The organism is Microthrixaceae bacterium, from assembly GCA_023957975.1.
Classification (GTDB): Bacteria; Actinomycetota; Acidimicrobiia; order Acidimicrobiales; family Microtrichaceae; genus JAMLGM01.
In genome coordinates, this window is record JAMLGM010000015.1 from 1 (window position 1) to 42,684 (window position 42,684).

Annotated in this window: 34 protein-coding genes and 1 riboswitch; of the genes, 19 read left to right on the forward strand and 15 right to left on the reverse strand. The window is 66.8% G+C overall.

The genetic code is table 11. From position 1 onward, the window contains the following. Positions 1-165: 165 nt before the first annotated feature. The 4 genes from pstA to pstS (M9952_15670) form a co-directional block, all read right to left on the reverse strand. Entirely contained in the window at positions 166-1,164 is a 999-nt protein-coding gene (gene pstA, locus M9952_15655; protein ID MCO5314357.1) for a phosphate ABC transporter permease PstA, read from the reverse strand. Further along, a complete protein-coding gene (gene pstC, locus M9952_15660; GenBank protein ID MCO5314358.1) occupies positions 1,164-2,141 on the reverse strand; it encodes a phosphate ABC transporter permease subunit PstC in 978 nt (325 codons plus the stop codon). The genes pstA and pstC overlap by 1 nt, the downstream gene beginning before the upstream one ends. Continuing rightward, on the reverse strand, positions 2,138-3,247 hold the full coding sequence (gene pstS, locus M9952_15665) for a phosphate ABC transporter substrate-binding protein PstS (GenBank protein ID MCO5314359.1): 1,110 nt from the start codon (positions 3,245-3,247) through the stop codon (positions 2,138-2,140). Before pstS (M9952_15665) ends, pstC begins: the two co-directional genes overlap by 4 nt. 230 nt (positions 3,248-3,477) lie before the next feature. Then, complete coding sequence (gene pstS, locus M9952_15670; GenBank protein MCO5314360.1) at positions 3,478-4,599, reverse strand: phosphate ABC transporter substrate-binding protein PstS; 1,122 nt, start codon at positions 4,597-4,599, stop codon at positions 3,478-3,480. A 162-nt stretch (positions 4,600-4,761) separates the two neighbouring features. Between pstS (M9952_15670) and M9952_15675 the strand changes: the two genes are divergently transcribed. Continuing rightward, positions 4,762-5,205 carry a nuclear transport factor 2 family protein gene (locus M9952_15675; protein ID MCO5314361.1) on the forward strand — a complete coding sequence of 148 codons (444 nt, stop codon included), beginning with the start codon at positions 4,762-4,764 and terminating at the stop codon, positions 5,203-5,205. Beyond that, entirely contained in the window at positions 5,202-6,098 is an 897-nt protein-coding gene (locus M9952_15680; GenBank protein MCO5314362.1) for a TIGR03619 family F420-dependent LLM class oxidoreductase, read from the forward strand. The genes M9952_15675 and M9952_15680 overlap by 4 nt, the downstream gene beginning before the upstream one ends. A 26-nt stretch (positions 6,099-6,124) precedes the next feature. On the opposite strand, the gene M9952_15685 is transcribed toward M9952_15680, so the two are convergent. From M9952_15685 to M9952_15700, 4 genes are all read right to left on the reverse strand, one after another. Further along, positions 6,125-7,135 (reverse strand): fibronectin type III domain-containing protein, encoded by a 1,011-nt coding sequence (locus tag M9952_15685; protein ID MCO5314363.1) that lies wholly within the window; start codon positions 7,133-7,135, stop codon positions 6,125-6,127. Positions 7,136-7,374: 239 nt separating this feature from the next. Then, complete coding sequence (locus tag M9952_15690) at positions 7,375-8,982, reverse strand: acyl--CoA ligase (GenBank protein ID MCO5314364.1); 1,608 nt, start codon at positions 8,980-8,982, stop codon at positions 7,375-7,377. A gap of 85 nt (positions 8,983-9,067) precedes the next feature. Beyond that, on the reverse strand, positions 9,068-10,693 hold the full coding sequence (locus tag M9952_15695) for a glycoside hydrolase family 5 protein (protein ID MCO5314365.1): 1,626 nt from the start codon (positions 10,691-10,693) through the stop codon (positions 9,068-9,070). A 68-nt stretch (positions 10,694-10,761) separates the two neighbouring features. Further along, positions 10,762-10,932 (reverse strand): hypothetical protein, encoded by a 171-nt coding sequence (locus M9952_15700; protein MCO5314366.1) that lies wholly within the window; start codon positions 10,930-10,932, stop codon positions 10,762-10,764. Between the two features lie 199 nt (positions 10,933-11,131). On the opposite strand from M9952_15700, the gene M9952_15705 reads away from it, so the two are divergent. Continuing rightward, positions 11,132-11,965 carry an exodeoxyribonuclease III gene (locus tag M9952_15705; protein MCO5314367.1) on the forward strand — a complete coding sequence of 278 codons (834 nt, stop codon included), beginning with the start codon at positions 11,132-11,134 and terminating at the stop codon, positions 11,963-11,965. Between the two features lie 68 nt (positions 11,966-12,033). On the opposite strand, the gene M9952_15710 is transcribed toward M9952_15705, so the two are convergent. After that, positions 12,034-13,338, reverse strand: coding sequence for an acyl-CoA dehydrogenase family protein (locus tag M9952_15710; protein ID MCO5314368.1), 1,305 nt, complete (start codon positions 13,336-13,338; stop codon positions 12,034-12,036). 134 nt (positions 13,339-13,472) lie between these two features. Continuing rightward, a complete protein-coding gene (locus M9952_15715) occupies positions 13,473-14,567 on the reverse strand; it encodes a hypothetical protein (GenBank protein ID MCO5314369.1) in 1,095 nt (364 codons plus the stop codon). 66 nt (positions 14,568-14,633) lie between these two features. Here M9952_15715 and M9952_15720 point away from each other — a divergent pair, with 66 nt between their 5' ends. The 4 genes from M9952_15720 (at position 14,634) to M9952_15735 (ending at position 20,094) form a co-directional block, all read left to right on the forward strand. Next, positions 14,634-16,667 (forward strand): alpha-galactosidase, encoded by a 2,034-nt coding sequence (locus M9952_15720; protein MCO5314370.1) that lies wholly within the window; start codon positions 14,634-14,636, stop codon positions 16,665-16,667. Between the two features lie 155 nt (positions 16,668-16,822). Continuing rightward, positions 16,823-17,386: an alkyl hydroperoxide reductase subunit C gene (ahpC, locus tag M9952_15725; GenBank protein ID MCO5314371.1), complete on the forward strand. Its 564-nt coding sequence runs from the start codon at positions 16,823-16,825 to the stop codon at positions 17,384-17,386. Between the two features lie 134 nt (positions 17,387-17,520). Further along, positions 17,521-19,128: an alkyl hydroperoxide reductase subunit F gene (ahpF, locus tag M9952_15730; protein MCO5314372.1), complete on the forward strand. Its 1,608-nt coding sequence runs from the start codon at positions 17,521-17,523 to the stop codon at positions 19,126-19,128. A 54-nt stretch (positions 19,129-19,182) separates the two neighbouring features. Then, entirely contained in the window at positions 19,183-20,094 is a 912-nt protein-coding gene (locus tag M9952_15735) for a LysR substrate-binding domain-containing protein (protein ID MCO5314373.1), read from the forward strand. Positions 20,095-20,135: 41 nt separating this feature from the next. Here the strand turns inward: M9952_15735 and M9952_15740 are convergent, their stop codons facing one another. Further along, the gene (locus tag M9952_15740) at positions 20,136-21,071 is read right to left on the reverse strand and encodes an LLM class F420-dependent oxidoreductase (GenBank protein ID MCO5314374.1); all 936 of its coding nucleotides are present in this window, start codon (positions 21,069-21,071) and stop codon (positions 20,136-20,138) included. 94 nt (positions 21,072-21,165) lie between these two features. On the opposite strand from M9952_15740, the gene M9952_15745 reads away from it, so the two are divergent. The 3 genes from M9952_15745 to M9952_15755 all read left to right on the forward strand — a co-directional run bounded on the left by M9952_15745 (position 21,166) and on the right by M9952_15755 (position 24,899). Next, positions 21,166-22,587 carry an ABC transporter substrate-binding protein gene (locus M9952_15745; GenBank protein MCO5314375.1) on the forward strand — a complete coding sequence of 474 codons (1,422 nt, stop codon included), beginning with the start codon at positions 21,166-21,168 and terminating at the stop codon, positions 22,585-22,587. 76 nt (positions 22,588-22,663) lie between these two features. Next, a complete protein-coding gene (locus tag M9952_15750; GenBank protein MCO5314376.1) occupies positions 22,664-23,656 on the forward strand; it encodes an MBL fold metallo-hydrolase in 993 nt (330 codons plus the stop codon). Between the two features lie 31 nt (positions 23,657-23,687). Continuing rightward, positions 23,688-24,899: a YibE/F family protein gene (locus M9952_15755; protein ID MCO5314377.1), complete on the forward strand. Its 1,212-nt coding sequence runs from the start codon at positions 23,688-23,690 to the stop codon at positions 24,897-24,899. 96 nt (positions 24,900-24,995) lie between these two features. On the opposite strand, the gene M9952_15760 is transcribed toward M9952_15755, so the two are convergent. From M9952_15760 to M9952_15775, 4 genes are all read right to left on the reverse strand, one after another. Beyond that, positions 24,996-26,162 carry a hypothetical protein gene (locus M9952_15760; protein MCO5314378.1) on the reverse strand — a complete coding sequence of 389 codons (1,167 nt, stop codon included), beginning with the start codon at positions 26,160-26,162 and terminating at the stop codon, positions 24,996-24,998. Positions 26,163-26,225: 63 nt separating this feature from the next. Further along, positions 26,226-27,059 (reverse strand): SDR family NAD(P)-dependent oxidoreductase, encoded by an 834-nt coding sequence (locus tag M9952_15765; protein ID MCO5314379.1) that lies wholly within the window; start codon positions 27,057-27,059, stop codon positions 26,226-26,228. A 14-nt stretch (positions 27,060-27,073) separates the two neighbouring features. After that, a complete protein-coding gene (locus M9952_15770; protein MCO5314380.1) occupies positions 27,074-28,669 on the reverse strand; it encodes an NAD(P)/FAD-dependent oxidoreductase in 1,596 nt (531 codons plus the stop codon). Positions 28,670-28,721: 52 nt separating this feature from the next. Beyond that, the gene (locus tag M9952_15775; protein MCO5314381.1) at positions 28,722-29,807 is read right to left on the reverse strand and encodes a metal-dependent hydrolase; all 1,086 of its coding nucleotides are present in this window, start codon (positions 29,805-29,807) and stop codon (positions 28,722-28,724) included. A 73-nt stretch (positions 29,808-29,880) separates the two neighbouring features. Here M9952_15775 and M9952_15780 point away from each other — a divergent pair, with 73 nt between their 5' ends. The 9 genes from M9952_15780 to M9952_15820 all read left to right on the forward strand — a co-directional run. Beyond that, a complete protein-coding gene (locus tag M9952_15780) occupies positions 29,881-30,480 on the forward strand; it encodes a TetR/AcrR family transcriptional regulator (protein ID MCO5314382.1) in 600 nt (199 codons plus the stop codon). 58 nt (positions 30,481-30,538) lie between these two features. Then, positions 30,539-32,086 (forward strand): AMP-binding protein, encoded by a 1,548-nt coding sequence (locus M9952_15785; protein ID MCO5314383.1) that lies wholly within the window; start codon positions 30,539-30,541, stop codon positions 32,084-32,086. Positions 32,087-32,212: 126 nt separating this feature from the next. Beyond that, positions 32,213-33,766: an alpha-L-fucosidase gene (locus tag M9952_15790; GenBank protein ID MCO5314384.1), complete on the forward strand. Its 1,554-nt coding sequence runs from the start codon at positions 32,213-32,215 to the stop codon at positions 33,764-33,766. Positions 33,767-33,899: 133 nt separating this feature from the next. Beyond that, positions 33,900-35,804 carry a CocE/NonD family hydrolase gene (locus tag M9952_15795; protein MCO5314385.1) on the forward strand — a complete coding sequence of 635 codons (1,905 nt, stop codon included), beginning with the start codon at positions 33,900-33,902 and terminating at the stop codon, positions 35,802-35,804. A 109-nt stretch (positions 35,805-35,913) separates the two neighbouring features. Then, a riboswitch (cobalamin riboswitch) is annotated at positions 35,914-36,053 on the forward strand. A 77-nt stretch (positions 36,054-36,130) separates the two neighbouring features. After that, positions 36,131-37,717, forward strand: coding sequence for a hypothetical protein (locus M9952_15800; protein ID MCO5314386.1), 1,587 nt, complete (start codon positions 36,131-36,133; stop codon positions 37,715-37,717). Then, on the forward strand, positions 37,714-38,841 hold the full coding sequence (locus M9952_15805; protein ID MCO5314387.1) for a hypothetical protein: 1,128 nt from the start codon (positions 37,714-37,716) through the stop codon (positions 38,839-38,841). The genes M9952_15800 and M9952_15805 overlap by 4 nt, the downstream gene beginning before the upstream one ends. A 49-nt stretch (positions 38,842-38,890) precedes the next feature. After that, positions 38,891-40,096, forward strand: coding sequence for a hypothetical protein (locus tag M9952_15810; GenBank protein MCO5314388.1), 1,206 nt, complete (start codon positions 38,891-38,893; stop codon positions 40,094-40,096). Further along, positions 40,093-41,799, forward strand: coding sequence for an ATP-binding cassette domain-containing protein (locus tag M9952_15815; GenBank protein MCO5314389.1), 1,707 nt, complete (start codon positions 40,093-40,095; stop codon positions 41,797-41,799). Before M9952_15810 ends, M9952_15815 begins: the two co-directional genes overlap by 4 nt. Then, the coding region (locus tag M9952_15820; GenBank protein ID MCO5314390.1) for an ECF transporter S component at positions 41,796-42,684 on the forward strand (889 nt) is incomplete at its 3' end. The genes M9952_15815 and M9952_15820, both read left to right, overlap by 4 nt.

A 42,684-nucleotide genomic window follows, 5' to 3' on the forward strand; every position in this document is an offset into this window, starting at 1 on the left:
CGCAGACTCGGTGCCACTCGATCCGTCCTACGGCCACTCCAACGCCCACGACCACTCCCACGACCTCGACCCACCCGTTCTGTAGGTAATTGCGGTTGCCATGGCCACCGCAATTACCTACAGAACGTCTTGGGGCTGTGCCGAGCGTGGGCTGTGCCGAGGAGCTCAGCCGTCGATTCGTACCGCGAACCGTCCTGAGATCCACCGCGCCGCCAGCGTGAACACCATCACGATCAGGATGAGCGTCAACGCCGCACCCCAGGCCATCGCCTCGCCGCCCGGCTGGGTGGCGTTGCCGAAGATCTGCGCCGACAGGGTCGTGTTCTGGCCGAACAGCGAGAAGTTGGTGGCGGTCACCACCCCAACGGTGAACAGGATCGGGGCGGTTTCACCCGCGGCACGGGCGATGGCCAGCATCGATCCCGAGGTGATTCCAGGCGTCGCCGCCGGCACGACGACACCGAGCGTGGTCTTCCACTTCGGGGCGCCGAGCGCAGCGGAGGCCTGTCGCAACGAGTCGGGGACGAGGCGCAGCATCTCCTCGGTCGAACGAACGACCACCGGCAACATGAGACAGGCCAGCGCCAAACCACCCGCGAGCCCAGAACGGCCCCGCTCCTCGAAGGTCAGCACCCACACCGTGTAGATGAAAATGCCCATCACGACCGATGGCACACCCGTCATCACATCGGTGAAGAAGCGGATGATCGAGGCCGAACGGCTCTTGCCGCCGTACTCGTTCAGATACACCGCGGCGAGAATCCCCAGGGGAATCGCCAACAGCGCGGCCACGCCGGTCGTGATCAGCGTTCCGACGATGGCTGGGGCCATTCCGTACACGACCTCGACCTCGCGAACCGTTCCGGTGTTACCGAAGGCTTCCTGAGCCTCCTGCGATGCCAGCGCGCCCGACGCGATGTTCGACGGGATGTCCTTGGTCCACCAGTCGACGGTGGCGACCATCGAGGTCCCTTTCACGATCAGCACGCCGAGCACCAACAGCAGCGGGATCGACGCCACGACAAGGGAGGCGATCATCCACGACGTGGCCAGGCGCTCCGACCAGCGACGGCGGGGCGACAAGGTGCTGGCGAGCGGGTTGGGTCCGGACGACTCGCCCGATTCGGGAGACGGAAACGGAACGACCGGTGCGGTGGTGGGCATCAGCGTGCACCCTTCGTGCGAGCGTCGACCCGGCGCACCAGGAGACGAGCGGAGATGTTGATGAGGATCGTGAGGAGGAACAACCCGACGCCGAGCCCGATGAGGGCGGAGCGGTAGGTACCCGATGCCTCGTTCAGGTTGCGGGCGATGATCGAGGGCATCGCGTCGCCCTGGCTGAACAGGTTGGCGGTGATCTGAGGGCTGGCGCCGATGACGAGCGCTACCGCGATCGTTTCGCCCATCGCCCGGCCGAGGCCCAACATGACGGCGCCGACCATGCCGCCGGTGGAGTGGGGAAACACGACCCCGCGAATCATCTCCCAACGTGTGGCCCCGAGTGCGAGCGCGCCGTTCTTTTCGTTGATCGGCACGGTGCTCAGCACCTCACGCACGATCGAGGTGATGATCGGCACAATCATGATTCCGACGATGAGACCGGCGGTCATGAAGCTCTGACCGGACAGGCTCGGGCCGAAGATCGACCTCAGGACGGGCACGCCCGCAACCGCGTCGGCCACCGCGTTGTAGAAATCCTTGAGGTAGGGCCGCAGCATCAGGAAACCCCACAGCCCGAACACGACCGAGGGTACGGCGGCCAACACGTCCATGATCCCGGTGATCCATGAACGGACCTTGCGTGGAGCCACTTCGGTGATGAACAACGCGATACCGATCGACAGCGGCACCGCGACGACGAGCGCGATGGCGGACACCACGAGGGTTCCGTAGACGATCGATGCGGCGCCGAATCGTCCGCGGCTCGGCGCCCATTCATCGCGGAAGAAGTAGCCGAACCCCTCGGCCTGAAATGCCGGCCACGACTTCACGGTCGTCGAGATGGCGATCGCCGCAAGGATCACGAGCACGAGGTAGCCCGCCGCCATCGCTGCCGCGCTGAAGAGTTTGTCGGGTCGGTGGTCGTTGCGGTCGCCGACCAGGTCGGTGTGGTCGATTGGTCTGATCGCGAGATCGGTCACGGGCGGTCCTCTGAGCTGGAGCGGATGACGTCGATGCGCTCGATGAGCGCCTGGCGAATGGATTCGGGCACCGCCGCGTACCCGAGGGTGGGTGCGATGAGTTGCCCTTCGGTCAGGAGGTAATTGAGGTAGCCGCGCAGCGCGTCGGCCGTCGACTCGCTGCGCTGACGGGCGGCGACGATCACCCAGGTCGGTGCGGTGATCGGATAGGCCTCATCGCCGGGAGCGTTCAGCGGGTCGTAGAGAAACTCGTCGTCAAAGGTGGACGACTCGATGGCGGCCCGGGCATTCGGAAGCTTCGGCGGCACATAGTTGCCGGCCCGGTTGCGAACGAGTGCCCGCTGGAGCCGTGCGGCGACCGAGTCGGACAGATCGACGTAGCCGATCGCCCCGGACGTGCTGGCGATGAGCGAACTCATTCCGCTCGACTTTTCCGCACCCTGGGTCGCCGCCGGCCACTCCAACGATTCTCCGGTGCCGAGGCGCCACACGTTCGCAGCGGCGTCGTCGAGATACGAGGAGAAGTTCTTCGTCGTGCCCGAGCCGTCCGAACGTCGAACCACGGCGATACGCAGGTCGGGTAACTCGACGCCGGGATTCTCCTCGGCGATCCGGCGGTCGTTCCAGACGGCGATGTCGCCCTGGAAGATCCGGGCGATCGTGTCGGGTCCGAGTCGAAGCTCCGGCACCTCAGCGAGGTTGTAGGAAACCGTGATCGGCGCGGCGACGACCGGGAAATACAACACCTCGTCGCGAAAATCCGCCCGTTCCTCGGCCTTGATCGCACTGTCGGTTCCGGCGAACTGAACGGTGCGAGCCGCCAGGTCGGCCTTGCCCGCCGAGGATCCGGACTTGGTGTAATTGACCGTCACGTTGCGGGCGACCCGACGGAACTCGCCGCTCACCGCCTGCTGGAGCGGATCCTGGAACGAGGAACCTGAACCGTTCAGCGTTCCGGTCAGCGTCCGATAGTCGATGTCGAGGCCGTCGAGTTCGGACACGAACCGCTCATCGCCGGAGGTGTCGGTGAGGCCACAGGCCGTGGCGGTGATCGAAATCAACATGACACTCGCGACGAGTCGCAGGAAGCGGTCGGGGATTCGCAACGGTCCAGCTCCTGGTGGAGGGCGGGGGTACGTGGCGAATCTACGAAGCGCGGCATGCGACAGGAAACCTCGGAGGTGAACATCAGGTGAACGGGACGGGAACACTCGGTGGTCGACACCTCATCACCGGGTGTCGCCCCGCCGTGTCGAGCGGGAGGAGTGCTGCGACACGTGCGGGGCGAAGCCTGGGACATGGGCCGGACCAGTCGAACAGACTCGGCGACGTCTGGTCAGCCGACGGTGATCTGGTCGAGTTGGGCGATGGCCCGTTCCTGGAGGTCGCCGGGAAGCGCCGCGTATCCGACGGTCGGGGCAAGCGTTTGGCCTTCGGTCAGGAAGTAGTTGAGGTAGCCGCGCAGCGCATCGGCGACCGCCTGGCTCGGCTGGTTCACGTAGACGAGCACCCACGTCGGAGCGGTGATCGGGTAGGAATCCTCCCCCTCGGCGTTCAGCGGGTCATAGGTGAGGTCATCCGCGATCTCTGCACCTTCGAGTGCGGCCGAGGCGTTCGGCAGGTTCGCCTCGACGAAGTTGCCGGTGCTGTTACGGACCAATGCTCGCTGCAACTTGGCCGACACCGAATCGGCGAGGTCCACATATCCGATGGCACCTGCGGTGGAGCCGATGAGCGAGGACACGCCGCTCGACTTCTCGGCCCCCATCGTGGAGGTCGACCATTCCACGGTGTCGCCCGAGTCGAGCGTCCACACGTCGGGGGCCGCCTTCTTCAGGAACTTCGTGAAGTTGTTGGTCGTGCCGGCGCCATCCGAGCGACGCACCACGGCGATCGGCGTCGAAGGCAGGTCGGCGTCGGGGTTCTCATCGGCGATGGCCGGGTCGTCCCACGACGTCACCTCGGTCTGGAAGATTCGGGCGATCAGTTCGGGGCTCAGGTTCAGCGTCTCGACCTCGGGGAGGTTGTAGGAGACAGTGATGGGCGCCGCGGTGATCGGGAAGTACAGGAAGTCGCCTGCCATCTTCTTCGCCTCTTCCGGCTTCACCAGGGAGTCGGAGCCGGCGAACTGCACGGTGTTGCCGGCAAGGTCGGCCTTTCCTGCGGAGGATCCTGACTTGGCGTAGTTCACCGTGAGGTTCGAGGCCACACTCTTGAACTCGCCGATGACGGCCTGCTGAAGCGGATCGGGGAACGAGGCGCCCGAACCGTTGAGGGTGCCGCTCAACGAGGCGTAGTCGATATCGATTCCGGTGGCCTCGGTCGTGGTGGTTGCGTCACCGGAGGGGGTGTCGGTCGACGCGTCGTCGCTCGAATCGCTCCCACAGGCGGTGGCGGTGAGCCCGACGATCGCGGCGATGGCGATCGGAAGGGCGACGGACGTACGGGGGGTTCTCAACGTTCAGCCTCCTGGCTGGGTGTCTGGGGTACCTGCGGCAAGCTACGAGTGCCCGGTGACATCGCCGTGCAGCGCAGGTGAATGCACGGCAAACGTCGCGCCAACTTTGGATTCGGGGCGACGATGGAGGCGCGGCTGGCGAGTCGGTGTCAGGATCTGGTCATGTTGGAGTTGCACGAGATCTCCGATCGCCTCGAGCTGATCGATCTGATGGTCCGCTACGCGCATTGCGTCGACACCCGCGACTGGCAGGGGTTTCGCGAGTTGTTCGCGCCCGATGCCCGCATCGACTACACCGCCATGGGCGGTGTCGCCGGCGGAGTCGATGAAGTCGCCGACTGGTTGGAAGCCACCCTCGCCGCATTCCCGGCGTTTCAGCACCTGGTGTCGAACCCGATGCTGCACATCGATGGCGACACCGCCACCGGGCGAACGATGTGTTTCAACCCGATGGCCGTCAACGCCGCCTCACCCGGAGACCACAACGTGTTCTTCTGTGGGCTCTGGTACGTCGATACCTTCGTTCGCACCGAGCGCGGATGGAGGATCGCCTCGCGCACCGAAGACAAGAGCTTCACCTACAACATGTCCGGAGCATTTCGATGAGATTCAGTTACGCCGAGTCGCTGTGCGACGTCACCCACTACGTCTCACTCGCTCAGGCCGCCGAGGAGGCCGGATGGCATTCGATGGTCGTGCCCGACTCGGTCGCCTACCCCCGCGACTCCGACTCGAAGTACCCCTACAACGGCACCGGCGAACGCGAGTTTCTCGACGACCAGCCCTTCATCGAGCCGTTCGTCCTGATCCCGACACTCGCTGCGGTGACCGAGCGCATCAAGTTCGCGACCTTCGTGTTGAAGTTGGCCATCCGCCAACCGGTGATCGTCGCCAAGCAGGCCACCTCCACCGCGGTGTTGTCGAACAACCGCCTCACGCTCGGGGTCGGGCTGTCGCCGTGGCCAGAGGATTTCACGATCACGCAGTCGCAATGGAGGGCCCGCGGCAGACGCATGGACGAGATGATCGACATCGTCTCCGGACTGTGCCGGCCCTCTGCCGACGAAGGGTCACCCAGCACCGACTTCTTCGAGTACTCCGGTTCGTTCTATGAAATCCCCGCCATCAAGATGTGTCCGGCGCCGACCCGCAAGGTTCCAATCCTGATCGGCGGCCAAAGCGACGCCGCGTTGAAGCGGGCGGCGCGCGTGGGCGACGGCTGGATGCACGCAGGAATGGGTGACGGCTCCGACCTCGGCGAGCAGATCGCGACCCTGTCTCGGTATCGCACCGAGTTCGGGCGCTGCGACGAGCCCTTCGAGATTCACGTCATCAGCCTCGACGCCTACTCCGTCGACGGGGTGAAACGTCTTGAGGATCTCGGGGTCACCGATGTGATCGTCGGCTTCCGCGACCCCTATTCGATGCCCGACACTCCCCTTCAACCGAAACTCGACGCCTTGCGACGCTTCGCCGACCAGGTCATCGCCAAGGTTTGAGCGCGTCCGGCCGGCGCAGCGCGCGTCTACGGGTGTGTGGGCACCGCGGGTCGTGCACGTTCGGAGAAGTTGTTGTTGCGATCCATCGCATGCACAAAGGCGCTGGACACGCGCTCGGTATCGACGGTGTAGGAGGTCGTGTCGGCGGGCAGCCACTTCTCCGCTCCATCGATGTTCAGCCAGTAACCCGACAGGCCGGACGCTCCGACCGCAGGAAGGTCCTCGACCCCATCCCAACTGAGCGTCACCTCGTAGCCGGTTGCGGTCTCGGCGCCGTAGGTCAGCTGGACGTTTGCCGGTGCCGGAGGGGCGACGTCGTCTCCCCCACCGATCGTGCGCGATGCGGGCCCGGCGTAGTTGCCGGCGCGGTCGATTCCCCGCACGTGGTAGGTGGTCGGCCCGTCGACGACGTGTGGATCGAACCACGTGGTCGTGTCGGCCGGAACATAACCCAGGTACACATCGTCGCGATGAATCAGGTATCCCGACAGACCCGAGTCGTCGTCGTTGGTCGCCGACCACGACAGCGATACGCCGGTGTCGGTCGGGGTGACGAGAAACGTGGTTGGGGGAATCGGCGCAGCCGTGTCGGAGCGGTACGCATCGATGAGCAACGTCGCAGGCAACCCGGACCGGTTGTCGATGTCGACCCCGCGAACCTCGAAGCGGCGAATCCCGGGGGCAACCCCGGCGACCTTCGTGGTGGTCTCGGTCTTCGGAACCCACTTCACGAACTTCCAGTCGACGTGCACCAGGTATCCGGCGAGTTGTTTCCCACTCGATGACTCGTCGTCGAGTGCGTTCCACGTCACCTCGACGCTGCGGTCGGCGGCTGCGGTCACCCTCAGTCCGGTGACCCTGGCCGGCAACCCCGTCGAGGTCGCCTCAGCCGTCGATGGCTCGGTCGCATCGACCGGTCGATCCCCGGTGTGGACACCACCGCCGAACGCGCTGAGCGCGATGACGATGGCGCCGACACCTGCAGCGCCACGCGCGAACACCCGCGTTCGGTTCGTGGATCTGCCCAGCATGGCCATGCTCCCTCGTCGGTGTTCGATTCGCCGTGCCGCCCCACCCCAGCAGGGTCGGCCTTGACGAAATGTCACCGGGATCGTGACACAGACCGATGCATCTGGCTAGTGCGAAGTGGACATCTACCCGCTCAGGTCGTGGGCCCGCATTCGCCGGAGGCCATCCGAGCGCTGCAAGCGACGCCCATCTCCCTCCGTCACGGGCTCCGTCGCAGGTTCCGTCGCAGGCTCCGTCGCAGGTTCCGTCACAGGGCGGGTTTGGCGTCCGCCCACTCGCGAAGCACGTTCTTGGCGACCTTGCCGAGCAGTGCCTCGGGGAACTCCTCGACGAAGTAGACCGCGCGCGGCACCTTGAAATCGGCCAGATTCTCCCGGCACGCGGCGATGATCGCCGCTTCGAACTCGGCGTCCTCGGGCGCCCCGGCGCCCTTGATCACGAACGCGACCGCAACCTGGTCGAGCATCTCGTGCGACTTGCCGACCACTGCGACATCGGCCATCGGCCCGGCGGTGCGACACACGTCTTCGACCTCTCGGGCCGACACGTTCTCGCCACCGACCTTGAGGGCGTCCTTGTCGCGATCGCGATAGAAGAGGTTCCCGTCCTCGCCGAGCATCACGAGGTCGCCGGTCTGCAGCCAACCGTCGGAGGTGAAGGCCTTCGCGTTGGCCTCGTCGTTGCGGTAGTACTCGAGGAACAGTTGAATCCCCCGGGTGCCACGCAGCCAGATCTCACCGATCTCGCCCGGTTTCACGAGTTCCTTGGTGTCGGGGTCGACGACGACCATCTCGTAGCCGGGACACGGCTTGCCCATCGCCATGTCGGGGTAGTGCTCCCACTTGTTCGACACGACCGCGTGGGTGACGGTTTCGGTCATGCCGTAGGCGGCGACGACGCGCATGCCGAGCCAGGCGTCGAGCATCGGCATGATGAGGCCGAACACGCCGACCTTAACGCTGTGTTCGGGCACGGGCTGCTCGGCGACGGCCTTGAACACGAACGGGATCAGCGAGATGTGGGTGACCTCGTGCTTCAGGATGACCTCCCAGAAGCGGCTCGCTGAGAACTTCGGCTGCAACACCACGGTGCCGCCGACGCCGAGCGTCGTCCAGGTCGCCCAGCTCTGGCTGTTCACGTGGAAGAACGGCAGGTAGGCGAGGTAGACATCGCCGGTGTCCATGTCGATGTTGCGCGGGCCGACCTTGGCCTGCCACAGCGCGTTGCCGTGGGTGTGCACGACGGCCTTGGGCTTGGAGGTCGTGCCGGAGGTGAACAACACGCCGGCCGGGCGCAGCGCGTCGGGTTCGAGGCGGGGCGCTGCGGGAAGATCGTGGTCGATCAGGTCGGCGAAGGGGATCGTCTCGCGGTCGATCGGCGCCTCGGTGGCCGCTTCGCCGGAGTTGTCCTCGGTGAGCACGATGAACCCGATGTCGGGCACGGCCTGTTGTACGAGCGCGGCGAACTGCGGCTGGGTGATGGCGCCGACGCAGCTCGTGTGGGTGGCGAAGTAGTTGACCTCGGCCGCAACCGAGCGGGTGTTAGTCGTCACACCGACGGCGCCGATGCGGGCACACGCGTACCAGGCGATGACCATCTCGGGGCTGTTCTCGGAATGGATGAGGAGGTGATCTCCCTCACCGACACCCCTGGCCGACAGCGCGGCCGCGACCTTTTCCACCTCGTCGACGAAGCGGCGATACGTCCAGCGGACCTCCTCACCCGAGCGGGGCTCCCAGATCAGGAAGTCGTTGTCGGGCGTGTTGGTCGCCCAGTGATCGAGCAGCCACGGAATGTCTTGTCCGTGGAACTGAAACCGGTCGATCGCGGCCTGATCCATCGCTGCCTGATCCATCAAAGAGCCCCCTTCGGCGTGTGGCCCTACAGCATGCCAAAGCCGCCGAGGCAGCGCATCATCGAACGTTCGTTCAGGCGCCGGGTCAGGCGCCGCGGCCGACCAATTCAAAGCGGTAGTCGGCGGCGGTCACCTCGGCAGTGAGGTAGCGCCCGCCGTCGACTCGGTGCTCGGTCACCTCACCCAGACCCTCGGTATCGATCTGCACGGCACCACCGTCGCGATGCCACACCACCAACGTTGCGCCAGGCGTCGCAGTGCGCCCCCGCACGAGCAGCGCTCCGCCATCGATGTCGCTTCGCAGCTCGACGATGGTGCCGGGAGCCGCCCGCGGGAACGACCGTCCGACAATGCTCAGGAATTCCTCGTTGGGACCGAGGGGCTCGTTGCCGGGGCAGCCCAGCAGGTTCAGATGCACCTCAGTTTCGGCATCGGCGACGACCGCACCGTTCTCCCACTGCACCGAATGTGGATCGCCACACGACTGGCGCCACTGCCACCACGCTCCACCCCACCGGTGCGCGTCCTCATCCGCGGCGTAACGCCGGCCGACCGCCAAGGTGTCGGGTTCGACGTCCCAGAACCCGTACTCGCCGCCCCAACTCGCCACCCCGAGTGCGTCAGCCATCGCCTGGGTGGATTCGTTCAACGATTCGAGCGAAATGATGTGATTGATCGATTCCATGTAGTTGTGCACCGAAACCGCGGCGTTGGTCGTGCCACCCGCGAAGGTCGCCTCGGTGGGCACCACGATGCCGCGGCTCAGGTCACCTGCCGGGATCGCCGGCTCGACGAAGACGATGTGCTCGAACGGGGCGCCGGCCTCGCGTTCGGCCGTGCGGATCGACTCGATCGTCTGCGCCATGAACTCGTCGTAGACCGGCTGCAATTCGGCGGCGGGGCGGGATACCTCGGGTTCGTTCAACAGGTCGTAGCCGGCGACCGCGGCGTTGCCGGCAAAACGCTCGGCGACCGCTGCCCACGCTGCGACGAAGTGGTCGCGGGTGCCATCGGTGTTGTCGTAGAAGTGATTCCACGCCGCCTCGACCGCTGGCGACGAATTCCGGTCGCCGTTGCGCAGACACGTCGACAGGCCGTCGGTGGTGACGGCCCAACCCGGCGCACCGTCCCAACCCTTCGCCGGGACCGTCCCCTCGGGGCATGTCGAGGGGTCCTCGGTCCACAGCGATGCGGTGAAGGCGTCCTGGTGCATGTCGACGACCGTGTAGATCCCCCGAGCTGCCGCCTCATCGACCGCCGCTTCGACCTCGTCGAGGTAGGCGTCGTCGAACTCCCCGCGTTCGGGTTCGATACGCGACCAACTCACGATCAACCGCACGACACTGAACCCGTTGGCCGCCATCAGATCCCAGTCGTCCGCGGTGACCTCGACGGTGGCATCGACCTCAGGCACCCCCTGCCAGTACTCGCCGAGCGAGTTCAGATTCGCCCCGCGCAACAACACGTCGCGGCCAGCGGTGTCGACGATGCGGGTGCCCGCCGTCTGAAGCGGCAACAACTCGAGCGGACCGCCCGCACCGACGAGATCGCCGTCGACCGGAACCGTCGTCACCGACGCGCTGTTGGTCGTCGATGCCCCGCCAGCGGCCTCATCAGCGCCGTCGGAGTCCGAACAGGAAGCGGACAACACCGCGACGAGAACGACCGCAGCCGTTCGTACAAGCGTCGTCGGTGTGGCGCCCCTCCTCATGGCGCCGAGACTACCGACCGACACCACCAACGAGCATCGCGATGGCGTCGTACGCACAATCGATCGATTCAGGTGCGTGCGTCGAGCGTGAGGAGCCGATCGAACGGGTCGCGGTGGATCATCGGCAACTGCCCGATTGCCCGTGCGAGCGCGGCCGTCAAGGCGAGCCCTGTGGCGCCGAGCGTACGGGGGCGTTTGGCTGACTCGCGAAGACCGACCGCCAGGAAGTCATTGACCACCGCTCCGATGCTGCGCCGCTCCTCGAACGCCCGCTGTCGGACGGCTTCGTAGAGATCATCGCGAAGGGTCAGCGTGGTGCGCGCGTGGACATCATCGCATCATCGCATCGCCCTCCTATGACTCGCAGTCGACGGAATGCCATCAGGGCTACGACCGGCGCTGAACCCCGGGCCCGGCCCGACACGCGAGACTGAAGCCATGGCACTGTCGATCGTCACCGCCAACGTCAACGGCATCCGCGCCGCGCTCAAGCGCGACATGGAGTCATGGGTCAGCGCCGCGGCCCCCGACATCATGGCGCTGCAGGAGGTCCGGGCCCCCGACGCGCTGGTTCGCGATGTCATAGAAGAACTGTGTGAGGGCGGGTGGCACGTCGTGCACAGCGAGGCCGCCGCGAAGGGACGCTCCGGTGTCGCCGTCGTGTCGCGGGTACCGATCGTCGGAACCACCGACGCCGAAGCCGCAGGATTCTCGGCACGGTTCTGGGACCAGGGCCGCTGGGTCGAGGCCGAGTTCGCGACCGCGGAGGGTACGCCCCTGTCGGTCATCTCCTCCTACGTCCACACCGGCGACGCGGAGGACGAGGGCCGCATGGAGGAGAAGTTGGCGTTCTTCGACGAGGCCGTGCAGCGCATCGAGCATCTGCGCGACACCGGCCACCACGTCCTGTGGACCGGCGACCTGAACATCGCCCACGCCGAGGTCGACATCAAGAACTGGAAGGGCAACCTGAAGAAGGCCGGCTTCTTGCCGGTTGAGCGCGAGCGGATGAGCGACCTGTTCGGCAATCGCGGCTGGGTCGACCTCGGCCGACGCTTCGGCGGTGAGGGTCCCGGTCCGTATTCGTGGTGGTCATGGCGCGGCCAGGCCTTCGACAACGACGCCGGCTGGCGCATCGACTACCTCATCGCATCCGACGGACTGGCCGAGACCGCGAAGGACGTCGTCGTCGGGCGGGCCGAGAGCTACGCCGCGCGCTGGAGCGACCACGCGCCGGTGCTCGGCACCTTCGACCTGCCTGTTCTCCGATAACCAGTGGTCGTGATCACGACCACTGGTTATCGGGAAACGGGTCAGTAGGCGGGTGAGACCCCAGCGGGTCAGGCGTTTTTGGGAAGTTCGGAGAACTTCGCCGTCTTGTCGTTGTTGGCTTCTTTGGGCAGGCCGAGCACACGCTCGCCGATGATGTTGCGCTGGATCTGATCGGTGCCGCCGTAGATGGGCGGGCCCTGGGCCCACAGCGCCTGATAGAGCAACCCGGGGAGCAGCGGGTTGCCCGTCGCCGCGACGATGGCATCCTGGGCGGCTCCGCCCTTGTACGAGTGCAGCATTCCCTGCGGGCCGACGATCTGCAGGCTGAGGTCGCGGCCGAGTCGCATCGAATCCGACATCGACAACTTGCCGATGTTCGCCATGCCGGGGATGTCGCGACCGACGGCTCGCGCTGCCTTCGACCGAAGGCCATTGAAACGCCCGAGTTCGTTGAGGACGTGCAGCTTCACCAGGCCCTGACGGATGTGTGGGTCGGTGTTGGTGCCGTTGCCCTTGGCGACATCGATCAACAACTTGGCGGCACCCACCGGCTCGCCCGGCTTGGTGAACTTCTTTTCCTTCTTGGGTTCGACCTTGCGGGCGAAGTCACCGGCGCGTTTGGGGAGGTTGCCCACGACCGTGCCGGGAGCGGCACCACCGCCGCCGCCCGAACCTCCCGTGCCGAGGCCGGCGCGCTCGTTCATCAGCGTGGTGTTGGTCACCGCCCAGCCATTGTTCAACTCGCCGATCAGCGCCGAGGCAGGAACGACCGCATCGGTGAGAAACACCTCGTTGAACAGCGCATGGCCGGTCATCTCCACGAGCGGACGAACCTCGACCCCTGGCTGGTGCATGTCGCAGGCGAACCACGAGATTCCCTGATGCTTGGGCACTTCGGGGTTCGTGCGGGCGATCAACATGCCGAGGTCGCCTTCGTGGCCAAAGGTCGTCCAGACCTTCTGTCCGTTGACGATGTATTCCTCACCGTCGAGTTCGGCCTTGCAGGTCAGCCCCGCCAGGTCACTGCCGGCACCGGGCTCGGAGAACAGCTGACACCACGCCTTTTGGCCCGTGACGATGTCGCGCACATACAGGTCGATCTGTTCCTGAGTGCCGTGGGTGGCGATGGTTGGCGCTGCGAGGAGCAACCCGAGCCCGGCGGGCGCGCCCAACGCTCCGAACTCAGCGATGGTCTGGCCGACCCGCACCGCATCGTTGCGCGATACCCCCTTGCCGTACGCGTTGGTCGGCAGGTTCGGCGCCGACCATCCGGCGAGACCGAGAAGCTCCCACCACTGCGCGACGGTCAGGTCGGGATCCCAGTTCTCCTCAAGCCATGTCTTGAGCTCATCGATGAGCTCGTCGGCGACCACGTTCGATCCTTCTGACACACGTCCCCCTGATCGGTCGAATGATTTGGAAACATTGTTTCACCTGGCGGGCCGACTCGCCACTCATGTCACGAGTCTCATGACACCGGGTCGCGGCGTCGGGTCACCGCTCCGGGTCATGCTTCGTCGATGACCCGGTGATGCTCGCGCAGGAACTCCCACGCATCGCGGGTTCCGTCGAGTTGATCGGTCGTGTGCCCGACCTGGGCGGCGATGGATTTCGAAAACTCGCTGCTCGGCCAGGAATGACCGCCGTCGACCACGATCATGAACACGGTCTCCGCGCCCGCGGGACAGTCCCAGCGCCGTTCGATGATCTCGGTGTCGATCTGGGTATCGACAAATTCGGCCGAACAGCCGTTGTGCTTCGCCCACGACGCCAACGCTGCGGGATAGCCGGGTCCGTCGAGGTCGACCTCCACCTTGGTCTGGTCGGCCGCTCCGCCGGCGATCACCGCACCGACGTTTCCGACCCCTCCGTTGAACGGCAGCAGCGGATCCTGGGTGCCGTGAATCGCGTAGACCGGCATCGGCGTGGTCGACGGGCAGTCGTTATAGAACGCCGCGCCGGCGACCGGTGCCACCGCCGCGAATCGATCGGCGAGCAGGCACCCCACCGTCGAGGTCATCATCGCCCCGTTGCTCAACCCCGTGGCGTAGACCGAACCGAGATCGATGCAGTGATCGGCACCGAGTCGCTCGAGCAGATCGGTGACGAACTCGACATCCGCGTGGTCGGGGTTGAGTTCTCCACCGACGCCCGCCTTCCACGACGCGATGTCGCCGGTGCCCTGCGGGAACACGGCGAAGAACCCCTCCTGTTCGGCAAGTTCGCTGTACTGGCTCATCCGGGCGTGCACCTCAGCACCCTCGGCGAGCCCATGGAAATCGATGACCAACGCCCGCGGCTCCACCGACTCCGCCGCGGCGCTCGGCGTGGTGACGAGCGCGAAGCGTTCGACCCCTCCCGACGCCAGATCGATGCGGACCTCGCGTCCGGGGGTTTCGGGGGCGGCCGCCGCACAGCCGGGCGATTCCGCCACCCGAGCTTCGGCACCGTCGGTGTCGGCGTCGCCGGTGCCAGCCGTGGTCGTGACGGCGTTCTGAGCGTTGTCAGCGCCGCCGGGGTTGGCGCTGGACGAGTCGGAACCGCCGCACCCGGCAGCCACAAGTCCGAGTACCGCCACAATCGCCAGCGCACGCGCCGTCATCAAAGCCGCCGTCGTAGGTGTCCTTCGCATACCGACGTTGTAATCGAAGTGGGCAATACTTGCCGGATGATCGCGGAACTCACCCCGGCCGGACTGTCGCTGAGCGTCCCTGACTCCCCACTGTCGATCGGGCCCGGCCGGCCCGCGATCGACGTCACCGTCGGTGGCCGTCGCAGCGAGTGGGTGGCCGAGAAGGTGACGTCGACCGGGGCCGATACCGCGTTCGCGAAACACCCGCTCGGGCTTCGCGTCGAGTGGCAGTGGAACCGCATCGACGACCTCGGGGCGACGCCGGCGGTCGAGCTGAGCGCCCGCATCACACACGACGGCACCGTTCCGGTCGCGCTCGAACGGTTCGCGTTGTTCGAAACCAGGTCGCTCACGATCGGCGACAACCGCAAGCGCTGGCGCACGTACCGCAACGGCTACCAGTCGTGGGCGGCGACCCACACCGTCGGCGTCAGCGAACGCGACGTCGACGTGCTGACGACGGTCGGCCGCCGCGGGGTGACCGACGCCAAACATCCGGCCCCAAACACCCCTGGCCACGTTCGCTCCGACTGGATCTCGGCGACGGTCGAACCGGTCAGCGGCCATGGCGTCGCCGCCGCGTTCACCACGATGAGCGATGCGTTCGGATTCATCGAACTCAACCACCATGCCGGGCGTGCGCCGGTGTGGAGCGCGTGGGTCGACCTCGATGGCACGATGCTCGCCCCCGGGCAGGCGACCCCGTGGTTCCGGGTCGTCATCGCCGCCGATGAGGCCGAGGGTTCCTCCGCCGACGAACTGTTGCGCTCGGTGGCCGTGCTCGCCGGCGACGCGATGGAGGCCCGCTCGGTCGATGCCCCACATCCCGCGGGCTGGTGCTCGTGGTACTACTACTTCACCAAGGTCACCGAGGACGACGTGCGGGCGAACCTCGCAGTGCTGGCCCCCGAAGGGCGAGGCGGCGACACCTTCGGCTGTGAGTACGTGATGATCGACGATGGCCATCAGCGCGCCATCGGCGACTGGCTGCACACCAACGACAAGTTCCCCTCGGGCATGGCGGCGCTGGCGACCGACATTCGCGAGGCCGGATTCGATGCCGGCATCTGGTGGGCGCCGTTCATCTGCGGCGCGCGTTCCGAGGTGGCGCTGCGTCATCCCGAGTGGCTGGTGCGCAACGAGCGCGGCCGCCCGATCGTGGCCCTGGTCAATCCGGGTTGGGGCACCGAGAACCCGATGTTCGCGCTCGACACCACCAACCCCGAGGTGCTCGAACACCTCCGCGGTGTCGCTTCGACGATCGGAGTCGACTGGGGTTACCGAATCCAGAAGCTCGACTTCCTGTTCGCGGCGTCCCTTCCGGGCGTTCGCTACGACGCGTCGGCCACCCGCGCCCAGTCGTTGCGGCGCGGGCTCGAGGCGATCCGCGAAGGAGCGGGCGACGACGGGTTTCTCCTGGGGTGCGGATGCCCGTTGGGCCCGGCGGTGGGCGTGGTCGACGCCATGCGCATCGGAGCAGATGTCACCCCGTCGTGGACGACCGCGGTCGGGCGGTTCCTGGGCCGCAGCCGCCACGGACTCGCCACGGTCCACGCGCTGCGCAACACCATCTCCAGGTCGGTGTTCGATCGGGCGTGGTTCCTCAACGACCCGGACTGTCTCATGGTGCGGGCGAGCGACACCACCCTGTCCGAAGCCGAAGTTCGCACCATGTGCACGGTGTTCGGCCTGACCGACGGCATGATCGTGTTGTCCGACGACCTCACAACCGTGCCCGAGCATCGACGGGCGTTGATCCGCCGCACCCTCGAACTCACGGGGGGCAACCATTTCGTCGCCGACCTGTTCGAGGTGGCGGACCCCCAGGTGATCGTCAGCGTTCACCCGGACCGCGTCGATGTCGGCATCGTCAACCTCGGCGATGAGCCCCGCCCGGGACGCATCGAGGTCGACCGACTCGGTGTCGCTGCGTTGATCGGCTCCGACGCCCCGACCGAGGCGACCGAGTTCTGGAGCGGCCGGCGCCTTGGAGTTCACCGGGGTGTGATCGACGCCGGCACCATCGAGCCGCACGGTTCGGTCGTGTTCCGGTTCGAGACCAGCCGATAGCGCGGCCTGCCGAGGTCGCGAGTCACCCGGTCGCGGCCATAGCCAAGACCTATCAGCGACATAGGAACAAACGATTGAGTCTGACTATCGTCAGGCCCTTGGAGCGGCAATAATGACTATCGAGTTTCCAACCGCTTCAACCAAGAGGTAATCCCATGGCTTTGGTCAACACCGAAATCCTTCCCTTCACCGCCACCGCCTACCACAACGGCGAATTCGTCGAGGTCTCCGACGAGACCCTCAAGGGCGGCTGGTCGATCGTGTTCTTCTACCCCGCCGATTTCACCTTCGTCTGCCCGACCGAGCTCGGCGACCTCGCCGACAACTACGAGACCTTCAAGTCCCTCGGCGTCGAGGTGTACTCGGTGTCCACCGACACCCACTTCACCCACAAGGCGTGGCACGACACCTCCGACACCATCGGCAAGATCCAGTACCCGATGATCGGCGACCCGACCCTCGCCATCTCCACCAACTTCCAGGTCCTTCGCGAGAACCAGGGCCTCGCCGACCGCGGCACCTTCCTCGTCGACCCCGACGGCGTCATCCAGTTCTTCGAAGTCACCGCCGAGGGCATCGGCCGTAACGCAGCCGAGCTCATCCGCAAGGTGAAGGCCGCCCAGTACGTGCGCAACCACCCGGGCGAGGTCTGCCCCGCCAAGTGGGAAGAGGGCGAAGCAACCCTCGCGCCGTCGCTCGACCTCGTCGGCAAGATCTGACCCGGTCGCTCCCAAGCGAGTGATCGATGAGGTGTGGGCGGGCACGCGCCCGCCCACACCTTCACCACCCCCCACCGTCCGACCGGCGGGCACGCGCCCGCTACAGGCACCACGCGTAGATCCGGAGAATTCCCATGCTCGATGCACCACTCGCTGACCAACTCAAGACCCTGCTCGAACGCATCACCCAGCCGATCGAGCTGGCCGCCTCCCTCGACGACTCCCCGAAGTCGACCGAGCTGGCCGAACTTCTCACCCAGATCGCGTCGTTCAGCGACAAGATCACCTACGTCCGCTCCGATGACGACGAGCGGCGCCCCTCGTTCGCCATCAACCGCGTCGGCACCGACGTCTCCGTACGCTTCGCCGGCATTCCACTCGGCCACGAGTTCACCTCGCTCGCCCTCGCACTCATCCAGGTCGGGGGCCACCCCTCGACGGTGGACGAAGAGGTGCTCGAGCAGGTCCGCAACCTCGAGGGCGAGTACTTCTTCGAGACCTACCTGTCGCTCAGCTGCCAGAACTGCCCCGAGGTGGTCCAGGCGCTCAACGTGATGAGCGTGGTCAACCCGAACATCCACCACATCGCCATCGACGGCGCGCTGTTCCAAGACGAGGTCGAGGCCCGCCAGGTCATGGCCGTGCCGAACGTGTTTCTCAACGGCGAGCCGTTCGACCAGGGCCGCATGACGATCGAGCAGATCGTCAACAAGCTCGACACCGGCGCCGCAGCCCGGGAGGCCGAAAAGATCGATGCCAAGTCGCCCTTCGACGTGCTCGTCGTCGGCGGAGGCCCCGCCGGAGCGGCCGCCTCCATCTACGCGGCCCGCAAGGGAATCCGCACCGGTGTGGCCGCCGAGCGTTTCGGCGGTCAGGTGCTCGACACCATGGCCATCGAGAACTTCATCTCGGTGCCCTACACCGAAGGCCCCAAGCTCGCCGCAGGCCTCGAACAACACGTGCGCGACTACGACGTCGACATCATGAACCTGCAACGCGCCGCCAAGATCATCCCCGGCTCCGACGAGGGCGATCTCGTCACCGTCGAGCTCGAAAGCGGGGCGACCCTGCGCAGCCGTACCGTCATCTTGTCCACCGGTGCCCGCTGGCGTTCGATGGGCGTGCCCGGCGAGCAGGAGTACCGCAACAAGGGCGTCACCTACTGCCCCCACTGCGACGGTCCGCTGTTCAAGGGCAAGCGCGTCGCCGTCATCGGCGGTGGCAACTCGGGCATCGAGGCCGCGATCGACCTCGCCGGGGTCGTCGCGCATGTCACCGTCATCGAGTTCGACGGTCAACTTCGCGCCGATGAGGTGTTGCAGCGCAAGCTCCGCAGCATGGGCAACGTCGACATCATCGTCAGCGCGCTGAGCACCGAGGTGCTCGGCGACGGCGAGAAGGTGACCGGCATCGTCTACACCGACCGCACGACCGATGAGTCCCACACCATCGAACTCGACGGCATCTTCGTACAGATCGGCCTGTTGCCGAACACCGAGTTCCTCGAGGGCACCGTCGAGTTGTCCAAGCGGGGCGAGATCGTCATCAATGATCGTGGCGAGACCAACGTGGCCGGGGTGTTCGCCGCCGGCGACTGCACGACGGTTCCGTACAAGCAGATCGTCATCGCCATGGGCGCCGGGGCCACCGCGTCGCTCAGCGCCTTCGACTATCTCATCCGCACCCCCGCACCGGCCTCGGTCTCGACGGCCTCAGTGGCCTCGGCTCCGGCCTCGGCCTGACGCCGTCGGCCTGACGTCAACCGATCGGTCGCCGCTACCAGGAGGAGGCCCGCGATGAACCTGCGAGATCTTCGATACCTGGTGGCGGTCGCCGATCATCACCATTTCGGCAGGGCGGCCGAGGCGTGCTTCGTGAGCCAGCCGACCCTGTCGACCCAGATCAAGAAGCTCGAAGCCGAACTCGGCGTCGAGTTGATCGAACGAACGCCGCGACAGGCGTTGTTGACCGCCCCGGGCGAGCGGGTCGTCGAACGGGCCCGCATCGTCCTGGCGGAAGCCGACAGCATCCGCCGCATCGCCCAACAGGCGAACGACCCCGAATCGGGAACCGTGCGGATGGGCCTGTTCCCCACGATCGCCCCGTACGTGCTGCCTCACGTGGTGGGGAACCTGCGCACGAAGTTCCCGAAACTCGAACTCCTCCTCGTCGAGGAAAAGACCGAGGTCATCGTCGAGCGCTTGCGCGAAGGGAACCTCGACATCGGTGTGCTGGCGCTGCCGATCGCTGATTTCGGGTTTTTGAGCGCACCGCTGTTTCGCGAGGACTTCGTGTTGGCCGTGCCGAAAGGGCACCACCTCGCATCGGCTCCCCAGCCGCTCAAGCTCGAGGCGATCGCGAAAGAGAACGTGTTGTTGCTCGAAGAGGGCCACTGCCTGCGCCAACAGGCGCTGTCGGTGTGCCAACTCGCCGGAGCGGGCGAACGAAGCGAGTTTCGAGCCACCAGCCTCGAGACGCTGCGCCAAATGGTCGCCGCCGGGGTCGGGGTGACGCTGTTGCCCGAACTCGCGGTGCAACCTCCGGTGCCGATGTCGCCCGACATCGAGATCCTGCGCTTCGCCGACCCGGCACCCTCGCGCGAACTTGCGATGTTCTGGCGAGACACCTCGATCTACGCGTCGCTGTATCCGCGTCTCGCCGAGGTCATGCGCGACCTGCCCGAGGGGCTCGTCGAACCGATCACCTGACAACGCCGGGCGCACCCACGTGTCCCAAACGGCGCCACGCCCTACAGGGCGGCGACGTGCGGCAGCACCTCTGCGGCGATCAGTCGCAGATGGTCGAGGTCGTCGAGGTCGAGCAGTTGCAGGTAGACGCGCTGCGCACCCGCGGCACCCCACCGGGCGAGCTGTTCGATGGCCTCCGCCGGCGTGCCGCAGATGCCGTTGAGTTTCAACTCCTCCACCTCGCGACCGATCGCCTCGGCGCGTCGGCGAATTTCGGCATCATCGCTGCCGATACATACGACGAGCGCCGCAGAGGTGACCAAGGAGGACGGATCGCGACCGATGGCCTCACACGCCGCCAATACTCGACCCCGTGTTGGGGCGTAGTCGTCGAAGGGCAGGAACGGCGCGTTCCACTCGCTTGCATAGCGGGCGGCCAGGCGCGGCGTTCGCACCATGCCCGCGCCGCCCATAACGATCGGCAAGCCAGGCCGTTGCACCGGCTTGGGCAGCGCCGGCGACTCGGTGAGCGTGTAATGACGCCCGGTGAAGCTGAAGGTGTCGGGCGCCGACCACAGTCCGCTCACGATCTCCAACTGTTCGCCGAGCAGGTCGAACCGGTCGCCGACCGCCGGCGGATAGGGGATCCCGTAGGCGTGGTGTTCGGCGTCGAACCAGCCGGTGCCAAGGCCGAGTTCGACCCTGCCACCGCTCATCGCATCGACTTGGGCAACCGTGATCGCCAGGATTCCCGGGTGGCGAAACGTCACCGGCGACACGAGGGTCCCGAGTCGAATCGTCGAGGTCTCACGTGCGAGACCGGCGAGGGTCACCCAGGCGTCGGTGGGCCCGGGAAGCGGAGAGCCCGGACCCATCCGCAGATAGTGATCCGACCGGAAGAACGCATCGAAACCCGACGCTTCGGCGAGCCGAGCAGCGCTCAACAGCTGGTCATAGGACGCACCCTGCTGGGGTTCGGTGAAGACTCTCAACAGCATGGCCCGAGCCTACGACGCGCGCTAGGGGTGCCCCGCATGACACAATGTCCCCCGCTGGACATGTGTCCAGTCTCGTGACATCCCAGGGGGGAATATGCGCCGTTTCGCTTCGGCTCTCTTGGTCGTCGCCGCGCTGCTCGCGACATCGTGCGCTGCCGACGACGACAATCAGGCCGTCAGTACCGACACGACCGTCGCAACCGGCGACACCGACAGCCCGACCGGCGACACCGTCAAGTTCGGCACGCTCGACAGCCCGTGTGGTGAAGCACCCGACGGCAAGGTCGCAACCGTGAAGGCCGAAGATGCCGGCCGAGGAACGGACAAGTTGTACATCGGCGTCGCCAACGACCGGGCCTCGATCCGTGCCGGGCTGCTTCAGGAGTTGTGGGAGACCACGACCGCGTTCGTGAGCTGGTGCAACGATCAGGGCGGCATCAACGGCCTTCCGCTCGAAGCCATCGACCTCGACGGCAAGCTCTTCGAGATCGAAGGAGCGATGGCCACGGCCTGCACCGACACCTTCGCCCTCGTCGGCGGCGGTTGGGCCCAAGACAACCTGATGTTCACCGGCAAGGACGGCTCCGATTTCCACAAGTGCGGCTTGATCGCCTTCCCCGGATTCGCCGCATCGCCGGAATTCGCCGGAGCGACCGACATCGTCAACGTCGGCCCCAACCCGCCGAATCGCCAACCGACGGCCTCGCTCGACGCCCTCGCCCAGGCGTTTCCGGGCGAGACATCGAATCTGGCCATCCTGTTCCCCGATCTCGATTCTCTTCGTACCCGAGCGGCCCAGACCATCGCGACCGCCGAGCAGGTCGACGGCTTCGACCAGTTCCACCAGATCGCCTACAGCCCGGTGAGCCAGGACTGGGGGGTGCTCGCCCAGCAGGTTCTTGCAAGCGGCGCGACCTCGGTCTTCGCAATCGGCGAACCGGCCACCCTTTCGTTGTTGAATCAAGCGCTTCGCGATCAGAACTTCGAAGGTCCGATCGCGACGGAGATCAACGTCTATGACCAGCGCACGATCGACTCCGCAGGACCCGAGGCCGCCGAAGGCATCACCGTGGCGATGCGCAGCTACTTCGGTCCGTTCGAGGAGGCCGACCAGTATCCGGTCACCCGGCAACTCATCGACATCTTGGATGAGTACTCGCCGAACTGGACCCGCGCCTCGCTCGTCGCCAACTCGTGGTCGGCCAACCTGTTGTTCGCCACGACGGCCAAGGCCTGCGCGCAAGAGGGTGAGATCAGCCGGGTCTGCATGCTGCAAAAGGGCCAGGCGGTGGACGACTGGGACACCGGAGGGCTCGGTCTCCCCGTGAATATCGCCGAGGACACCGCATCGTTGTGTTCGATCCTGATGCAGGTGCGCGACGGCAAGTTCCAGCGGCTCTACCCCGAAAAGGGCGGTGCCGATGCCGAGAACATGGGCATGCACTGCGGCGAACTCGTCGATATCGAAGGCGACTTCGGTGCCGGCAACCGGGAGTCGTCGATTCTCGACAATTAGCGGCGGGTTCGATACCCCGGCCACCGCTCTCGGTGGCCGGGGTATTGGCCGGGGGATCGGCCGGTAGGATTCGCCCGTGACTGCTCCTCGTGCGGCACCGGCGTTCCGGAGCGATTTTGAGCCTCGCTACGGCGAGGTCGAACGGGTCGCCCCCGGCATTCGACGAATCCTGGCGCACAACCCGTCGAAGTACAGCGCCTGGGGCACGGGCACCTACTTCATCGGCGGCGACCTCGCCGGGGGCGGACCGGGCGGACCCGTCGCCATCATCGACCCCGGACCTGACCTCGACAGTCACCACCGTGCACTCGACGCGGCGCTCGAGGGCGAGGAAGTCGCCGCCATCCTCGTCACCCACACCCACGCCGATCACTCCCCCGCGTCGGCTCGCCTCGCAGAACTCACCGGGGCGATTCGCTACGGCTACGGACCACATCCAGCCGCCGCGATTCCGGCCGCACGCGACGAAGCCGAGCCGGATGAGGACGGCGCTGATGAAGAGTCTGGCTCCTACGATGCCGAGTTCGTCCCAGACGTGACACTGCGCGACGGCGACGTGATCGGAGCCGACCTGCATCCGGGGGCCGACTGGCGCTTTGTGGCGATCCACACGCCCGGACACATCTCGAATCACCTCTGCTTCGCGGAGACCACACGCAACGTACTGTTCAGCGGCGACCACGTCATGGGGTGGTCCACCACCGTCATCTCGCCGCCGGATGGGCGCATCGACGACTACCTGCGCAGCCTCCGCCTGCTACTCGACCGAGACGAACGCACCTACTACCCGACCCATGGGCCGGCGATCACCGATCCCGTGCCGTTCGTGCGTTCGCTGCTCGACCACCGTCTCGAACGCGAACGCGAGATCCTCGCGTTGATCCAACGCAACGGGACCCGATCCATCGATGAGTTGGTCGCCGAGATGTACGCGTCGGTGCGACCCGAACTCCACGCACCCGCCGCCCGATCGGTGGAGGCCCACCTCATCAAGCTCCTCGACGACGCCGTGGTGGAACTCATCGATGACCGATTCCGGCTTTCCGCGCAGCGTTCGCCTTCGGTTTGAGCGTGTGCGACACAACGATGACGATGACGCCATGACGACCACCGAACCGGATCACCGCGTCCAACGAGCGCTGGTGGCGGCGATCGCCATCATCGCCACGCTGGCAGCGATCGCCATGGTCGCATTCTGGCCACGCGGCGACGCACCGAGCCTGACCGGCACCTCGGCCGACCTCGAGTACGTGACGGTGACGGTCACCTCGGTGGAGCGCGTCGACTGCGTCGATCCCCTCGAGGATCTGCCGACGACTTGCCAACGGGCCGACGTCGAGGTCACGTCGGGTTCGATCGAGGGCACCACCGGTGTCGTGCAGCGTTCATTGCTCGACCGGGCCGCCGCGGAATTCTCCCCCGGCGACCGACTCGTCGTGTCGTACAACCCGCTGGCTCCGGCCGAATACGCGTTGACGTTCTACGAATTCCAGCGGACCGCTCCCCTAGTGATCCTCACCGTCGTGTTCGTGCTCGCGGTCATCGCGTTCGGCCGGTGGAAGGGGCTGCGGGCGCTGGCGGGCCTCGTGGTGAGCCTCGGCGTCATCGTCGTGTTCCTCCTGCCGGCGCTGCTGCGCGGCTCGAACGCGGTCGGCGTGGCCCTCACCGCGGCGACCGTCATCGCGTTCGCTGCTCTCTACCTCGCCCACGGGGTCACGCTCACCACGACGGTCGCACTCCTGGGCACCCTCGCCGCGTTGTTGTTCATCACGTTCGCGACGTCGCTCGTGAGCGTCGCCGCGACCTTGACCGGGCTGTCGGAGTCCAGCCTGCAGACCCTCGCCGTGACCGCCGAGGGGGTGAATCCGCGCGACATCCTGCTCGCCGGCATCGTCATCGGAGCGCTCGGCGTCCTCGACGACGTGACCGTCACGCAGGTCTCCGCAGTGGCCGAACTCCGGCGGGCCAACCCGACGATGCCGCGCCGCGAGGTGTATCGAGCAGCCACCAGGATCGGACGCGACCACGTTGCCTCGACGGTCAACACGCTGGTGCTCGCCTACGTCGGTGCCGCACTCGCGCTGATGCTGTTCTTCTACCAGGAAGGCCGGGCGCTGTCGCTGGTGCTGACGAGCGAGGCCGTCGCCATCGAGATCGTGCGCACGCTCGTCGGCAGCATCGGCATCATCATGGCGGTTCCCCTCACGACCGGCCTCGCCGCGCTCGTCGCAGACTCGGTGCCACTCGATCCGTCCTACGGCCACTCCCACGCCCACGACCACTCCCACGACCTCGACCCACCCGTTCTGTAGGTAATTCCGGTTGCCATGACAACCGGAATTGCCTACAGAACCCCGGGACGGCGGCCGGGCCCAACCCCGGATCCGGCGGCCGGGCCCGCACGACGGTCAGGGGATCATTCGCCCCGACCAGGCCCACAGGCAATACATGATCATCGCCGCGGCCGACCCTGACGACACCACCCACGGCACCCAGCGTCGGTCGCCCGCCAGTCGCCGCTCAGCGACGGCGCACAGCGCGACGAGCGGGAACGCCGCGAGCACGTAGCGGCCGAGGGAGTCGATGTTGTTCGCCGCGAGCACCACGATCAGCGTCACCGCCACGTAGGCCCAGCCCGCCATCGGGACCCGCCGCCACGTCAACACCAGCACCGCGATCACCAACACCGCGAAGGCCAGGTTGAACGCATCGTCCGCGCTCCCGCCCGCAACGTCGATGGCCGCCTGGACGAGCCGGGTGAGCGGGTCTCGCCATCCGTCACGAAACTGACGCTGCGCCTCGAGGGGGTGTTCCCAGGTCCCGAACTCCGAGCGCAGCCACAGGAAATACGCCGCGAACCCTGCCGGCGGGCCGAGGATCGCGGCGGCGCGGCCCACCCAGTCCCGAAGGCTCCAACGCCGCTGCAAGCGGCGCAGCTCGCCGAAGTCGGTGAGCGCCGCGACGGCGAACACGACCGCGAGCGTCGCCCCCACCGACCGGGTGAGCCCGACGCCGACCCCACACAGCGCGCTCGCCCACCACCATCGCCGCCGGTACCACCACACCGCGGCCAACCCGAGCGCGATACCGAGCGATTCCGAGTACGTCCACACCAGCACCGGCGCCGCGGGGAACAGGGCCAACCACCACACCGAACGCGAGGCCAAGCGTTCGTCGCCGCTCAGGTCGGCCACGACGAGGTACATCAACCACAGCGCCACGAACGCCGCGACGTTCGCCACGAGCAGCAGCCCGACCTCGTCGCCACGGCTCGTCACCACCCCGGCGACGGCTCCGACCCAGCGGCCCAACAGGTGATAGAGAGGAAAGAACCGCTGGACCTCCGACGCGGTGCCCTCATATCCCACCGCAGCGAGTTCGCGGTAATAGGTACCGTCCCAGAGGAACAGCCCCCGATGACGTTGCGAGAACGACGTCGAAAAGCCCTCGAACCACGAGGTCGACGTGATCAGCCAGGCGATGCCGACCACCGCACGAGCCGTCAGCCAGGCGACCAATGCCCGCCGTGCGCCCGTGCCAAACGGGTGGTCAGATGTTCGGTCGATCGCAGCCATGGCGCCCACAAGTTAGCGCCGACACCTCGGCGCGCCGGGTGCCCGAAGGCGCAACTCTCGACCTCAGCCGAGGCGCTTGCGCGCACCTCGCACGATCGCCGACTGATACAACCCGGCGGGCAGGCGACTCATCAGGTCGAAGCCCTTGGCGTCGGGGCCGATGAGCGCGCGTCGCCGGTTGCGTTCGACCGCGGTGATGATCTGACGCGCCGCCTTGTCGGGCTTGGTCATCGCGATCTTGGTGAACTGCTTGTGCACCTCGTCGCGTCCACCGGCCACCGCTGCCGCCGAGTCGCTCATGCGGGAGTTCTTGGCGATGTTGGTCTTGATACCGCCTGGGTGGATCGTGGTCGCCGACACCGGCGCACCCTCGATCTCCAGTTCCATACGGAGCGCGTCGGTGAAGCCGCGCACCGCGAACTTTGCCGCGTTGTAGGCCGACTGGCTGGGCACGCTGAACAGGCCGAACACCGACGAGGTGTTGACGACGTGGCCGTCGCCGGATGCCTTGAGGTGCGGTAGGAACGCCTGGGTTCCGTGAACGACCCCCCAGAAGTTGATACTCATCAACCACTCGAAGTCCTCGATCGACATCTCGGAGATGTCGGCGCCGAGCGCAACGCCGGCGTTGTTGAAGATGAGGTTGACCGTGCCGAACTCCTCGGCCACGGCGTGTGCCCACGCAAATACCGCGTCGCGATCCGCGACATCGAGGCGGGTCGAACTCACCTTGGCTCCGAATCCCTCGCACAGCGCGACGGTTTCGGCCAGTCCGGCCTCGTCGATGTCCGACAGCGCCAGATGCGTGCCACGCTTGGCAAGGTCGAGGGCCAACGCTCGTCCGATTCCCGACCCTGCCCCGGTGATCGCGGCCACCTTGTTGCGAAACTCCTGCATGATTTCCTTTCGAGTTACGACGCGCCCGACGCTACGGCGCCGACCGGCTCGGACGTGGCGACCGCCGACGGCGTACAGGTCGAAAACACCATCGTGTCATCCTGAACTCCGCTCATCTTCAGATTCCGGTAGTCCTTCAGGTAGCTCTGGTGCAGCCGCCACGGCTCGCGTGAGCCTTGCTTGGGGAACGCTCCGGCGGTCCGCAACACGTATCCGGCGTCGAGGCCCAACAACGCATCGTCGCTGTGCAGTTCCGGGTGTTTGGACGGCATCGCCCGGGTGAATCCCCGCTCGCGCATGAAGCCCAACAACTTGGTGACGTATCCGGCGGTGAGGTCGGCCTTCAGGGTCCAACTGGCGTTGGTGTAGCCGATGATGACCGCGAAGTTCGGCACCCCTTCAAGCCCCATTCCCTTGTAGGACATTGTGTTCGCAATGTCGACCGCCTCGCCGTCGATGCTCAGTTCGACCCCGCCGATGAACAACAGGTCGAGGCCGGTCGCCGTCACGATGATGTCGGCGTCGAGGTGCTCGCCGGACTCCAACACGATGCCCGTCTCGTCGAACCGCTCGATGTGGTCGGTCACCACGTCCGCAGTTCCCTTGCGCAACGCCTTGAACAGGTCGCCGTCGGGCACCACACAGAATCGCTGATCCCACGGGTTGTACTTCGGCGTGAAGTGCTTGGCGACATCGTGGTCCGGAAGCGCCTGGGCGATGCGCTTGAGGAGCATCTTCTTCACCAGTTCCGGATGGCGGCGGCTGAGCCGGTAGAACGACTGGGTTCCCGTGGAATTCATCCACCGCAGGATCGTGCCGTGGGCGCGCTTGGGGGTGACCTTGCGCACGGTGGCGGTGAGCGGGTTCACCGCCGGCAACGACCCGATGTAGGTGGGCGAACGCTGCAGCATCGTCACCTTTGCGGCGGTGTCGGCCATCGACGGCACCAGGGTCACCGCCGTCGCCCCCGACCCGATGACGACGACCTGCTTGCCCGCATAGTCGAGGTCTTCGGGCCAGAACTGCGGATGCACGATCTGCCCCCCGAAGGTGTCCTGTCCCTCCCAGGTCGGGGTGTGGCCACGGTCGTATCGGTAGTACCCCGACGCCGACACGTAATAGGAGCACGTGAGATTGACGAGTTCGAGCGTGCCGTCGGCGGTGGTGTGTTCGGCCGTGATGTTCCACCGGTCGGTCGCGGTGTCGAAATCCGCGGCGATGATGCGGTGACGGAACCGGATCAAGCGGTCGACCCCATACTCCGCGGCGGTGTCGCGCAGGTACTCGAGGATGTGGCCTCCAGATGCGATCGACTCCTTGCGATTCCACGGTCGAAACGGGTACCCGAGGGTGAACATGTCGGAGTCGGACCGGATGCCCGGATAGCGAAACAGATCCCAGGTTCCGCCGAGATCGTCGCGCGCCTCGAACACGGCGAACGATGCCCACGGCGCCTCGCGCACGAGGTGGCAGGCCATGCCGATGCCGGACAGGCCGGCGCCCACCACGAGGACGTCGAGATGTTCGACCCCACCGGGCTGGCCTTCGTCACGTGCGGCGTCGGTGATGTCGATCGTGTCTGCGACGGTGTCGTCTGCGAGGTTGCTCATCGTTGGGTCCTCGTTTCTACGTGTGGTGCTCGGTCGATCGTGGAGGGACTGCTCAGGCGGCCTTGGCGGGCAGGACGTGGTTCAGCGAGCCATCGTCGCCGAAGAGCTTCTCGCGCCATTCGACCGTCAGGTGGTTGGTGTCTCGATCATCGGGATGGAACCCTCGGCGGTCGTATTCCTTGAGGATCTTCCACAGCCTCGCACTGACGATCGGCGAGCGCCTGAACGCCTTCCAGTCGCGGCGCAGACGCCGCAGGTCGCGCGACGCCGGATCTCGCAGGACCCCGAGCAGCATCGTGATCGTCGACGACAGGATGAACGCCACCCGGATGAAGCGCATCGACATGATGCGCAGGCGCTCGCTGCCGCCGACGGCGCGGTAGACATCGAACGCGACCGCCTTGTGCTCGGCCTCCTCAAGCGCATGCCACATGAACACCTCCTTCACCGCTGGATGCCCGAACATGTCGCGGAATTCGTCGCTCGACAGCAACTCCTCCGCGAGCGTCGCGGTGAAGTGCTCGAGCGCTGCGGTGATGGCGAGACACGAGATCGGCTTGGACACCTTCCAGCGGAACGCGAGCCCACGCTTGGTGATTTCCTCGATCCGGGTCGCCTTGTAGCCGAGTTCATCGAAGCGGCGATTCAGCACCCGATGTTCACGGCCGTGGATGGACTCCTGGCCGATGAAGCCCGCCACCTGCTTCTTGAGTACCGGATCGGTGATCTCCGATCGGAAGTGGCGCACCGACTTCACGAAGAAGTCCTCACCGTCGGGAAACACGCCGGACATGGCGACCCCCAGGTGCGACAAGAAGATGTTCTCGTCGCGCGCATAGTGGCGAGGGATGGTGCGCAGGCTCTCCTCGAACGACACGCGCCGAACGGGAATGTCGTGATCGGCGTTGCTGGTCTGGCGAACCAGCGGAGCGGTGGCGGCGGTCGCTCCGGTTGCCGAGGCGGCGGGGCCGTCGGCGGGTTGCCCGTCGGCGGCGAGATCGGTGTCGAGGTTGGTGTCGGTGCTGAGCGACATTTCGGCTCCTGGGGGATTCGGATCAGATGGGTGCAGTTGTTCGGCGAGGTGTGCCGAGGAGATCGACGTGGCGGGTCCGCCCAGAGGCGGCAAGCTATTGTCCACGGGAACACCTTAGAGGATTTGAGTGATTCTTTCAATCCCTCAATTATTGATGGGTGGTGCTACCCTGATTCGTATGACTGCGACCGTCTCGACGCTCACCAAGGGCGAGCAGACCCGTCAGACGATTCTCGATGCAGCGATCGTGCGTTTCGGACGCGACGGATACCGCGCGTCGTCGGTGGCCGACATCGCCCGCGACGCCGGCGTCGGCGGCACGGTCGCCTACGCCCACTTCGAGAACAAGGAATCGCTTTTCCTCGCTGCGCTCGACACCGACGCCGCGGCGGTCATCAACGAGGGCGTGTTGCACCTGCTCGACGAGGACCGCATCGAATGGCAGGAAACCCTGGTGCTCGCGCTGATCGACGCCATCGAACAGCACCCACTTGCGAAGCGGGTGCTGTCCGGACTCGAACCCCACGCGACCGATCGGGTCATCGAGATCCCCGCCCTCAACGAACTCCGGCGCACCGTGGCGGCCAGGCTCCGGGGACAACAACAGACCGGAATCGTTCGCACCGACGTCGACCCCGATGCGCTCGCGGATGGGTCGGTGGGCATCATCTTGTCGGTCCTCATGGCGGTGCTTCAGTTCGGCCCGATGGCCATCTCGACATTCGGCCCCGGCATCGTGGCGATGTTCGACGCCGCCCTGCTGCCGCCCGAGGCCTGAACGCCACCCCGACCCGGATCGACGACGCCACTGGCATCGAGGCACCTAGGGTTCTGCCATGTACCCGGGAGACTTCGCTCGAACCACACCAGACAAGGCCGCCATCATCATGGCCGCGACCGGTGCCGTCACCACCTACGCCGACCTCGACGAAAAGGCGAACCGGCTCAGCCACGTCCTCTACGACGCCGGGCTTCGGCCGGGCGATCACGTCGCGCTGTGCCTGGAGAACCACGAGGAGTTCTTCCCCATCATGTGGGGTGCGCACTACCTCGGGCTCTACTACACGGCGCTGAGCTCGCGGCTCACCACCGAGGAGATGGCCTACATCATCAACGATTGCGGCGCGAAGGCGTTCATCACCTCCGCCTACAAGGCCGACCAGGCAGCCGAGCTTCGCGACCAGATGCCGGAGGTTTCACTGCGCCTCATGATCGACACCGAACTCGAGGGCTACGACTCCTACGAAACCGCCGTCGCCGCGGCATCGCCCGAACCGCTCCCCGATCGAACCGAGGGCAACGACATGTTGTACAGCTCGGGCACCACCGGTCGGCCGAAGGGTGTGAAGGTGCCGCGTTCGGAGACCCCGCTCGGCGAGGTCGACGACGCCGTCACCTTCCTGTGCATGATGCTGTTCGGCGCGAACGCCGACACGATGTATCTGTCTCCGGCCCCGCTCTATCACGCCGCGCCGCTCCGCTACTGCCGCTCGGTTCAGCGACTCGGCGGCACCGTCGTGGTGATGGACAAGTTCGACCCCGAGGCCTACCTGCGCCTCGTCGAGCAGTACCGCATCACCTTCAGCCAAATCGTTCCGACGATGCTCATCCGCATGCTCAAGCTCCCCGCTCAGGTCCGCGAGCGCTACGACGTGTCGAGTCTGAACTGCATGGTGCACGCGGCGGCGCCGATGCCGGTCGCGGCCAAAGAACAGGGTATCGAGTGGTTCGGCCCCGTCATCCACGAGTACTACGCCGGCACGGAGGGCAACGGATTCGTCTACACGAACTCCGAGGACTGGTTGGCCCATCGCGGCACGGTCGGAAAGGCGGTGGTGGGCGCGATCCACATCGTCGGCGACGACGGCGAAGAGGTCCCAACCGGCGAATCGGGCACGATCTACTTCGAGTCCGAGGCGCTGTTCGAGTACCACAACGACCCGACCAAGACGGCTGACTCACGTGATCCCAAGGGTCGAGGCTGGACGACCCTCGGCGATGTCGGCCGGCTCGACGAGGACGGGTTTTTGTATCTCACCGACCGCAAGGCGTACATGATCATCACCGGCGGGGTGAACGTGTATCCGCAGGAGGCGGAGAACCTGCTCGCGCTGCACCCGAAGGTGGCCGACGCCGCGGTCTTTGGGGTCCCGAACGAGGACTTCGGCGAGGAGGTCAAGGCCGTGGTGCAGCCGGCCGAAGGCGTCGACGGGAGCCCGGAACTCGAAGCCGAACTCATTGCCTACTGCAGAGAACACCTCGCGGATGTGAAGTGCCCCCGCACGGTCGACTTCCGCGACGAGCTCCCGCGGCATCCGACCGGGAAGCTCTACAAACGCGTCCTTCGCGACGAGTACTGGGCCGAGGCCGGCCGCACCATCTAACCGCACGACCTGACCGCCCCAGCCCGACCACCCCAGCCTGTTTCCCGATAACCAGTGGTCGTGATCACGACCACTGGTTATCGGGAAACAGGCGGTAGGCCGGAGAACGGCGATTGGAGACGACCGATGTCCAAGAAGCGTCCCGATGACGACCTCCCCCGCCGCAAGCGCCGCGTTCCGGCGTGGTGGGCGGATGCCAAGCTCGGCATCTTCGTGCACTGGACACCGGCGTCGGTGCCAGGGTTCGCACCGACCGGGCGCGACATCGGCAGCCTCATGGTCGATCCGGGACCGCATCCGCTCAGCGAGATCCCGTATTCGGAGTGGTACGAGAACTCGTTGCGTTTCGAGAACAGCTCGGTCGCCCGGTTCCATCGTGAGCACTACGGCTCGCGGCCCTACCGCGCCTTCGCCGACGAGTTCGTGGCTGGCCTCGAACGGTGGGACCCAACCGCCTGGGCGCGAACTTTCGCCGCCACCGGCGCCCGCTACGTCGTGTTGGTCACCAAGCACCACGACGGCTGGTGTCTGTGGCCCTCTGAGGTCACCAACCCCCATCGTGTCGGATGGCAGTCGCAACGCGATCTCGTCGGCGAGCTCGCCGAGGCGGTTCGCGGCGAGGGAATGCGTTTTGGCGTCTACTACTCCGGCGCGTACGACTGGAGTTTCGACGATTCCGCCATCGGAACGGTCGGCTCCGGACTTCGCGCCATTCCGGGTGGCGAGTACGTCGACTACGCCGAGGCCCACGTGCGCGAACTCATCGACCGCTACCGGCCATCGGTGCTGTGGAACGACATCGGCTGGCCGGCGCCGAAGGCGCGGCTCGACGAGTTGTTTCGCTACTACTTCGCAGCGGTTCCCGACGGCGTCGTGAACGACCGGTGGATGCCGACCGGTCGTCTGCTCAAACTTGCGGCCAACCCGCGCCTCAGCGGTCTGGTCGACCGTGCGCTCCGGGCCAGCGCCGAGAAGTCCGGCGGCCTCGTCCCACCCGAGCCGCCGTTCTACGGATACCAGACCCCCGAGTTCGTCGAGTTCGATGAGATTCGCTCGACGCCGTTTGAGATCGTGCGCGGGTTCGACCGGGGGTTCGGGTACAACCAGACGTCGACCGAGGACGACTTCATCTCGCGCCGCGACCTCGAACTGCTCCTCGTGGGAGCGGCGGCAACGGGCGGCAATCTCATGGCGAACGTCGGACCGCGCGGCATCGACGCGTCGATCCCCGAGGAACAGATGCGACGACTGCGCTGGCTTGCGGAGATCGAACCACTCATAGCCATGGCGCTGCGCGACACCCGACCGTGGGTTATCCCCAAGTTCTGCGATCCCCACGGGACCGAGGTGCGTTTCGTGGCCCGCGGCGAATCGGTGTTCGCGTGGATCTGGCCAAGCCGTACGACCACCGACGGCGCCGCAGCGGAAACCACCACGGGTTCCTTGGTGCTGCCGCTCCGCGCCACGGCGCGCACGAGGCTGCTCGTCGCGGACCCCGACGAGCGTACCGTCGACGGTTCCCCAAGCGATGGGATCGCCTGGTGTCCCCTGTCGATCGACACCGTCCATCTCGGCTCACGCATCGTCGTGCCGAACGACGTGATGACACCCCCAGCGACCGACGACCCCCGACCGAGGGTCCTTCGCGTCGACCACGCGGTAGCGATGCCATTCAGCTGATCACTCTGCCGCCTCGATCATCGGAGGCAGCCGAAGCGACGAGCCTGTAGCTTCGGCGCGCACAGGCGCACCGCCCCTCCGAGGGTGGGGCATCTCGGGGGATGGCTGCGCCGGCGACCACGATCGGGGTGACGTGTTGGACGCGACGACTACCAAGGAACGGAACGCGAAGAACCGGCTTCGTTGCTCGATCCGCGTGACGGTGACGTTCACGATCGTCGCGGTCCTCGCAGCGTGCGTTCCGCCGTCGCCGCCCGACCTGTCGGACACCACCGGCGAGTACGGCGTGGTGGTGACCCGCAACCTTGAGATTCCCCTCGCGGATGGGCGCGTGCTTCGCGCCGACCTCTACTCCCCGACCGATCCACTCACCGGGGTTCCCGCCCCCGGGCCCTTTCCCGTCATCATCGGGTTTACCCCATACGGCAAGTCGGGCGCGGCCACCTCACCGACCGGCTCCGACGGGGTCAACCTGTCGCTCGTGCGCCACGGCTACCTGGCGGCCGCGGTCGACATTCCCGGCACCGGGGCATCGGATGGAGCATTCGACCTGTTCGACCATCACGAAGCGGTCGCCGGCGCTGAGGTGGTCGACTGGGCGGCGCAACTCCCGCGTTCGAACGGCGCAGTCGGGATGCTCGGCCTTTCCTACATGGCGATCGTTCAACTGTTCACCGCTGCCGAGGTCGGGCCGGATTCGCCGCTCAAGGCGATCTTTCCGATGGCGGCAACGGTCGACCCGTATCGGGATCTTTACACCAGCGGCGGTGCCCTCAACGTTCTGTCTCCCCTCGGACTGTTGTTCGGATACGGAATCACCCGCTCGGTCACACCGTTCACCGAACTCTGGAACGATCCGATCGCCGCGCTTCGTCACGCCGGCAGCAACTTCGGCCGTCTCGGCGAGTTCGAAGCGGTCATGGCCGACGACATGTTCAACAACGGCCCGCGCCGGTACGACGGCGAGTGGTGGGACCAACGACGACCTGGCCGAATCCTGCAGCGCATCGCCGACAACGGTGTTGCGGTCTACGTCGTCGGCGGGCTGTACGACGTCTTCCAGCGCGGCGAGCCGCTCATCTACAGCGGCCTGCAAAACGCGTGGTCCGGCCGCGACGTCGAGGCTCCCATGGCTCCCGACCAGCCGGTTTCCGATCGTTTCCAATTGCTGACCGGCCCCTGGACCCACGGAACGATCGGCGACGGCCTCGACATGACCGCAATCCAACTCTCCTGGTTCGACCGATGGCTGAAGGGCCGCAACGATTCGACCCATCCGTTGACGTCGCCGGCCGCGTCCCCCGCAGCGCCGCTGCACGTCGTGGAGCCCGGCGGCGCCAGTTACGACGCATCGACCTATCCGCTCGACGATGCCCGCACCGAACGGCTGTGGCTGCGCGAGCACGGAGGCCTCGCAACGGGCGGTCCCGAGGCCCCCGAGCCCGACGACGTCATCTATTACTCCCCGCTCGCCGACCCCTGCACCGCTTCGACGACGCAGTTCGCCGCCGGACTGTTCGCCGAGTGCCTCGCCCCGGTTCGACGGTCGACCACCGGAAACGAGGCCACCTACACCACGCCGCCCCTGGAGGATCCGGTCCAGCTCGCCGGGCCGATCGGCCTGACGCTGAGCGCGTCGTCGACAACCTCCGAGACGCTGTTTTCGGTCACCGTCGAAGACGTCGCAGCCGACGGCACCTCGACGACGTTGACCGGCGGAGCACAACTCGGTTCGCTCCGAGCGCTCGACCCGGACCGATCCTGGTGGAACGAACTCGGCGGCGTGACCAAGCCGCACCTCATCTCCACCCGCGCTGTCTCCCAGCCGGTGCCCCGAGGCGTCCCGGTCACCTACCACATTGAGGTTCGCCCGGCATTCGCCACCCTCGAAGCGGGCCACCGCCTCCGCCTGCGGATCTCGACAGTCGATTTCCCGCATCTGATCCCGCTCGGCGAGTTCCCCCAACTCCTCGGCGGCCGATACCGGTTGCACCACAGCCCGGCGACCCCGTCGTTCATCGATCTCTCGGTGCGGTAGCCGTCGTCCGCCGTCCGCCGTCTGGGACGGACCGCACGCTTTCTGCCCGAGTCTGGCCCGACAAGTCGCCTCGGGTGGTTGCGGACGGGCGCCACGAAACGACCGGCGGCTACGATCGGGCCCGTCACGTCCAGTCATCGCCTGGGAGGAAAGCCGGTCAGAGTCCGGCGCTGTCCCGCAGCCGTAGGTCATGTCGTCCCAGCGACGATGCGACGAGTCGGAATGCTCCCGCGATGTGTCGCTTCGAGATCCGTCGTGGAGAACGGATGCCGAAGCCCTGAGGTCCGCGAATGCGAGCCTTCGGGCCATCGGCCGGAGGTTCCAACATGCTTTTCAGTCCGCAACGAAGACTCGCACGCTCACGTGTTGCGGTCGCCGGCGCCGTGGCGTCGGTCGTCGCCGTGACCGCGGCGGTCACCGTCCCACCCTTGTTGTCCGATGCCGCTGCAGCACCGGCGGCCCCCTCCGCCGAGGCCCACGCCGCGATCGACTGGCTCGGCACGCAGCTCGACAACCACCACGGTTCGATGCCGGCATCGTTCGGCGAGGGCAGCGACTGGGGACTCACCGCCGACGTCATCCTCGCATTCGCCTCGGCCGGTCGTTCGACCGACGCTGCAGCGCAGCGAGCGCTCGACCGACTCACCGAAAACGCCGTCGTCTACACGACCTGGGACGACATCATGCCCGACGACCACGTCCGCCTCGCTGGCCCGACGGCCAAGATGCTGTTGGCGCTCACGGCCGGTGGACGTTCGTCGGTCGTCGAAGGCGTCGACTTCGAAGCGGAGTTGCGCGGCCTGGTCACAACGTCGGGAATCCAGCGAGGTCGCGTGTCGGATCGAGTGCCGAACCCCGCGTGGAACGCCGCGAACGGATTCGGTCAGGCCTTGGCGATCCTGGCGCTGGAGACCACCCCCGGCCGATCCCCCGACTCCGCAGTTCGGTTCCTGATCGCGCAGCAATGCCCTGCCGGAGGGTTTCGCCTGAACTACTCGACCACGGCCGCCTGCGCGAACGACGCCGAGGCCGACACCGACGCGTCGGGTCTGGCGCTTTCCGCGCTGCTCGCCGTCGAACGCACCCCCGAGGTCAGCGCCTCGCTCAGCCGCGGCACCGCGTGGCTGTTGGGCAAGCAACAAGGCGATGGATCCTTCGGGGGCACCGGACCGGCCGCTGCCGCGAACACGAACAGCACCGGAATCATCGCCCAGTTTCTGAGGGCGGCGGGCCATCTTCAGGCCGCCGACCGGGCTGCCGTATGGATCACCGGATGTTGCACCGTCACGACCGCGACTGCTGCCGGCACCGCACTCGTCAGCCAACTCGGGGCGATTGCCTACTCGCCCGCAGCATTTGCCGCCGGAACGGCCGACGGCATCACGACCCAATCCGGCGACCAATGGCGTCGCTCCACCACCCAGGCGGTCCTGGCGCTCGGGCTCGCACCCTACGGTCGCGTCGACGTCACGCCGATCGTCGACTCGCCCACCTCGAGCACCGCGGCTCCCACGACCTCGTCGAGCACCACCGCGTCGAGCACGACGAGCACGTCCAGCACCACCGCGTCGAGCACGACGAGCACCTCGGCCTCGTCGACCACCTCGACCTCGTCGAGCACCACGGAAGCAACAACCACAACTGCGGCGACCACCTCGACCACCTCGACTCCCACGACCTCATCGGTGCCGACCAGCGTGCTGGGACAACAGGTGTCCCGCAACGAACCGCCGGCCGCGACGAGCGGCTCAACCTTCGGGTCGAACCGTGCCTCCTCGGGCACCGACGGAGCAGGCGGCGCGAGTCGACTCGCCACCACGGGGTCCAACGTCGCCGGGCTTCTCAGCCTCGCCGCCGGAACGATCCTGCTGGGCACCGCCGTGTTGAGTCGTCGCCCGAAGGTCGCTCGGTGAGCGGCCGCCCATCGAGGACCGCGTCGAGGACCGCGTCGGTCACCGCGATGGTAACCGCGGCGGTCACCGCCTTCATCGCCGCGTTGACGATGCCGCTCCTCGCCGACGCCGCCGCGGCCGAACCGGTTCATGCACAGGCTTGGACCGATGGCGCGTGCGCGACGGCGGCAGGCGTGACGGTCGTCATCGACTTCGGTGACCTCGGTGGTGGGGTTCACGTGCGCTGCGCACCCGGAGCGGTGAGTTCCGGGTTCGATGCACTCAACAAGGTCGGCGTCGAGTTCCGCACCGCGATCCGCCAACCCGGGTTCCTCTGCAGAATTGCCGGGCAGCCAGCGGACGACCCGTGCATCGACACCTCGCCTGCCTCGGCCTACTGGTCCTATTGGCTGGCCCCTCGCGGTGGCGCGTGGTGCTACAGCAACTGGGGCGCCGGAACCCGGGTTCCACCGCAAGGGTCGGTGGAAGGATGGTCCTTCTCCCGCGGTCAGACGAGTTCGAACGTTCCGCCGCCGGGCCTGGCACCGCCAGCACTCGCCGGCGCAACCGCCCCGGCACTGGCAGCCAGCGATTGCGATCCGAAGCCCTCCGCTCCGAAGGCGCCGGTCGGGACCGACAGCTCTGCAAACGCGACCACCGCCCCGAACACCACCGCGAAGGCACCGGTCACGGCCGTTCCCAACGGATCCAACGGATCCAACGGCTCAATCAACTCACCCGCGGCGGCAAACACGGCTCCAAATGCAGCGCCCTCGGCAAATTCCGCTGGCACCGCCCGCGGGGCGACCACGCCGCCGGCACCGCCCGGATCCGATTCCGGTCCGGGCGCCCAGACCCCAGCATTGGCCGAGCCGAACCCTGTCGCCGAGGTCGAGGCTCAGGTAGCGGCCGAGACGACCGTTCCCGCCGAGGATTCGAACGGCTCCACCGATCCGACCGACTCCACATCACCACCGGACTCGACCGGCAGCGACGACAACGACGACCGCGCCGCCGGCGCACCGATCGAGTTGTCGGCAGGCACCGATCGTGGTTCGCCGGTCGGCGTCGCCGTCGGCGGATCGCTCATTGCGGCGATGGGGCTGGTCGCGCTCGTGTTGAGGAAGCGTGGCAGAGCGCACTAGCCCTCCACCGGTTTCACCCCCCGCCGCAAGTCGCACTGCATTCCGCACCGTGTTTCGTCCTGCGTTTCGCACTCCGGTACGGCTCCGTCGCGATCTGCACCCCGGCGCCTGGTGGATCTGGGCGCTCGCAATGGCAACGGCCACGACCCGCACGACCAACCCACTCCTCATCGGCCTCACCCTCGCGGTCGTCGCGCTCGTGGTGTCCGAACGACGCAGCGATGCGCCGTGGGCCAAGGGATTCGGGGCCTATTTCGCGTTCGGCCTCGTCATCATCGGGATCCGCTTGGTCTTTCGGATGTTCCTCGACGGCCAACACGGAACGCACATCCTGTTCACCCTTCCCGAGATCCCGTTACCGGAGGCTGCCGCCGGGATTCGCATCGGAGGCCCGGTCTCCCTCGAAGGCATGCTGGCCGCACTCTACGACGGGCTCCGGCTCGCCACGATGCTGATCTGCATCGGGGCCGCGAACGTCCTCGCCAATCCGAAACGCCTGCTCAAGTCGGTGCCGAGCGCGCTCTACGAGGTCGGCTCGGCGATCACCGTTGCGCTCAGCGTTGCACCACAACTCGTCGAAAGCGGCCGCCGCGTCGCCCGCGCGCGGCGACTTCGCGGCGAGGTGGGGCGGCGAACCCACTGGGTGCGCCAGGTCGCCATCCCGGTCATGACCGATGCCCTCGACCGCTCTCTCGCCCTCGCCGCCGCCATGGATTCGCGCGGCTACGGCCGCACCGCCGGGGCCAGCCGCGGGTCGCGCCGGGTGACCGGAGCACTCATGTTGGTCGGCCTCGCGGGGCTGTGTGCCGGAACCTACGGCCTGCTCGACACCACCGCATTCGGCCCACTCACCGCCCCCATGCTCATCGGCGGTGTGGCCGCGTGTGCCGCCGGGATCCGGGCCAGCGGATCGCAGGTCCAGCGAACCCGCTATCGGCCCGACCCGTGGGCCCTCCCGGAGTGGGGGGTCGCCGCAGTCGGCACCGGCGTCGCCGTCGTCATCGTCGTCACCTCGTCGATCGATCCGAACCAGCTCAATCCGTCCCTGCAACCACTCGTGTGGCCGAGCCTGCCTCCGATACCGACGATCGCCATTCTGTGCGGTGCACTCGCCGCCGTCATCGCTCCACCCCCCGCCTGGGCGAGCCGGTCGACCGGATTCGACCTCGACGACGACGCCGACCTTGGCACCCACGCCGGGGTCTCGACCCCCGATCAACTCGCCGCCCTGCTACGCCCGAAGGTCTCGCGATGATCCGCTTCGACCACGTCTCGGTCACCTATCCCGACACCGACGGACCGACACTTCGCGACGTCTCACTGACGATCGCCGAGGGGGAGCTGTGCGTCGTGATCGGCTCCACGGGAGCCGGCAAGTCGACCCTGCTCGGAGCGATCAACGGCCTGGTGCCCCACTTCACCGGCGGACTCTTGTCGGGAACGGTGACCGTGAACGGAAAAGGCACCCGAACCCACCCGCCTCGCGAGCTGGCAGAGGTCGTCGGCGTCGTCGGACAGGATCCGCTCGCGGGGTTCGTCACCGACATCGTCGAAGACGAGCTCGCCTACGGGATGGAACAGCTCGCCATCGGTCCTGACGTGATGCGTAAGCGGGTCGAGGAGACACTCGACCTGCTCGGAATCGCGGATCTGCGCCACCGTGCGCTGCGCACGCTGTCGGGGGGCCAGCAACAGCGGGTCGCGATCGGCTCGGTGCTCACCAACCATCCGAGCGTCATCGTGTTGGATGAACCCACATCGGCCCTCGATCCGACGGCGGCCGAGGATGTCCTGGCCACCGTGACCCGCCTGGTTCATGACCTCGGGGTCACGGTCGTCATGGCGGAACACCGTCTCGAGCGGGTCATCCACTATGCGGACAGCGCGCTGTATCTCTCCGGCGACGGCCGGGTCGTCGCCGGCACGCCAGCGGAGGTCCTCGAGATCTCCACGATTGCACCCCCGATCGTGCACCTCGGCCGGTTGGCCGGATGGTCGCCGCTTCCGCTGTCGGTGCGCGACGCGCGCCGAGCGGCCGCTCCGCTGCGCGATCGCCTGGGCGCCACGGCTCCCCCAGAACGTCGACCGACGACGGCGGAGGTGGCTCCGATCGCAAGTCGACCGCCCAGCGATGCGACCGCGGTGACCATGTCCGGGCTCACGGTCGTCTTCGGACGGACCACCGCGGTGAACCAGGTCGACCTGTCGCTCTTCGACGGTGAGATCGTCGCGCTGATGGGGCGCAACGGATCCGGTAAGTCGACGCTGATGTGGGCGCTGCAAGGCAGCGGCCACCGGACCCGAGGCACCGTCGGGGTGCGCCGCGATGACGGTACGGAGGTCGACACCGACCGACTCTCCCCCGCCGAGGCCCGCGCACTCGTGGGGCTCGTCCCACAAAACGCCGCCGACCTGTTGTATCTCGACACCGTCGCTCAGGAATGCGCACAGGCCGACCTCGACGCCGAACGTGAGACGGGAACGTGCGACGACCTCCTGGCGCGCCTGGTGCCCGGCATCGATCGCAGCAGCCACCCCCGCGACCTGTCCGAGGGGCAGCGACTTGCGCTCGTCTTGGCCATTCAGCTCACCGCCTCACCGCGAACCGTGTTGCTGGACGAGCCGACCCGGGGCCTCGACTACAACGCCAAGGAGAACCTGACGCGGATCCTTCGCGAACTCGCCGAGGCCGGCCATGCGGTCATGGTGTCGACTCACGACGTCGAATTCGTCGCGGCGAGCGCAGACCGGGTCGTCGTCATGGCTCAGGGTGAAATCGTGGCCGACGGACCGACCGTGGACGTCATCGTGTCCTCGCCGGCATTCGCTCCACAGGTGGCCAAGGTCCTCGCACCTCAGCGCTGGCTGACGGTCGGGGAGGTTCGTGGGGCGCTCGCGGCGAACGGGCCGCCCGAGTCGCCGGCTCCCACCGGACCGATCCCCGGGGCGGCGCCATGACCGCCCCGGCGCTTTCGACGCGGGCCGCTTCGGGCCTTGCGGGGTCGCGGCTCCGGGTGCGCTCGGCGGTCGTCCTCGCCGTCGCTTCTCTGGCCGGACTGTCCATGTTCCTGTGGCCGTTGCTGTTGCAGGCACCAGCGGAGGCCGGCCACAACACCGACGCGCCGTTCGTGTTCATCGGCATCCTTCCCGTGCTGCTCGCCGTCGTGCTCACCGAGTTGCACACCGGTGGCATCGACACCAAGTCGCTCGCGATGCTCGGCGTGTTGTCCGCCATGGGCGCAGCGCTTCGGCCCATGGGTGCTGGACTCGCCGGCATCGAGACCGTCTTCTTCCTGCTGATTCTCGCCGGGCGGGTCTATGGCCCGGGTTTCGGCTTCGTCCTCGGCAGCACCACGTTGTTCGCCTCGGCGATCATCACGGGCGGCATCGGCCCGTGGCTCCCGTTCCAGATGTTGGGTTCGGCGTGGGTCGGCCTCGGCGCCGGGCTGTTGCCACGACGGGTTCGCGGACGCTCGGAGATCGCCATGCTGTGCGCCTACGGAGCGGTGGCGGCCTACGTGTTCGGGTTCTTGTTGAACATGTGGTTCTGGCCGTACGCGATCGGCGCGGACACCGAGTTGTCGTTCGTCCCCGGCGACGCGGTGTTGTCGAACCTGCACCGCTTCGTGCTGTATTCGCTGGCGACGTCGACCTTCGGTTGGGACACCGGCAGGGCGATCACCAACATCATCGCCATCAGCGTCGTCGGTCCGCCGGTGCTGTTGACCCTTCGTCGAGCGGCCCGCAAGGCCGCCTTCGGCGCCCCAGTCGAGTTCGTTTCCTCGCCCGACGCGAGTTCTGGGCGCGTCAGCCGGTGGGATGTTTCCCGCCGACGCGCCCCCA

Excerpts from the sequence above, each read along its gene's own strand:
- M9952_15690 (MCO5314364.1), bottom strand. The coding sequence starts at position 8,982 with ATGGATCAGGCAGCGATGGATCAGGCCGCGATCGACCGGTTTCAGTTC.
- M9952_15755 (MCO5314377.1), top strand. The coding sequence starts at position 23,688 with ATGACGACCACCGAACCGGATCACCGCGTCCAACGAGCGCTGGTGGCG.
- M9952_15770 (MCO5314380.1), bottom strand. The coding sequence starts at position 28,669 with ATGAGCAACCTCGCAGACGACACCGTCGCAGACACGATCGACATCACC.
- M9952_15760 (MCO5314378.1), bottom strand. The coding sequence starts at position 26,162 with ATGGCTGCGATCGACCGAACATCTGACCACCCGTTTGGCACGGGCGCA.
- pstA (MCO5314357.1), bottom strand. The coding sequence starts at position 1,164 with ATGCCCACCACCGCACCGGTCGTTCCGTTTCCGTCTCCCGAATCGGGC.
- ahpC (MCO5314371.1), top strand. The coding sequence starts at position 16,823 with ATGGCTTTGGTCAACACCGAAATCCTTCCCTTCACCGCCACCGCCTAC.
- M9952_15675 (MCO5314361.1), top strand. The coding sequence starts at position 4,762 with ATGTTGGAGTTGCACGAGATCTCCGATCGCCTCGAGCTGATCGATCTG.
- ahpF (MCO5314372.1), top strand. The coding sequence starts at position 17,521 with ATGCTCGATGCACCACTCGCTGACCAACTCAAGACCCTGCTCGAACGC.
- M9952_15815 (MCO5314389.1), top strand. The coding sequence starts at position 40,093 with ATGATCCGCTTCGACCACGTCTCGGTCACCTATCCCGACACCGACGGA.
- M9952_15740 (MCO5314374.1), bottom strand. The coding sequence starts at position 21,071 with ATGCTGTTGAGAGTCTTCACCGAACCCCAGCAGGGTGCGTCCTATGAC.
- M9952_15800 (MCO5314386.1), top strand. The coding sequence starts at position 36,131 with ATGCTTTTCAGTCCGCAACGAAGACTCGCACGCTCACGTGTTGCGGTC.
- M9952_15680 (MCO5314362.1), top strand. The coding sequence starts at position 5,202 with ATGAGATTCAGTTACGCCGAGTCGCTGTGCGACGTCACCCACTACGTC.
- M9952_15715 (MCO5314369.1), bottom strand. The coding sequence starts at position 14,567 with ATGACGGCGCGTGCGCTGGCGATTGTGGCGGTACTCGGACTTGTGGCT.
- M9952_15790 (MCO5314384.1), top strand. The coding sequence starts at position 32,213 with ATGTCCAAGAAGCGTCCCGATGACGACCTCCCCCGCCGCAAGCGCCGC.
- M9952_15785 (MCO5314383.1), top strand. The coding sequence starts at position 30,539 with ATGTACCCGGGAGACTTCGCTCGAACCACACCAGACAAGGCCGCCATC.
- M9952_15745 (MCO5314375.1), top strand. The coding sequence starts at position 21,166 with ATGCGCCGTTTCGCTTCGGCTCTCTTGGTCGTCGCCGCGCTGCTCGCG.
- M9952_15720 (MCO5314370.1), top strand. The coding sequence starts at position 14,634 with ATGATCGCGGAACTCACCCCGGCCGGACTGTCGCTGAGCGTCCCTGAC.
- M9952_15685 (MCO5314363.1), bottom strand. The coding sequence starts at position 7,135 with ATGGCCATGCTGGGCAGATCCACGAACCGAACGCGGGTGTTCGCGCGT.
- M9952_15705 (MCO5314367.1), top strand. The coding sequence starts at position 11,132 with ATGGCACTGTCGATCGTCACCGCCAACGTCAACGGCATCCGCGCCGCG.
- M9952_15735 (MCO5314373.1), top strand. The coding sequence starts at position 19,183 with ATGAACCTGCGAGATCTTCGATACCTGGTGGCGGTCGCCGATCATCAC.
- M9952_15695 (MCO5314365.1), bottom strand. The coding sequence starts at position 10,693 with ATGAGGAGGGGCGCCACACCGACGACGCTTGTACGAACGGCTGCGGTC.
- M9952_15780 (MCO5314382.1), top strand. The coding sequence starts at position 29,881 with ATGACTGCGACCGTCTCGACGCTCACCAAGGGCGAGCAGACCCGTCAG.
- M9952_15765 (MCO5314379.1), bottom strand. The coding sequence starts at position 27,059 with ATGCAGGAGTTTCGCAACAAGGTGGCCGCGATCACCGGGGCAGGGTCG.